The organism is Glutamicibacter sp. (assembly GCF_050701915.1).
In the GTDB taxonomy this organism is placed as follows: Bacteria; Actinomycetota; Actinomycetes; order Actinomycetales; family Micrococcaceae; genus Glutamicibacter.
Genome location: NZ_JBOGEG010000013.1, coordinates 1 through 56,579, shown reverse-complemented (window position 1 = coordinate 56,579; position 56,579 = coordinate 1). Strand labels below are relative to the sequence as shown.

The following is a 56,579-nucleotide window of genomic DNA, read 5'->3' as shown; positions in this document are numbered from 1 at the left end:
AGAAGAGGTCAAGACCGAGGTTCAGGCCGACGTTGACGCACTGAAGGCTGCCCTTGAGAAGCAGGACAACGACGACGAGGTCAAGGCCGCGTTCGAGAAGCTGCAGGCTTCGCAGACCAAGCTGGGCGAGGCAATCTACGCCAACACCCAGGATGAGGGCGCTGCTGCACCTGAGGGCGAGCAGGCTCCAAATGCTGATGAAGATATCGTCGACGCCGAGGTCATCGACGAAGACGAAGCTGACAAGAAGTAGGGAGTTAGGGAATATGTCCGAGGCACAGGACCAGAACGAGAACTTCGACGAGCAGTCGGAGAACCAGCCAGAGGCAGCTAACGAGCAGCCAACCGCTGACGCCCTGGGTCAGGCCGAGGCGATCCTGAACGAAGCTGCTGCTGGCGCTGACGCCGAAGCAGAGCAGCCAGTAGAGGCCGGTGCGGTGGAAGCCGAACTGCGCAACGACTTGCTGCGTCTGCAGGCCGAATACGTCAACTATCGCAAGCGTGTGGAGCGCGACCGAGCTGTAGCGCGTGAAAACGCCGTGCAGTCCGTGCTCAACACCCTGCTTCCGGTACTTGATGACATCGATGCAGCCCGAGCCCACGGTGACCTCACCGATGGCCCGTTCGCATCGATCGCCAACAAGCTTGACTCCGTGCTGGCTCAGCATGGCTTGGAGCGTATCAACGAGGCCGGCGTCGAATTCGACCCGAACGTCCACGAAGCGCTGCTTCGCCAGGCTGTTCCGGAGATTCCAGCTGACCACGTGGGACAGGTGCTTCGCACCGGTTACCGCAAGGGAACCACCATCCTGCGTGCGGCCCAGGTGCTGGTAGCAACCGGCGAATAGCCACGAATAATCAATTGAAACTGCCCACTGCCGATACTTCGTCAGTGGGCAGTTTCGAATTGGCATTGAAAGGATGGGGCCCTGATGGCAAGTCAGGACTGGATCGAAAAAGACTTTTACGCCATTCTGGGCGTCTCCAAGGACGCCAGTGAGGCGGACATCAAGAAGGCGTACCGCAAGCTTGCGCGCAAGTACCACCCCGACACCAATCAGGGTGATGCGGCCGCTGAAAAGAAATTCAAGGACATCTCGGAAGCCAACTCGGTGCTTTCGGATAAGGAAGAACGCGAGCAGTACGACGCAATCCGCGCCATGGGCGGCGGAGCTCGCTTCTCGGCCGGGGGACCAGGCGGTGCCCCGGGAGGACAGGCCGGTTTCGAGGACATCTTCTCCAACCTCTTCGGAGGCGGGGGAGGCGGCCCGCGGGGTCGCGGCGGACAGCCGGACTTCTCCGACCTGTTCGGCTCAGGCGGCGGTTTTGGTGGCGGCTTCGGCCAAAGCGCACCACCACGCAAGGGTGCTGACCGCACGGCCAGCACCACGATCTCCTTCTCCGGATCAATCAAGGGCACCACCATTGGCCTGCGCGAGCAGAACGGCGAGGTCATTGACGTGCGCATACCTGCGGGCATCAAGGATGGCCAGTCGGTGCGCGTGCGCGGCAAGGGCCAGCCAGGTGCTGCCGGCAACGGCGACCTGCTGGTCAAGGTCAAGGTCAGCGAGCACCCGTTCTTCAAGCGCGAAGAGAACAACATCCGCATCCACGTGCCAGTGACCTTCGACGAAGCGGTACTCGGAGCCAAGATCCACGTACCGACCCTGGACGGGGATTCCGTCGCGGTGAAGGTGCCTGCCGGATCCAACTCCGGGCGCACCTTGCGCTTGAAAGGCCGCGGCGTGAAGACCTCCAAGGCTACCGGCGATCTGCTGATCGTCCTGGATGTCGCGATTCCGCAGAACCTCTCGGATGCTGCCAAGAAGGCCGTGGAGGACTTCGCATCAGCCACCGAGGGCGAGGATCCACGAGTGGACTTGGCTGCCAAAGCCAAGCTCTGAACTCAATAGGCTGTTTTCCCTGCCCCGCCATCGAATTGGCTGGGCAGGGAAGATAGACTCAAAGGCAATAGGGACCGACTCCAAGGTCCTTGCAGAAAGGTGGTAGAAGCAACGTGAACGGGGAGTACCTGCGACCTGTCTTCGTCATTTCCGTCGCCGCGCAACTTGCAGACATGCATCCGCAGACGCTGCGCCAGTATGACCGCATCGGTTTGGTTTCGCCCAGCCGCCAGAGCGGAAAGCAACGCCGCTACTCGCAGCGAGACGTATCGCTGTTGCGCCAGGTGCAGTCCTTGAGCAAGGAAGGCGTATCGCTCGAAGGCATCAAGCGCATCCTGGACCTGCAAGATCAAGTCGCCTACCTGCAAACCGAAGTCAATGGGCTTCGCCAGGAACTTTCCGCCGTACGCCAGGGCCAATCGCGCATCTTCGCTGCGGGCACTGCCGGTGGCGACATCGTTTCACTGGCTTGGGGCATGCGCCCAGAACGCCGTGAGCCGACGGTGACGCTGTTTACCACGCGCCGCGCTATCGGACGCTAGCATGGCAGGAGAGGCACCGGTTCGCCACGCTGCCGAATTCTGGCATGACCCCGAGATCCCGGAAATTGAATCCCGGCGTTCATGCCAACTGATCTCCTGCTATCGTCCGCACACGCATACTCGATTTTCGATCGGTCTTATCGAATCAGGACACACCAGTTTCAGGGGCTACTCAGGACAGCAGGCAACGCTATTGCCGGGCGATGTCATCCTGATACCTGCTGGGCATATTCATGCATGCAATCCTCAAAATGGCCAATGGGAATATCAAATGATCCACCTGGATCAGCAATGGCTCAGCGCTCTGCTTCCCGAAGCTGCAGTCCGTCTATTTTCGGGAATCCGAATTTTCCGGGAGCCCAGGCTCTACCAATCGCTCACGGAATTCAATGATCAGCTATTCTCTGGGCCGAACCGGAACAGTGTACAGCGTGCGCTGCGGGAAATTTTCACCGATTTTGATTGCTTGCCGATTTATGAATCAGTGCCTATGCAACCGGATGGGACCGATCAACGACTGTCCCTGGTGCTTAAGAAGCTCCGTGACGATACGCCTGTCCCGCACTTACGCGAACTGGCTTCATTGCTGAACATGAGTAAATATCAACTGATTCGGTATGTGCGCAGCAACACGGGGTTCACTCCCATTGCGTGGCGGCACAACGAGCTTGTGATCCGCTCACGTGAGCTGCTGCGAGCCGGTACTCCCATCGCCCAAGCCGCTTCCGAGCTCGGATTCGCAGACCAAAGCCACTTCCATCGCGTATTTCACGCCCATGTCGCCGCGGCTCCGGGAAAGTACCAGCAGCCGGTGCAATATCGTACAAGACCGTAGCGACCCGGCTGCAAGATCATGGGACCATGCACTTTTCACCTGAATACGCAGATCTCGCAGCCGACACCTTGCGCTCCATGGCGCTGGATGAAGAACTCAAAGCACGAGTGATGGCCATGCCTGAACTCGCTTGGATCGCCCAGAAAATTTCTCGTCGTTACCTTGCCGGCCCTGACATTGAGTCCGCCGTTGGCCAGGTTTTCCAGATTTCCGCTCGTGGTCATCGCAGCAGCATCGAATGCGTCGGGGAATCGATCCGCGATCGCTACAGCGCAGAACAGGAAACGCTCGTTTTCCTGGAAATCGCCCGTCGGCTGGAAAGCACAGGGACTTCCACGACTATCAGCCTGGACTTGTCGCATTTGGGTTCTCTGATTGATCCTGAGCTGGGTTTCGCCAACGCACTGCGCGTCGCGCAGGCTGCCCGCGATGCCGGCACGTACCTGATGATTTCCGCGGAAAGCGCTGAACGGACCGACCTCGTTCTGGGAACTTGGGAACGAATGATTCGAGATTTTCCGGAAACTGGGATTACCGTGCAAGCTCGGCTGCATCGAACCCCCGATGATCTGGCACGTTTGCTGCGCTGCGAGGGTGGTCCAGTGCGTTTGGTCAAAGGCGCATTCCAAGAAGCTGTTTCGGTCGCGACACCTCGAAACGACCCGAAGACTACAGCGCGGTACAAGCTCCTGGCCCAGGAACTTCTCCGTTCAGGACGCCGCGTTAATTTTGCCACCCACGATGTTCGCCTCCTAAATTGGCTTCAGCCGGAAGTAGATGCAGCACCGAACGGCGACTCGGTGGAATTTGAAATGCTGCAGGGCTTAGGAACTCGTCAATTGAACGCGCTCCACAGCGCCGGGTACAACACCCGAGAATATGCCGTATTCGGACCGGAATTCTGGCTGTATGTGCTGAATCGGATGGCGGAAGAGCCAGAACGCGTCTTGCTGGCTTTGGCAGACATCCAGGGAACATAGGTGAATCGAAGCGGCTGGAGAAATCTGCTTCCAGGGCTCAGAGCCTTCCGTGCCGGGCTAAGCGCGCGTTCAACTGGGTGCGCACGGCAGGCCATTCGTGGGGGAGTATCGAGAAAACCACGGTATCGCGCATGGTGCCGCTCTTCGGATCATATTTGTGATTGCGCAGCACGCCATCCTGTTTGGCACCGAGCCGTGCAATCGCGGCGCGTGAAGCGGCATTGTGCCAGTGCGTGCAGAAAGCCACTGAATAGCAATCCAGTTCCTCGAAAGCCCGGCGCAGCAGCATGAACTTGGCAGCCGGATTGATCCCGGTGCCTTGGGCCGGCATGGCCAGGAACGTTGAGCCGATTTCCACGCGATGATTTTCCGCGTCGATATTCAGATAGGTCGTGGCCCCCACCGCCTTGCCGGTGGACAGGTCGATGATCGCAAAGGGAGCCAACGCGCCAGTTTCCTGCAATGCCAAGCGGCGCTGGATATCCAGGCGCATGGATGCGGCCGGTGGGGTGGTGGCAAACCACGCTTCATCCAAATGGCCGTTGGCTGCGAGCTGGATCAGATCCGGGGCGTGGTCCATTGACAATTGTTCTAGACGAACCCCGGCGTAGTCCATTCTCGGAGCTTGGGCGTATAGCAGACTTTGCGCAGAAGAAGAGGCCATGGAATCCATCCTAGGGATCCCATGGCCTCTTCGATGCTTTATTTCGGCGACTAGCCGATGCGGGTGTACGCCAGATCGAAGACCAGGCGTCCAGCCTTCAACGCCTTGCCCTCGAAGCTGGTGAGGATACGGCGCTCGAAACGCGGGGCCCAACCACCCTGGGCATCAGTGAATTCTGGCTCGGGGTCAAAGCCTTCCATGCCATCACGGCGCACCTTGGTCAGGTGGCTCTCAACACCGGACAGGTTGCCAGGATGCTGGTTCTCGAAGTCCGGGTGGGCTTCGAGAACTTCGCGCATTTGCTCTGCGTAGTTGGACCAGTCCGTGGCCAAGCGCAGGGTGCCGCCGGGCTTGAGCACGCGGGAGACCTTGTCCAGGAACGAGGCCTTGATCAGGCGACGCTTGTGGTGGCGTGGCTTGTGCCATGGATCTGAGAAGAAGATCCAGATCTCATCCGCGCTGTTCTCGTCCAGCATGACGTCCAGAACCTCTGGGGCGTTGGCCTGCACTGCGCGGACGTTGGTGATGCCGAAGGATTCAACCTTCAGCATCAGCTGAGCCAAGCCCGGACGATAGACCTCAACGGCGAGGTAGTTGCGCTCGGGATCATCCTTGGCGGCGTTGGCAATGCACTCGCCCAGGCCGGTACCGATCTCCACGATCAGCGGCGCGGTGCGACCGAAAGCCTCGGCAGGATCGAGCTGGAAGTCATCAGCAACCGAGGTGTCGGCAATCTTGCGGGGCGGCTCAATGACATACTGCTCGGCATTGCGCTCCCAGGCGCTGGCACGGCGGCCCTGCAGGCGGTTGCCACGGCGCACGAAGGATACCGGCTCGGCACGGAAAAGGTCTGGGTTCCTAGGAGCAGTGCCGTGGGCTGGGCGCTGCTGATCGCTCGATTCGCTCATGGTGATTAATCCTAGCCGAGCATGCTGCTTCGATGCTTGCCGAACGGTAGGGGAATGGACACCCCTAGGAAGAAATCGGGGTGATCCCCGATGGAGTAAACCAGGCAAAAGACAGAGAATATAACCATGACTGATTTAGTGCGCGGTATTCTCAACATTATTTGGCTGCTTTTTGGCGGTCTGTGGCTGGCCTTGGGCTACGTATTGGCAGGCATCATCTGCTGCGCGCTGATCGTGACCATTCCATTCGGCATCGCCTCGTTCCGCATTGCCGGCTATGCGCTGTGGCCGTTTGGCCGCACCGTAGTCGATAACGGACCGGTGAGCGCGTTCTCCACCCTGGGGAACATCATCTGGATTATTTTTGCGGGTATCTGGATTGCCGTGGGGCACGTGGTGACCGCGATCCCGATGTTCATATCGATTATTGGCATCCCACTGGGAATCGCCAACCTGAAGATGATCCCGGTTTCCTTGATGCCTCTGGGCAAGGTCATCGTGCCTTCGGACTACTTCATCGGTGACGTTCGCCGCTAGTTATGCGGTATGCGGTTGGTCGGCTGGCACCCTAGCTATGATCTGTCCGGACTATCTTGTCGGTGTGCTTTGAGAATGTATGTACATGAGCCTGAATGCCGAAGCTGCCGGTGACTTGCTGAGCCGGCCCATTATTGAATCCACGATTCCACGTGTGCCAGATGCCTTCATGATGACGAAGCCATTTCACGCGTCGATAATTTCTTGGACGATGCCTGAGATCGCTGGCAATGGCGGCATGGTCTACTGGCTGTTTTCGATCAGCCATGAAGATGGCACTCTTACCTCGCATTCGAGCGCTTCGGACGAGTCCATGCCTTTGCCAATTATGCTTCGTGAATTGGAGCAGCTCCTGGGGCAGTACCGCGAGCAGACTTGGATATGCGTTCCTACGCGCAACCGGAATATAGCCCGCTACTTTGCTGAATCCGGTTATGCCGTTACTCGGGGGCTAAACCCTATCAACAGGGCAGCACGCGAGATCGAGCAGCTAGTCGGCGACGCGAAACTGTCATTAACGCGACGGGCTCAGCAACGCCATCGGTTGCGCGAAAGTCCTGTTCGTAGCGTGTCTTCCCGAACCCACGATGCGGCGAAGACGGAGAAGATCCAGTGGCATCCTGAATTTTGGTCCACAAGTCACGTACATCCAGAGCGCATTGTGATCGGTGTCGATGCTTCAGCGGATCCATCCGGCGCCGGCTCCATAGCGATGATTACCGGACACGGGGATGTTGTGGTTTACGCCGGAGAATTCTTTGGTCATATGGGCGCCCTGGAGCTCCGTGCCGTAATCCTTGCATTGGAATACCTGCAGGGCTTTGAGGCCGCCAGCGCTGTGATCCATACGGATTCGGAAGATGCCTATCGGATTATTGAGGAACTGATTACCACTGGCCGCTACGTTGATGGCTATCGCGGCATTGGAGGAGAACTGTGTTTGGAATTCCTTGCCGCATGGAATGCTTGTTCGGCGGAAGTCGTCATCACAAGGCATCGGGGCCATACTGGACTGATCTATAACGAGGTTGCAGATGAATTGGCCTGGATGGCGAGGGCAGCTGCGAAACTTCCACGGCATACATCGGAACCCGAGCTACTGGAAAGAATAAGGCTGCTTCAGATTCAAATGCAGGAACGCAACTCGCCCTGCGAACATTCTTGGTGAATGCGTGCTCACTGTCAGAAAATATGGCTGCCAACTCCAGATGGGGTTGGCAGCCAATTGCTTTAAGCGCGAACCTGATTAGCTCTTGAGGTACTCATCGTGCTGGCGGTGCGCTTCAGCGACCTCGACGCGGATCTTGTCCACGTCCTTGGCCTTGTCGCGGTACTTCTTTTCCATGGTTTTCACATACGCTTCTTCCTCGACCAATGCGCGGTAGATGCGTTCGCGTTCGTTCGGATCCGAGGTGTAGCTCAGGTCGTTATAGCTGCTGGCGTGGCGACGCAGGTTGCCGACGGCAGTCTGGGCCTTGCCCGCCTTGCTGAACAGCGAAGCGAGAATGGTCAGCACCAGGACACCGATGATCACGCTCAGCGACAGGCCGGTGCTGATTTCAATGACCGTCACGTGCTCGCCATCATTGATGAATGGCAGGTTGTTCTCGTGAAGTGCGTGCAGGATCAGTTTCACGCCGATGAAGGCCAGAATTGCTGCCAAACCGTAGGACAGGTAGATCAAGCGGTCCAGCAATCCGTCGAGCAGGAAGTAGAGCTGGCGCAGTCCCATGAGCGAGAATGCGGTAGCAGTGAACACGATGTAGACGTTCTGGGTGAGTCCGAAGATCGCCGGGATGGAATCCAGGGCGAAGAGAATATCGGTACCGCCGATGGCCACCATGACCAGCAGCATCGGAGTCAGGACCTTCTTGCCATCGATCTTGGTGAACAGCTTGTCGCCGTCATAGCTGTCGGTAGTGTGGAACAGCTTCTTGGCGATGCGGATGATGAAGTTGTTGGCCTCATCGGATTCGTCATCCTTCTTCAGCAGGTTGCCGGCGGTCAACAGCAGGATCAGGCCGAACAGGTAGAAGACCCAAGCGAACTGGTTGATCAGCGCTGCGCCGACAAAGATGAACGCGGTACGTGCGATCAGCGAGAAGACGATGCCGAAGAGCAGGACTTTCTGCTGGTCTTCGCGAGGCACCCTGAAGCTGGCGATGATGATCAGGAAGACGAACAGGTTGTCGACCGACAGCGCCTTTTCGGTGATGTAGCCAGCGAAGTACTCGGCACCCATGTCGATTCCGCCGAAGGCCAGGACCAGCACACCGAAAATGAGGGCCAAGCCGACATAGATGCTGGACCAGATGGCTGCTTCACGCAGCGATGGAACGTGGGCCTTGCGGATGTGGAAGAAATAATCGAAGGCCAGAAGGGCGAGAATCACGACAATCGTGATGCCCCAAATCATAGGGGAAGCTCCCATAGGGATTCCTGCTTTCGTAAGAAGCGCGCGAACGCGACTGAGTAAGTCTCTTCACCGACCCTGGGGCTGGCCGCAAAACCCGGCAGGACCACGAAGTCCTGCGTATTGACGGATTCAACGATTGTGAATACTCCCTTACGTTCTACCAGCCTAACCTGAAGCGGTGCGCCTGGAAAAGATTTGGTCTGTGGATTTCATGGTGATCTGTAATGTACTTCGTCTTTGCGCAGTTGGGTAGGTGTCAATTGCAATTCGAAGGATGCAGTTCGCTGCTCGCTTGGAACAGCGCGGGCCAGCACCGGGAACAGGCCAAGGCTAGAGCGTCTTGCGCATTTTGATGCTGGTTGTTTCGTAGCCAAGCGATTCGTAGAGTCCGCGAGCGCTCCGATTGAATCCGAACACGTTCAGCCCCAGGGTGCGCGCGCCGTGGGCACGGGCGTATTCTTCGGCCAGATTCATGGCTTGGCGTCCGTATCCCTTGCCGCGGTGCCCGGGTTCGACAACGATGTCCCATACCCACCACGAAGCCGGATCGCCCGAGGTGTCGTGGCCGATCCAGACATAGCCCACATCGCCGAGAATTCCATGCTCCAGGGTGAATACCGCGTTGGTGCAAGTTGGCAATCCGGTGGAGAAGGCCCGGGCCATGGCCAGGTCTGCATCTTCTTGCGCCTCGTGCGCGGAGCTGCCAGCGGCAACAAGGTCAGATACGTACTCCGCAGTGCTTCTTGTCAGCCACGACTGGAATCGTTCAGCGGGAAGCGGGAGGAGTTTCAAAGGCATGCCCGGAGTCTACCGGTTGTGAGCGGCATGCTATTTCCGGGCGGCCAGGATTTGTTCACGCAGGATATCTGCGTGTCCGCAGTGCTGTGCCAGTTCGCGCAGCATATGCAGCTGGATCCAGCGCAGCGGCAACGGCCCGCGCCGATTTCCGGAGAAAACGTGATCCCCGGTCTTGCCCTCGGCCGCTTGATGCGACAGTTCGATGGCCCGGGCGTAGCCGCCCTGAATTGATTCAATGGTGTCGGATGCGTCCAAGTCGAATGATTTGCTGGGCGTAGAGGCAATGCCCAGCTCCGCCCGGCTCTTGCCGGTGGCTGCTTCGCCGAACCAGACCCGTTCCACGAAGATTGCATGTTTGACCAGACCGAGCATCGTGGTCTTGGATTCGACCAACTTCAACCTGGCTTCGGCTTCACTCAGCCCGTCGAGGCAGGAAAGCAGCATCTGCCGGTGCTGATTGATGAAAACTTGGACCATGTCATCGTGGGTCAGTGAAAAAATGTCTTTGGAATTCGGGTTGGCCATGCCTTATCTTAAGTCTGCAAATCTTTCGTGACAAGGGATTTTGCCTCCGGGGCAAGCGAAATGAAAAATCTTTCGAAAATCTTGCTCTAGCTGGAATACAAAGAGTGCGAGTAGAGTTGAGTTAAGTACACTCAAGTTTATGAGTTCACCCAATTAGAGAAAGGATGCGCGTGGACACCAAACTCACCACTAAGAGCCAAGAAGCTCTCTCGGCTTCCGGGATGAACGCTTCAACCGCAGGCAATCCGCAGATTGAACCTGCGCACCTGCTGAAGGCCTTGCTGGACCAGCGCGAGTCCGTCGCAGTCGCCTTGCTGAAGACCGCCGGATTGGATGTCGACGCGCTCTCCGTCAAGGCAAGCACTGTCATCAATGCATTGCCTTCCAGCTCCGGTACTTCAGTGGCTCAGGCCCAGTACTCCCGGCAGCTGCTGCAGGTTGTGAGCAACGCCCAGGCAACCGCAGCAGAAATGGGGGACACCTACGTCTCCACGGAGCACCTGCTCATCGCCCTGGCCTCAGACCAGACCAAGGCCGGTGAAGCGCTGCGCGAATTCGGGGCCACCCGCGAACTGCTGGTGGGCACCTTGCCCACCATCCGCGGCGACCGCAAGGTCGATAACCCTGATCCGGAGGCCACCTTCCAGTCCCTGGAGAAGTTCGGCACTGATATGACTGCCCTGGCGCGCTCCGGCAAGCTGGATCCAGTCATCGGCCGTGACCGCGAGATCCGCCGCGTGGTCCAGGTGCTCTCCCGCCGAACCAAGAACAACCCGGTGCTGATCGGCGAGCCAGGCGTCGGCAAGACCGCTGTGGTTGAGGGGCTTGCCCAGCGCATGATCGCTGGCGACGTGCCAGAATCCCTGCGCGGCAAGACCCTGATCTCGCTGGATCTGGGTGCCATGGTCGCCGGTGCCAAGTACCGCGGCGAGTTCGAAGAGCGGCTGAAGTCGGTATTGGAAGAGATCAAGGCTTCGGACGGCCAGATTGTCACCTTCATTGACGAGATCCACACCGTGGTCGGTGCCGGTGCATCCGAAGGCGCCATGGACGCGGGCAATATGCTCAAGCCAATGCTCGCCCGGGGCGAGCTGCGCCTGATTGGTGCCACCACCCTGGATGAGTACCGCGAGAACATCGAGAAGGACCCCGCCCTGGAGCGCCGCTTCGCCCAGGTATATGTCGGTGAGCCAAGCGTGGATGACACCATTGCCATCCTGCGTGGTTTGAAGGAACGCTACGAAGCGCACCACAAGGTTTCCATTGCGGACTCCGCGCTGGTGGCAGCTTCCACGCTGTCCAACAGGTACATCTCCGGCCGCCAGCTGCCAGACAAGGCCATCGACCTGGTTGATGAGGCCGCTAGCCGCCTGCGCATGGAGATCGATTCGGCTCCAGAGGAAATCGATGAGCTGCGCCGCGAGGTAGACCGGCTGACCATGGAGGAACTGGCGCTGTCCGATGAGACCGATCCAGCTTCGGTTGAACGGCTGGAGGCCCTGCGCAAGGACATGGCGGACAAGAAGGAAAAGCTGGACGCGCTGAACTCCCAGTGGGAAGCGGAGAAAGCGGGTCTCAACCGTGTCGGTGACCTGAAGGTCAAGCTCGACGAACTGCGCAGCCAAGCCGATAAGGCCCAGCGCGAGGGCGACCTGGAGAAGGCCTCGCGCCTGCTCTACGGCGAGATTCCAACGCTGCAGCAGGAACTGGATGCGGCGGCCGCGGCCGAAGCCGATAAGGCAGATACGCACACCATGGTTGCCGAGGAAGTCACCGCCGATGACATTGCCGAGGTCATCTCGGCATGGACCGGTATCCCGGCAGGACGCATGCTGCAGGGCGAAAGCCAGAAGCTGCTGGATATGGAGGAGATCATCGGGCAGCGCCTGATGGGGCAGAAGCAGGCTGTTGCCGCGGTCTCAGACGCCGTCCGTCGTACCCGTGCCGGCATTGCCGACCCGAACCGGCCCACCGGATCCTTCCTGTTCCTTGGACCAACCGGTGTCGGCAAGACCGAGCTAGCCAAGTCCCTGGCTGACTTCCTCTTCGATGATCCACGCGCAATGGTGCGAATCGACATGTCCGAGTACTCGGAGAAGCATGCGGTTTCGCGCCTGGTCGGTGCCCCTCCGGGCTATGTGGGCTATGAGGAGGGCGGGCAGCTCACTGAAGCTGTACGTCGCCGCCCATACTCGGTGATTCTGCTTGACGAGGTGGAGAAGGCCCACCCGGAGGTCTTCGATATCCTGCTGCAGGTACTCGATGATGGCCGGTTGACTGATGGCCAAGGCCGCACGGTGGACTTCAGGAATACCATCCTGATCCTCACCTCCAATCTGGGTTCCCAGTTCCTGGTGGACCAGAGCCTGGAGGACGAGGCCAAGAAGTCAGCGGTGATGAACGTGGTCAATGCCTCGTTCAAGCCGGAGTTCTTGAACCGCCTGGATGAAGTCATCCTCTTCGATCCACTGAGCATCGAAGAGCTGGGAAGCATCGTCAAGCTGCAGATCGACCTGCTCGCACAGCGTCTAGCCGACCGCCGCTTGAACCTGGAGGTGGATCAGGCCGCCAGCGAATGGCTGGCCCTGACCGGTTATGATCCTGCCTACGGCGCCCGTCCGCTGCGCCGCCTGGTGCAGCGCGAGATCGGTGACCGGCTGGCCAAGGAGATCCTGGCCGGAACGGTGCAGGACGGGGACACCGTAGAGGTCACCCTGGACGAAGTTGGCGACAAGCTCAAGGTTGCCAAGAAGGCCTAGGAACCTGGCTATGGCGAGGGCATGGACAGATGGAAATCCGTCTACGCCCTCGCCATTTCGCCGAAATGCAGCCTTAGCTGTCGGTGGTCTCCTGGTCCTTGGACTTCTCGTCCTCGGGCTTTTCATCCTTGGACTTCTTGTCTTCGGATTTCTCCGCTTCTCCATCGGTAGCGCCTTCGGGCAGCAATGAGCTGCGGACGTTACCCTCGGACAAGCTAAGGAAGCATGAAACGGTTCGGTCGCCCTGATCCCAGGTGCTCTCCGAAGGGCGCGAGAAGTGATAGGTCCAGGTGGAGTCCAACCCGGCACGTGGATCCAGCGAGACCGACTTGCACAGGTCTTCAGACTGGGTCAGCAGCACGTTGGTGCCTGGGTACTCATCGCCGGTGACCTGGAAGATGCCGATCAGCTGGGCATTGTGAGAGGAATCACAGGTCACGACCGTCTGTGGATCCAGGGGCGAATTGAACCCGCGCAGGCAGTCGCCTTGCTCCAACTGTGTTGGCGGCATTCCGGTGGCAACAATGCCGTCGAGGCCTGGATTCTCATTGCGCTCCACGTTGTTCGCAGTTGGCGAAGCAGGGGGATCCACTAGTCTCAACACCACGAAAACCACTGCCGCGGCCAGCGCGAGAACGGCGACAATCATCAAGGCCCATTGAGCACTTTGACGCTTGGGCTTCTCCGGTTCTGGCTGCAATGGCGGCAAAGCCGCCTGCGGCTCGGGCAGATTGTTTTCCACCACCTGTTGAGCTCCTTCGTGGTTGGGTCGGGCGATCGCTCGCCGGCTCAATACATAGTCGTTGGACTAATCGACAGTCTAGCGGTTTCGGAGGGTGTTGCATTCAGCGCTCGCCGGTGAATCGTGTTAACCTTTAATTACGAAAGAACTGATCACATATTCGGGGGCCTTCATCTTTTCAAGGTGGACCACCTCCCGACTCTACTGAAAAGAGGGGGTCACGCCATGGGGCGCGGCCGTCAAAAGGCTAAAGCACAGCGTCAGGCGCGAGATATCAAGTACTACTCGCCGTCCACTGACCTTTCGGCACTTGAACGCGAGTTGGGCGTTCGGTCCGATCATCATGCTCAGAACACTGAGCGTAATGATTCATCGTATGACGAAGAATATTCGGAATACGACGAGCTGACTAAGAAGTACTCGGGAGATAATGAAGACGAGTAGCCTCGTCTTCTGATGCCGGGAGTCCTTGGCTCAGAGTGCCACACCTTAAGCATTGAGTGGTACAGCTCTTCAGTACATTTTGCGACAAGCCGCAGCGACTAAGCTAAATTAGCTTTTAGTCGTTGCGGCCTTTGTCGTGCCCAGCAATTGTTAGGTGGAACGTGAGCACTCCAGAAGAGCTATCCATCCAGATGGCGCATCATTCGGCCATCCGGTCGATGCAGCGCATCGTCGAGCAGCAGGCACCGGCAACTCCGGAAGCTGAAGCGCGTGCCGGGGTGCGCCAAATGCTTTCTGCTGGCCGGGTCCTGGTTGTCACCGGAGCCGGTGTCTCTACCGACTCCGGAATCCCCGACTACCGCGGACCCAACGGTTCATTGCAGCGCCACCGGCCGATGACCTACCAAGAATTCCGATTCCGCCCCGAAGCCCGGCAGCGCTATTGGGCCCGTGGCTACGTCGGCTGGCGCCATATGGACAAAGCCGAGCCTAACCACATTCACCAGCGCTTGGTGCAGTGGGAAGAGCACGGAAAAATCAGTGGCATCATCACGCAGAATGTTGACGGGCTGCACCAGCAGGCCGGATCCAAACGAGTCATTCCGGTCCATGGCGACTTATCGATCGTTCGCTGCCTGGACTGCGGGAACAGCGAGAACCGCAATGACTTTGATCTCCGCCTGCAAGCAGCTAACAAGGGATATTTGGAAGCCGTGGAAATCGACCCTAGCGCGGTGAACCCCGACGGGGATGTGGAGCTGCCCCAGTACCTGGTAGACCAATTCAACATGGTGGCCTGCTTGCGCTGCGGCTCGCTGGCCCTCAAGCCTGATGTGGTGTACTTCGGCGAGAACGTTCCGGCTGAACGCAAGCAACGCATTGCGGCACTGGAAGCGGAATCCGCAGCGCTCTTGGTGCTGGGCTCCTCCCTTGCGGTGATGAGCGGGTACAAGATCCTGTTGAACTTCGTCAAGCGGGATTTGCCGGTGGCGCTGATTACCAACGGCCACGTCCGCGGTGAACAGAAAGCAACCTGGCGCTGGCGGGTGCCCTTGGAGCACGCCCTGAAGCAACTGGACTAGTTGGAAAATATTTCACTCCGCAAGGCACACTGATTATGTGTGCCCAATGCTGGTCAGGGCAATTAGCGCCCATGAGTATACCGAGGAATTCCTCGCGGAAACCGAACGCCGTCCGAGCTGCGCTCCGCGGCCATCACTTGCCCGCATCGAATCGCTCGAGGTGGGCAATTATGCCCGGCATGTCGAGCTGGCCGCCAACATGTTCAATTGCGGGAGGCCCGTGGGATTGGGCAGCAAGGCAAAGCCCGGTGATGGAATTGCGGCCGAAGCGCTGATGCGCTGGCTGCACGAGCTCAAGGACATTACGCCGCACCTCAAGGTCCGGCCCCTGCTGGCCGCGTGGAGCCCCGAGGGCATCCCGGCCAGTCCCGCTGGCGTATCGCGGATCAATGCCTCGCAGCTCACCGAAGAGCGGCCGCCTGCGATGAAGGGGAACGCATTGCTGAACGAGTATTCCTAGGACACGTTGCGGGTTGATCGGTTGCGGCGCACCTTGCCGATTGCTTCCCACCGGCAGGAAGCTGAGCTAGGGGAGCGCGAATTGCGCCGCGAGCACACCGGGTCAATCTGGTTGCCGGCCCCTGCTTTGCCGCGGTAGCCACGAACGGACGGGAGCTCGCACCGGCACAGCACCACCGGCAGCAACGCCTGGCGCAGGAAGCCGGGCAGGTGGCTCCGGTCAACCCTGCACCCTCATTCGCATGGCGATGGCGTTAAAGAACCGATGCGCCGCGCTGGGATCAGCGCGGCGCATCGGCAAGGAACTAGATGCTGCGAGTACTACTTGGCGTAGCTGCCGGTCAGCAGCACTGCGCCGCCGTCAACGCCCTTGGCTCCCTGGACGAAGTCCAGTCCGGCATCGGCAGCCGAAGGATCGATGTTCTCGACGCCGCCCATGACCCAAGCGCCCATGCCAGCCTTGTTCAGCAGCTCTACGGCACGATCAGCTACAGCAGGGTCAACAACAGCAACCATGCCCACACCCAGGTTCAGGGTGCGCTCAAGGTCAGGCTGCGGCACGTTGCCCAGCTGGGCGATGGTGGAGAAGACCGCTGGCAGGGACCAGGTCGAGCGCTCCACGCGAGCCATCAGGCCCTGGGGCAGCACGCGAGCCAGGTTGGCTGCCAGGCCGCCACCGGTGACGTGGCTGAATCCGTGTACGCCGAAGTTCTCGCCGTCGTTCAGCTCGCCCACCAGATCCAGGCAAGCGGTGGTGTAGATGCGGGTTGGGACCAGCAGTTCCTCGCCCAGGGTCTTGCCGAACTCGGCAACCTCGCGCTCCAGCTCCCACTTGGCGTGGGCGATCACGCGGCGCACCAGCGAGTAGCCATTGGAGTGGATGCCCGAGGACGCCATGCCGATGACTACGTCGCCGGCCTGCACGCGCTCCGGGCCTAGCAGCTGGTCAGCTTCGATGACACCAGTAGCAGCACCGGCAACATCGTATTCGTCCTCGGCCAGCAGGCCCGGGTGCTCTGCGGTTTCGCCGCCGACCAGCGCGGTGCCGGCCAGCTTGCAGCCTTCGGCGATGCCGCGCACGATATCCGCGATGCGCTCCGGGACAACCTTGCCGGTGGCGATGTAGTCGGTCATGAACAGCGGCTTGGCGCCGACTACGACGATGTCGTCGACCACCATGCCGACCAGGTCCTGGCCGATGGTGTCGTGGATATCCAGCTTCTGGGCGATGGCAACCTTGGTGCCTACCCCGTCGGTGGAGGTAGCCAGGTAAGGCTTCTTGTAACCGGTCAGGAACGATACGTCGAAGAGCCCGGCGAAGCCGCCGACCCCTCCGACAACGCCCGCGGTGTGGGTTGCCTTGATCGCGCCCTTCATCAACTCAACGGCACGGTCACCGGCCTCAACGTCAACGCCGGCACCGGCATAGGTGATGGAAGTTGGCTGCTGATCATTGCCGCTCATGGCAGTCGGTTCCTTTTCTGTTCTGGGCGCCGCTTTTCCGGCGCCCTTTGCAACGAGATGGTTGGGGATCGTGAAGGGGATTAGCTGTTGGTTTCGAACTCGGCATCAGGACCTGGCTCGCAGCCGCCCTGGTTGCTGCGCTCGAGCAGGTTCTTGCCGCGGCGCTCTTCGTTCGGCAAGGCGATCGGGTATTCGCCGGTGAAGCACGCGGTGCACAGGCGCTCGCGCGGCTGGCGGGTAGCTTCGATCATGCCGTCTTCGGAAATGTAGGCCAATGAGTCCGCGCCGATGGAGGTCGCGATCTCATCCACGGCCGCGCCGTTGGCGATCAGCTCGGCACGCGAGGCGAAGTCGATGCCGTAGAAGCAAGGCCACTTCACCGGAGGCGAGGAAATCTTCACATGCACCTCGGCGGCACCGGCCTCGCGCAGCATGCGCACCACCGCGCGCTGGGTGTTGCCGCGGACAATCGAATCATCGACCACGACCACGCGCTTGCCGCGCAGCACGGTTTCCAGCGCGTTGAGCTTGAGCTTGATGCCCAGCTGGCGCAGGGTCTGCGATGGCTGGATGAAGGTACGGCCCACGTAGGCGTTCTTCACGAAGCCATGGGTGAATGGAATGCCGGATTCCTCGGCGTAGCCAATGGCGGCCGGGGTGCCGGACTCCGGAACCGGGATCACGATGTCCGCATCCGCGCTGTTCTCGCGGGCCAGCTGGCGGCCCATCTCCACACGGGATTCGTAGACCGAGCGGCCGGCAATGGCAGCATCGGGGCGAGCCAGGTAGACGTACTCGAAGACGCAGCCCTTGGGGGTGGCTTCGGCAAAGCGGGTGGAACGCACACCGTTCTCGTCGATGGCGATCATTTCGCCTGGTTCGATTTCGCGGATGAACGAGGCGCCGACGGTAGCCAGTGCCGGCTGCTCGGAAGCAACCACCCAGCCTCGGTCCAGGCGGCCCAGAACCAGCGGGCGAACACCATGCGGGTCGCGGGCTGCGTAGAGGGTGTCCTCGTTCATGAAGACGAAGCAGAATGCGCCTTCGATCTTCGGCAGCAGCTCCAGTGCGGTTTCTTCCAGCGACTGGCCTTCGGAACCGGCCAGCAAGGCGGTGACCAAAGCTGTGTCGGTGGTGTTGCCCTGGGCGAGTTCGCCGCGGACCTTGCCGCCTTCAGCCTGCTGCTTGGCGGTGACCATATCGGCCAGATCGGCGGAGTTGGTCAGGTTGCCGTTGTGAGCCAGGGCGACGGTACCGGTCTGGGTCGGGCCCAAGGTCGGCTGCGCATTGGCCCAGTGGCTGGCACCGGTGGTTGAGTAGCGGCAGTGGCCGATAGCCAACTGGCCGGTCATGGAGTTCAGCGTATTCTCGTCGAACACCTGGGAGACCAGGCCCATGTCCTTGTAGACGTTGATACGCGCACCGTCGCTAGTGGCAATACCGGCGGATTCCTGTCCGCGGTGCTGCAGTGCGTACAGGCCGTAATAGGTTAGTTTTGCGACCTCTTCGCCAGGAGCCCAAACGCCGAAAACGCCGCATTCATCCTGCGGCCCTTTTTCGCTTGGAAGCAGGTCGTGATTTAGGAATCCATCTCCACGCGCCATGTTGGTTATTCTCTCATGTTCCAGTTGGTCGACACCGACCAAAAATGTGGTGGGTGGCGGCCAGGTGCGCGGCCGCCTGCTCTTCTAATTCAGGAGAAAAGCTGCCTAGCCTTGTAGTCCGCTGGAGTCAGTGTCCTCGGCCAGAGGAACTGCCAGATGCTTGGTGGTTTTGCGTGAGGTCACGCGATCAACAATCACATATGCCAATGCGCCGATACCTACGCCCAGACCTGCACCAAATATTGCAAAGAATCCGGATGCCGAGGTACGGGTGTAATCCTGCGACGGTTCGCCAAGCAGGCCAATGATGAGACCGACTAGCGCGCCAAAGACCGCGAAAGTCAAAATGAACGGCCAGAACTTGGGCGACGAGTGAATTTGCACTTCAACACTCTGATCGGCAGAAGACGGGGTAGCGGGGTGTTGCTCCATACCCTTAAGGGTACTCAATAAGTGGTAGGTGCGCTGACAAGTCTGCCCTAAGTCCCGAAGCGTGCAATTGCCCAGTCTGCAAGGCCTCGGCCCAGCCGATACGGCCAGTAGCAAGGGAAAGCCAGAGTTCAGCAGGCATTTCGACCACATTTGGGGGTGTTCCGCGGGTATGCCGGGGCCCTGCTATGCACTGAGTCACACCGAATGGCGGAACGCGTACCTCGACCGAGTTGCCCTCGGCGCGCGAGGCTAGTTCCTCCAGAGAAAAACGCACCGCGGTGGCGAGCACCGGGCGGGCCATTTTTCCTTGTCCCTGCGCGGTTCCTGACCATTCGCGCAAGGCTGCTCGGCCAGCGGTTTCATCAACGCGCCGTTTGATTGCCATGGGTCAATTCCACTTTCTCTCAATGACGGAGAAACGTCATATTTGTGTGCGCTGGGCATCTACTGTGGATCTGTAAAAACAAGAATTCCAGCCATGCTAACTCTAGTTCAGCCCGCCGAGCGCCGGTTGGACGCTGCCATGGTGCTGGGCTGAAGGCTTCCAAGGAGCACTTTGGGCCCGCTGGCCCCGAATCCGCCCGGCGGGCAGGCGCCAAGCGGCAGGTTAATGACGGGGAATACGCTCAATGCCTGTGCGTCATAGACGCGGTTGACCCGTTGGATCTCCGGTAAACTCGACCGGGTGAAGGTACTGGTTATTGGCCCAGGCGGCCGTGAGCATGCAATTGTCCGTGCACTGAGTGCAGACCCCTACGTCAACGAAGTTCATTGCGCCCCCGGCAACGCCGGTATCGCACAGGACGTCACCACCCACGCGATCGATGCGCAGGACCCTGCCGCAGTCGTCGCGCTCGCCCGGGAACTGGGCAGCGATCTGGTGGTCGTCGGCCCCGAAGCGCCACTGGCCTCCGGTGTCTCCGATGCGCTGATCGCCGCGCAGATCCCGGTCTTCGGCCCAACCCAGGCTGCCGCGCAGCTCGAAGCGTCCAAGGCTTTTGCCAAGAACGTCATGGCTGCCGCTGAAGTTCCTACCGCCATGGCCCATGTGGCCACCAACCGCGAAGAAGCCGCCAGCGCGCTGGATGACTTCGGTGCGCCGTACGTAGTCAAGGACGACGGCCTGGCCGCCGGCAAGGGCGTCGTGGTCACCAGCGATCGCGACGAAGCGCTGGAGCACGCAGAAGCCTGCTTCGCGGCCGGCGGCACCGTAGTCATCGAAGAATTCCTCGATGGCCCAGAAGTTTCCCTGTTTGTCATCTGCGATGGCAAGCACGCAGTTCCGCTGTCCCCGGCACAGGACTTCAAGCGCATCTTCGATAACGACGAGGGCCCGAACACCGGTGGCATGGGCGCCTACTCGCCGCTGCAATGGCTGCCGGAGAGCTTTGTCGACGAGGTCATGGACCGCGTCGCCTACCCAACCCTGCGCGAAATGGACAAGCGCGGCACCCCGTTCACCGGCGTGCTGTACTGCGGCTTGGCGATCACCAGGCGCGGCATCCGCGTCATCGAATTCAATGCCCGCTTCGGCGACCCGGAAACCCAAGCTGTCCTTGCCCGCCTGAAGACCCCGCTGGGCGGTGTGCTGCTGGCTGCTGCCAAGGGCCGGCTCGATGATGCCGAGCAGCTGACCTGGTCCTCGCAGACCGCAGTTGATGTGGTCATCGCCGCCGAGAACTACCCGGACACCCCGGTCAAGGGCGCGGTGATCTCCGGCCTGGAGGCAGCCAACGGAATTGATGGCGTGCACGTGATGCATGCCGGTACCTCCACTGATGCTGAAGGGAACATCATTGTTTCCGGTGGCCGCGTGCTGGCCGTGGTGGGCCTGGGTGATGACCTCGCCGCGGCCCGCGCCGCCGCGTATGCCGGCGTTGCCGAGATCAGCTGGGATGGTGCCCAGTCACGCACCGACATTGCGTTGAAGGCCGAACGCGGCGAAATCGTAATCGCCAACGAAAGCAAGTAGAGGACTACAGAACTCATGGCAGGATTCCAGACCGAAGTGCTCGACCTAGAAGGTTGGGACCATTTCTACTCGGGCAAGGTACGCGACCTGTACGTACCTGCAGGAGCCAGCTTCGAAGACACCGACCGTGTCCTCGTCGTGGCCTCCGACCGCATCAGCGCCTACGACTTCGTGCTGGCCAGCGAAATCCCCGACAAGGGCAAGGTGCTGACCCAGCTCAGCCTGTGGTGGTTCGAGCAGCTGGGCGATTTCGCCAACCACGTGATCTCCACCGACGTTCCCGCCGCGGTGGCCGGACGCGCGATGGTGTGCAAGAAGCTTGAGATGTACCCGATCGAGTGCATCGCCCGCGGATACCTGACCGGATCCGGCCTGGCCGAGTACAAGGCCTCGCAGACCGTATGCGAGCTGCCATTGCCGGCAGGGCTGGTGGATGGCTCGCGCCTGGAACCGGCGTTGTTCACCCCATCGGCCAAGGCCGAGGTGGGGGAGCACGACGAGAACATCTCCTTCGCGCAGACCGTAGAACGCGTTGGCGCCGAAGTTTCCGAGGCGCTGCGCGAGAAGACCGTGGCCCTGTACGAGCAGGCCGAGCAGATCGCCCGCACGCGCGGCATTATCCTGGCCGATACCAAGGTGGAGTTCGGTGCTGATCCTGCAACCGGCGAGATCACCCTGGGCGATGAGGTGCTGACCCCGGATTCCTCGCGTTTCTGGGATGCCGAATCCTACAAGCCGGGCCAGGCGCAGGCCAGCTTCGACAAGCAGTTCGTCCGCGACTGGCTGACCTCGGCCGAATCGGGTTGGGACAAGAACTCGGGCGAAGAACCGCCGCAGTTGCCAGCCGGGATCATCGAGAAGACCCGCGCCCGCTACATCGAGGCCTACGAACGACTGACCGGCCAGGTCTTCAGCGCATAGGCCAAGGCGCCGAACAACCACGCAGAGCAAAGCCCTCCGCTGATCGAAATGATCTGCGGAGGGCTTTGCTCTGTCTTGGGCGGATCAGACCAGCGAATCCTTCCACGCCTTGTGCAGGGCAGCGAAGCGCCCTTCATCGGCAATCAGCTGCGCCGGGGTGCCGTCCTCGGTGATCTTGCCATCGTGGACCACCAGCACGCGGTCCGCGATCTGCACGGTAGACAATCGGTGCGCGATGATCAGCGCGGTGCGGTTGCCCAGCAGGGTTTGCAGTCCGCGCTGCACGGCCCGTTCCGAAGGGATATCCAAGGAGCTGGTGGCCTCATCCAGGATCAGCACCGCAGGATCGGCCAGGAAGGCGCGGGCGAAGGAAATCAGCTGGCGCTGGCCGGCCGAGACCCGTCCGCCTCGCTTGTTCACGTCGGTATCGTAGCCCTCGGGCAGATCCATGATGAACTCGTGGGCGCCTACCGCGCGGGCGGCGGACTCGATATCCTCCGGCGAGGCACCCGGCCGGCCCAGCGCGATGTTCTCGGCCACCGATCCGGAGAAGAGGAACGCCTCCTGGGTGACCATTACGACGTGCTGGCGCAGTTCCTTGTTCGACAGCTCGTTGATCGGCACCGAATCCAGTTCCAAGGTACCCGAACGCAGGTCGTAGAAGCGGGCAATGAGCTTGGCCAGCGTGGACTTGCCGGCACCGGTCTGGCCCACCACGGCCACGGTTTGCCCGGCCGGGATCCGCAGGTCGAATTCCTCCATGATCACCGGGCCGTCGCCGTAGCCGAAGACCGCATCCTTGAAGACCAGCTCGCCGGCCACCTTGCGGATGGTCCGCGGCGCCGCAGGCTCGCGCACAGTCGGTTCTTCCTCCAGCAGCCCCGAGACCTTCTCCAGGGCGGCGGTGGCCGATTGCAGCGAGGAGTAGAACATGGCGATCTGCTCGACTGGCTGGAACAGGCGCTTGGAGGCCAGCAGGATGGCCACCATGGCACCGACCTGCATGGTGCCGTCGATGATGCGGAATCCGCCGTAGGCCAGCAACGCGGCCACGGTCAGGTTGCCGATCATGACCAGTCCCGGCTGCAGGACCCCGAAGAGGTTGAAGGAACGGACCGAGTTCACCCGGTACTGCTCCGCGAGATCCGAGTAGTTCTCGTCGTTGGCTTCTTCGCGGCGGAAGGCCTTGACCGCGCGGATGCCGGTCATGGTCTCCACGAAGGTGGAGATGACCTTGGCCGAGACCACACGGGATTCGCGGTAGAGGACCTCGGAACGGCGCTGGTACCAGAAGAAGAGGATGGTTACCGGGATGGCGGCCACGCAGACCACCAGGCCGCTGCGCCAATCGAGGAAGAAAATCGAGGCCAGGGTGAAGACCACAAACACGCAGGAGGAGGCTAGTTCCGAGACGCCTTGATCCAGCAGCTCGCGCAGCGTTTCCAGATCGGAGGTCTGCCGGGAGATGATCCGCCCGGAGGTGTAGCTCTCATGGAATTCGAGGCTCAACCGCTGGGTATGGCGGAAGACCTGCTGGCGAAGGTCCAGGAGCATCGCCTGGGAGATCTTCGCAGCGCTGGTGATGTACCAGGAGAGCAGCACGCCGCTGAGGATCGCGCACAGGATGTACCCGGCCCCGGTCATCCCCAGGGCGCCCCAGTTGCCTTCGCGCACCTGCGGCAAGGTCCAGTCGATCGCGAAGGCGATCAGCACCGGAAGCAGCACGCGCGCCGCGTTGGAGACCAGCACCAGCACCACGGTGAGGATGAACAGCTTCTTCTGCGGTACGGCGAGCAAGGCCAGGAGCCGGAAGGAACGCTGCCGCACGACCTTGCGTTCGGAGGCAGAGAGCTTGATGGCGTCTTCATTGGCGACGCCCAGGGGCTTGCTCATCGGGAGACCTCCACGGTGGCTGGCTGGTCTTCGTCATCCAGGCTGGCGATGACGAAACGGTAATGCTCATTGGTGCTCAACAGGTGGGTGTGGCTTCCCACTGCATCGATGCGGCCATCGCGCAGCAGCGCCACGCGGTCGGCGAGCATCACGGTCGAGGGCCGGTGCGCCACGATCAGCGTGGTGGTCCCGGCCAGGACTGCGCGCAGCCTCTCGGTGACCAGTTCCTCGGTGCGCACATCCAGGGCCGACAGCGGGTCGTCGAGGACCAGGACGCTCGGGCGCGCTGCGATGGCGCGGGCCAAGGCGATGCGCTGGCGCTGCCCGCCGGATAGCGACAGGCCTTCTTCGCCGATCAGGGTGTCTACCCCTTCGGGCAGCGCATAGGCGAACTGCGCCTGGGCGACGTCCAGGGCTTCGGCGAGCAGCGCTTCGCGCTGCTGCTCATTCAAGTTTTCCGGGGCGCCGAGCAACACGTTGCCGCGGATGGTGGTGGAGAACAAGGTGGTGTCCTCGAAAGCCACAGCGATTTCGGTTCGCAGTTCCCCGAGGTCCCAGTCCTTGACGTTCTGGCCGTGGATGAGCACCTCGCCGGCGGTGGCTTCATGCAGGCGCGGAACCAGGTTCAGCAAGGTGGACTTGCCCGAACCGGTGATGCCTACCAGGGCCATGGTTTCCCCGGGGCGGATCTCCAGATTGATATCGGCCAGGATCGGCCGGTGGGTGCCGGCGGTATCCGGGTAGGCGAAGCGCACATGCTCCAGCTTCACGCTGCCATCGCGTTCTGCAGGGATCCGGGGCTGCGCGGGGGAATCGATGTCATTGATGGAATCCATCACCTCGAAGTGGCGGTCCAGCGCCGTTTTGGTGCTCAGTGTCATGCCCAGCAGCATGCCCATGCCCTCGACGGGGCCGGCGATGACCGCGGCGATGGCGAAGTAGGCCACCAGCGAGCCGACGCTCAGCGTGCCGTTGGCGACCTGGGCAATGCCGATGAACAAGCCGATGCCCAGAATGGTTTCGGGCACCGCAACGACGGTGAGCAGGAAGCTGGCCAGCGTCTTGGCCTTGGTTATTTCGGTTTCCTGCAGGGACTTGGCTTGGGCGCTGAAGCCCTCGTAGACATGCGGCCCGCGGCCGAAGGCCTTGATGACGCGGATGCCGTGCACGGATTCTTCCACCGCGGTGGCCAGATCACCAGCTTGGTCCTGGCTGCGCCGGCTGGCGGCCCGGTAGTCATTGCGGAAGCGGTAGGCCTTGATGGCAATCGGGATAGATCCCAGCAGGTAGAGCAATCCCAGGATCCACGAATGGGTGAGCATCAGCACCAGGCCGGTGATGACGGTGACGGTTTCGACAACCAGCATCATCGCGCCAAATGCGAGCCAGCGGCGCAACAGGGACAGGTCCGACATGGAGCGGGAGAGAAGCTGCCCCGAGCCCCAGCGTTCGTGGAACGCCACTGGCAGGCGCTGCAGGTGCTTGTAGAAGCGGATGCGCATCTGTGCTTCAAGACCGGCTGCGGGATTCAGCACGAATTGGCGGCGCAGGAAGATCAGCAGGGCCTCGACAAGGCCCAAAGCGGCAACGATGCCAACAGAGAGCCACACCTCCGAGGCCGCTCCATCACGATGCAGGACGACATTCACCAGCCAGGCGAGGACCTGGGGGATGGCCAGCGCGACGATACCGGCGCCGAGCGCGCAGAGGAAACCGCAAAAGAGCCGGGGGAAGATCGGCTTGACGAAGGGAGCGAGCCGCTTCAGTGTTGCGGAGAGCGGGACCGGATCATTCGAACCGGCCTGTTGAGCTTGAGCCACGGTACCCCGCATTCATCCAGAAGTTTGACAGAGTTACAGACTACCGGCAGTAGTTGGGATAATTCAATCAATCCGCCACTATGGGAAAGAAGTGCTTCACAATGAATGCAAATAATCCCCGGCCGAGCACCAGCAAGGTGCTTGACCGGGGATTACCCGTAGAATTATTCGTGCCTTAGTCGCGGGCCGCCAGGGTGACCAGCACTGCTTCCGGCGGGCAGGCAAAACGAATCGGCGCGAATCGCGAGGTGCCCACGCCAGCGGAAACATTCAACGGCACGGTGTTGCCGTTGTACTCCCAATCACTCAGGCCGCGTGCGCGCCAAGTCGGCAGATCGCAGTTGGAGACCAAAGCGCCATAACCCGGGATGCACACCTGGCCGCCGTGGGTGTGGCCAGCGAAAATGACATCAGCCTGCGCCTCGGTGAATTGGTCCAGCACCCGCTGGTAGGGCGCGTGGGTGAGCGCAATGCGCACGTGGGGCGCCTGGTCGCTGGAGGAGGAGCCGCGTGGCCAGCCAGCGAAGTGGTCGCGGTCGATGTGCGGATCGTCGACACCGGTCAGATCCAGGCGCAGGCCATTGAGCACAGTGGAGTGCGCACGGTTGGACATGTTGATCCAGCCGGCGCTGCCGAAAGCCCGGTGCATTTCTTCGAACGGCAGCTGGTCGCGCGGGGCGGGCTTGGGGGTTCCGGTGGAAGGAGCCAAGTACCTGAACGGATTCTTCAGCTTCGGAGCGTAGTAGCAATTCGATCCGGGGACGAACGCGCCCGGGAAAGCCATCAGCGGCTCCAGCGCGTTGACCAAATCCGGCACGCCCTTGCGGTGGCTGAGGTTGTCACCGGTGTTGATGACAAAGTCGGGCTTCAGGTCTGCCAGGCCGCGTAGCCACTGGGCTTTGGTTTCCTGCCCCGGAACCATGTGGATGTCCGAAAGGTGCAGAACCTTGATGTCGCGGTATCCGCGTGGCAGGACCTTGAGCGTTTCGTTGCGCAGCCCGAACTTCTGGGCCTCCAGCATGCCGTAGCCCACCAAGGCGCCGCCGATGGCTAGGGCGCCGGAGGCAGTGAGGGCAGCAGTACCAGCGGCATGACGCAGTGCCGAAGCGAAATTATTCTGTTCAACCATGACTTCTGTGCCATCGTCCTTTCAAGCCCGGAGGCAACCTCTGATGAAGTACTCCTATGCCAATCTAAACCGAAAGGCCGCGTCCAACCAAAGTTGAACGCGGCCTTTGCAGCCGTTTAGCTAGTCATCGGACTTTTTGCCGTTTCCGTTTCCATTGCCATTTCCGTTGCCTTTGTCCTTGTTATCGGACTCGGGCTTCGGCGAGGATTCTTCCTTGGGCTTGGGATCTTCCTTCGACTCTTCCTTGTCATTATCCTTCTCATCTGAGTCGGACTTGGAATCGTCTTCTTCCTTCGGCTTTGGTGGAGGCGGCTGGCGACGGGCCGAACCGAAGTTGTTGCGCTCGTATTCGTGCACAGCCTCTTCCATGAAGTCCACCCACAGCGGTGCAGCGTAGGTCGAGGAGTCGAGCACCATTGAAGCCCGCTGGTCGTTGATCATCGAACCCTGAAGCGTGTTCTTTTCCTCGGCTGCGGTCGCATTGACTCGTCCCACCCAAGCTGCAGTGGAAATGCCCGTCGTGTAGCCCACGAACCAAGTTGAAGTCGACCAGTTATTCGTACCAGTTTTACCAGCGATCGGACCTGAAACTCTGCCCTTAGAAACTCGGTCAGTTGCAATAGACTTCAGTGTTCCGTTCAAGTCAGCAACGTACGTCGGATCAATTTCCTGCGAACAGCTCTTCTTCTGAACTTTGTAGTCAGTACCATCTTTGTCAGTGATCGAGGTGATTGCCCGTGGCTCGCAGTATTCGCCTCTGTTGGCAAATGCCGCAAATGCAGCGGCCTGTGCCAGTGGGGTGATCTTAGGAGTACCGATAACGAAGGCGGGAGCCGCGGGGGAAATCGGTTTCCCTTCACCGCTGTCGTAATCTAGCAAACCCAGCTTCTCGGTGTAATCGGTAATATTGCACAGATCGAGTTTTGCCGCTTCTGCAACCGTTGCAGAGTTAACTGACCACTTGAGGCCGTAGTTAACTTTCATTTTCCGGGCGAAGCCGCGTGACGCATTGCCAACATGCCAATTATCGTAGGTTCGGGTAGAACCGCCATCCAAGCAAGAAGCTCTCCAACGGTAGGAACCTGAATAGTCCTGCCGAGTGGCATCAATGGTGTCCCACATATTGTGGCCCTCTTTAAGCCATGCCAGTGTGGTGTAGGGCTTCATAGTTGAACCAGCTTGGAAACCACCGGCGCCACCTAGAGAACGCTCAACAGAATAATTCAGAGTAGTTTTTCCGTGACCGCCAGCAGGGTCATAAGCCGTGTTTTGTGCCATAGCCAGAATGTTTCCAGTACCTGGTTCTACTGACACAATGGCGGATGCCACGTCTGTATTCGACTTGGCTTCCGGGTCGATGGCCTTGCGCGCATCCTTTGCGGCCTTCTGATTGAGCTTGCTGTTCAAAGTCGTCTTGATAGTTAGGCCGCCCCTGTACAACATGTTTTCACGGTCCTCGCGGGTCTTTCCCAACGACTCGTTTTGCAGAACCAGTTCGGTGGCAAGATCGCAGAAGAAAGCGTCATCGCCAGCCGAATAACAGCCGGAAGACTGGGACTTACTAGGCTTAAGGTCGAGATCCGACTTCACCGCCTTGTCGTATTCCTTCTTGGTAATCGCACCGGCGCGGTACATATTGCCCAGCACCTTGTTGCGGCGATCGATGGAACGCTCAGGGTTGTTGAGCGGGTTGTAGACGTTTGGCAACTGGACCATGCCGGCGAGCATCGCCGACTGCTGCACGTTCAGGTCCTTGGCATCGATGGAGTAGAAGTGCTGAGCGGCAGCCTGCACGCCGTACTCTCGACCCGAGAACAGCACCAGGTTCAGGTAGCCCTCCAGGATCTCGTCCTTAGACATTTCCTTCTCGATGGCCACCGCGTACTTCAGCTCGCGGATCTTATCTGCATAGTCCTTCTGGCCGGAAACGGTGGACTCAGTGGAGCCGGTCAGTTCCTGGTTGTTCACCAGCAGGTTGTTCACGTACTGCTGGGTCAAGGTGGAAGCACCAGAGCGGCTCGAAGAGGTGAGGTTGCCAACTACTGCACGGGCGATGCCCTTGGGATCAATGCCCTTGTGCTCGTAGAATCGCTCATCTTCCACCGAGATGATCGCCTTGCGCATGTTCGGCGAGATGTCATCTAGCTTCACAGGCTGGCGATTTTGCTGGTAGAAGTTCGCAATGGTCTTGCCATCCGCGTCAAGGATCGTGGAAGGCTCCGGAATGGGGAGCTTTTCAAACGAGCTTGGGAGCGCGCTGACGATGTTGTTGCCGGTGGTCAAACCGGTTTTAGCGATAGCTGCAATGGGCACGAGCATGCCTGCTGCGAGCACACCACACAGGGCGCTGATTCCGAAGAATGCAACGACTTTTCCCAGGGTGGTAGCGGTATCAAAAAAGGGGGACTTCTTGGCTGCCATACCCACTAGTTTACAAGGACGCGCTAACGTATCGAGTATGACTAAATGGGAATACGCCACTTTGCCGCTTTTGATTCACGCTACGAAGCAGATTTTGGACCAGTGGGGTGACGATGGCTGGGAGCTGGTAACAGTGGTTCCAGGGCCTAACGGCTCATCTCCAGTGGCCTACATGAAGCGTCCGAAAGCGTAACTAGCAACAACATTTACTGAAGGAGAAATCCCATGCAAGAAGCTACTTCCTCGCGTGTCGAGGCCCGCCTTGCCGAGCTCGGCCATGCCTTGCCAGCTGTGGCAAAGCCGGTAGCCGCCTACCTGCCAGCAGTGACCACTGGCAACTATGTTTACACTTCCGGCCAGCTTCCGCTGATTAAGGGCGAACTCACAGCGGTTGGAAAGGTTGGCGCCGAGGTTTCAGCCGAGGAAGCGAAGGCCCAGGCGCAGACCGCTGCGCTCAACGCGCTAGCCGCCATCAAGGCCGAAATTGGTGATCTAGATCGCATTAAGCGCATCGTGAAGGTCGTCGGTTTCGTGTCGTCCGCACCGGACTTCACCGGACAGCCAGGAGTTATCAACGGTGCATCGGAATTCTTCGGCGAGGTACTCGGCGATGCAGGCCTGCACGCACGCTCGGCCGTCGGCGTTGCCGTACTGCCACTGGATGCACCTGTCGAGGTTGAGGTCATCGCTGAATTTGAGTAATTCAAGCCAGCTTCCTGCTGCGCGGCCCCGACGGGCTTTCCCATCGGGGCCGCGCAGCGGTATGGTGCGTCGGCTCTTTGACTTGCCACCGCATCAAATCGCCACCGCCGAAAACTGGTTCTCATTCGGTTCGCGCACCCCGCGCACCCCGCGACGCGCCTCCTCTGTGTGCCTTGTGAGGGATTCTTCCCATGGCGTGGAAACCTATCTGACTTATCGCCCCGGCGGCTCTCCTATGGGCAACGTAGCCTTTCCTGGCGGTAGCCACGAGGCGAGCGACCGGGCCACCTACCAATGGTTCGGCCCGAGCCTGTCCCAATGGTCCAAGCGCATGGACCTGCTGGACCAGCAGTTGGCGCAGGCGTATATCGTTTGCGCCATCCGTGAGCTCTTCGAGGAAACCGGAATTCTGCTTGCCGGAACCGATGAGCAATCCGTGGTGGAAATGACCGATGCCGAAGAGTGGATGGCCGCCCGCGAAGCAATCGCCGGGCAGGACCTCGCCTTCGATGAATTCCTGCGTCGCCGCGGACTTGGCCTACGCACCGACCTGTTGCGTCCGGTATCCCATTGGCTGAACCCGAACTTTGCCTTGCGTCGCTTCGACACCTGGTACTTCACCGCCACCGTGCCGAACCGCCAGGATGCCGCTTTGCTGCGTGGCAAAGGCAAATGGGGGCGCTGGTGTGCGGCCGGGGACATATTGGCCAAGCGCAACACCAACGAGCTGGGAGACAGCATTGGCCAGCCCAACACGGTGGACCTCGCGCTCTCGGAGATCAGCTACCCGGCGGTGGAGATGATCCTGGAGGCCATGGCGGAGGCCAACGGAGTGGTAGCCTACCTTTCGCGTGCTCGTTCCTTGAATCTCAAGCATCCGGACCTGCTGGTGCGCGATGGCATTTACTATTTGGAAGTCCTGGGCTCCATGAGCGCTGAGTCCTCCCGCCCATGGCAGACCTCTGCCGGGCACTGAGAACAGAACTTAAAACAAATCAGGCCGAAAATCCTTGAAGGATTTTCGGCCTGAAATGCATTACTGCGGTTTAGCGCGAGCGCTGGCGCAGACGCTGGATGTCCAGGATCACGACGGCGCGTGCTTCCAGGCGCAGCCAGCCACGCTGTACGAACTCGGCCAGAGCCTTGTTCACGGTTTCGCGGGAAGCTCCAACAAGCTGAGCCAGCTCTTCCTGGGTGAGCTCGTGGGCAACCAGGATGCCGTCGGTAGCCGGACGACCGAAGCGGTCAGCCAGATCCAACAGAGCCTTGGCAACACGGCCAGGAACGTCAGAGAAGACCAGATCGGCCAGGGACTCATTGGTGCGACGCAGACGTGCAGCCAGAGCCTGCAGCAGCTGAATCGAGACCTCAGGGGAGTTCAGGATAGCCTTGCGCATGTTTTCGTGGCTCAGGCCCGCCAGGCGGGTCTCCGACACGGCAGTTGCAGTTGCGTTGCGTGGGTGCGGATCGAACAATGCCATCTCGCCAAACAGTTCGCCTGGGCCAAGAACAGCAATCAGGTTTTCGCGACCATCCGAAGAGGTGCGACCCAGCTTGATCTTGCCGGAAACGATGAAGTACAGACGGTCGCCCTGATCGCCTTCACGGAACACTGATGCGCCGCGGGACAGATCAACCTCGGTCAATTCTTCGGTTAGCGCGGCGAATACTTCATCACCAAGCGACGCAAACAGTGGCGCGCGACGCAGTACCTCGATATCCATTAAATCTCCTGTCAACAGTAGTAGGCGCTTACTTCATTGTGCCGTATTCGGTAACAATGTGACAGTTTCCACACGTGGTTTAACCAAGAAAATGTTGAAAATCACGCACATTCGACTAAAACTCGCGAATCTGCTCGCAGAAATCCATCAGCTTCTAAGGGTACCTTGGGTCTATACGAACTTTATGAATGAACTGGGGTCTTGGTGCTCGGAATTTTCAGCTGGCTCGACGTAGTCATCTGCGCTGTTTTGCTGACGTTTTTCATCATTGGAGTTCGTCGAGGTTTCCTGCTGACCATCGGCGATATGCTCGGCTTAATTGTCGGCGGAGTCGCCGCTTTCTTCGCCATCCCGCTGGTTTCCACTTTTGCTACGAACCCTTGGTGGCGTGTTGGCCTGATGGTAGCTACTGCGGCCGTGCTGATCATTCTCGGCCAAGCTCTGGGACGGGTGATTGCAACCCGCATCCGCCACTGGATGAATGTCGATTTCCTGCGCGCGGCAGACCGGTTTGCCGGCGGCGTGCTGTCGGTGTTCATTACCGCCACAATCATCGGTGGCTTGGCCTTTTCCACGTCAAGCATGGGTATCCCAAGGCTTTCGCTGGAGATCAGCAAGTCCAAGATGATCGACTCAATTCGCGGCCTGACACCCGAGTTTGTCGATGCTGCCATTTCCACCGCACGCTCCAAGGTGATCGCCGAAACCCTCCCTGCGTTCTTGGAGCCTTTCGCGCCTCCGGTGCAGGCCCCAGCCAACACCGAATGGGCAGCTAACGACCAGCAACTGGCAGCGGCGCAATCGGCCGCCAAGATCTCCGGTACCGCAGTGCAATGCGGAGTGAACCTGACCGGTTCAGGCTTCGTTGTCGACCACGAGTTGGTCATGACCAACGCGCACGTGGTCGCCGGTTTGAGCGCTGCTACCGTGGAAGTCGGCGGTGACGAAGTTCACCGCGGAAAAGTTGTTTATTTCGATCCCAAGGCCGACATCGCGCTGCTTTACGTCGAAGGGTTGCAGGCAGAGCCTATCGACCTGGCCGCTGATGACCTGATGCGCGGCGACTCGGCAACCTTTGTCGGCCACCCGGCTGGCGGCCCGCAGCAGATCCGCGGAGCCCTGATCGCTTCTCGTGCCTTCGTCTCCATTGCCAATATCTACGGCATGGATCCATCTCGAATTTCCGTCTACCAGCTCACCGCGGAAGTAGCCCAGGGCAATTCCGGCGGACCGCTGCTGGATGAAGCCGGTGACGCGGTGGGGTTGATCTTCGCCAAGTCGCGCAGCGATGACGAGGTGGGCTTCGCCCTGAGCCTCGAAGAGATCGAGAATGCCATGGAACTGGGCGGGGACCGGCGCACCAGCATCAAGACCGGCGACTGCGTCACCGGCTAGGGCCTGCTGCTACTTGCCCAGCAAATGCGCGAGCTGCTGAACTGCCAACTTGTAGCCGTGCACGCCCGCGCCGATGATGATCGAGCTGGCTACCGGCGAGATGAACGAATGGTGGCGGAACGCTTCGCGCTTGTGCACGTTGGAGATGTGCACCTCGATGGCTGGCAGCTGCACGCCGCTGATGGCATCGGCAATAGCTACAGAGGTATGGGTGAAAGCGCCGGGGTTCATGATGATGCCGGCTGCGGTAGTGCGGGCCTCGTGAATCGCGTCAATGAGCACGCCCTCGTGGTTGGACTGCAAGGCGCGCAATTCAAAGCCGAGGGCAGTGGCGGTATCCCGGGCCAGCTGCTCGACATCGGCCAGGGTGTCATGGCCATAGATTTCCGGCTCCCGGGTGCCCAGCAGATTCAGGTTGGGGCCGTTGAGCAGCAAGATGGTGTTCGATGCGTTCTCAGTCATGAACTCAAATCTATTACACAACCGGGAAATTGCCGCCCAAATTCACTAGCCCCGTAATACAAGAAGCCGTCGTTCTTCCACACCAGCGGTGTGGCAGAACGACGGCTTGCTGCGCTTGAGCGTGCAGCGGCTACTTGCCCATGGACTGCGCGATCTGGCTCATCACAGTTGAATCGGACAGCGTGGTGGCATCGCCGACCTCGCGGCCTTCGGCCACGTCCTTGAGCAGGCGGCGCATGATCTTGCCCGAGCGGGTCTTAGGCAGTTCTGGAACCACCAGCACATGCTTCGGCTTGGCGATCGGGCCGATATCCTTGCCCACGTGGTTGCGCAGGGTCGCCACCACATCCTCGCCTTCAGCCGGCTCGGTTTGCAGGATCACGAAGGCGACCACAGCCTCGCCGGTGGTCTCGTCCTTCGCTCCCACCACTGCGGCCTCTGCCACGTACGGGTGGGCGACCAGCGAGGACTCGATCTCGGTGGTGGACAGGCGGTGCCCGGATACGTTCATCACGTCATCCACGCGGCCCAGCAGCCAGATATCGCCGTCGGCGTCCTTCTTCGCGCCGTCGCCGGCGAAGTACATGCCATCGAATCGCGACCAGTAGGTGTCCTTGTAGCGTTCCATGTCGCCCCAGATGCCGCGCAGCATCGCAGGCCACGGTTCGCGGATGACCAGGAAGCCGCCCTCGCCGTCGGCCACGGATTCGCCGGCCTCGTCCACCACGTCAATGGCGATGCCCGGCACGGCCACCTGGGCCGAACCCGGCTTGGTTGCGGTGACGCCCGGCAGCGGCGCGATCATGTGCGCACCGGTTTCGGTCTGCCACCAGGTGTCCACGATCGGGGCCGGGTGTTCCTTGCGTTCGCCGTTCTTGCCGTTGTTGGTGCCGATGACATCGCGGTACCACATCCATGCTTCCGGGTTGATCGGTTCGCCTACCGAACCCAGCACGCGCAGGGAGGACAGGTCGTAGCCATCCGGGATTTCGCGGCCCCACTTCATGAAGGTGCGGATTGCGGTTGGCGCGGTGTACAGGATGGTGACGCCGTACTTTTCCACCAGTTCCCACCAGCGGCCCTGGTGCGGGGTGTCCGGGGTGCCTTCGTAGATCACCTGGGTGGCGCCGTTGACCAGTGGCGCGTAGGTGACGTAGGAGTGGCCGGTAACCCAGCCGATGTCCGCGGTGCACCAGAAAACGTCGGTTTCAGGGTGCAGATCGAAGGTGTCGCGGTGAGTGGCTGCGCCCTGGACCAGGAAGCCGCCGGTGGTGTGCACGATGCCCTTGGGCTTGCCGGTGGTACCCGAGGTGTACAGCACGAACAACGGGTGCTCGGAATCGTGGGCCACTGCGGTGTGCTCGGTGGCTGCGGTGCCGACTACGTCATCCCACCACTTGTCCAGTGCGCCGAATTCGGTCGGCTCGCCGTTGCGCTTGACCACCAGCACGTTTTCCACGGTGTGGCCCGGTGCTTCCAGGGCCGCATCCACTGCCGGCTTCAGCGAAGAAGGCTTGCCGCGGCGCCAGGTGCCATCGGCGGTGACCACGAGCTTCGCGTCCGCATCATCGATGCGGCTGCGCAGCGCGTCGGCGGAGAAGCCGCCGAAGACCACCGAGTGGATGGCGCCGATGCGGGCGCAGGCCAGCATCGTGATCACGGCTTCCGGGATCATTGGCAGATAGACGGCCACGCGGTCGCCCTTGGCTACGCCCAGGGACTCGAAAGCGTTGGCGGCCTTCTTGACCTCTTCGGTCAGCTGCGCGTAGGTGTAGGTGCGGGTATCGCCCGGTTCGCCTTCGAAGTAGATGGCCACGCGGTCGCCCAGGCCGTTTTCCACGTGGCGGTCCAGCGCGTTGTAGGCTGCGTTGAGCTTGCCGCCTACGAACCACTTGGCAACCGGCGCCTGCGACCAGTCCAGGGTTTCGGTGAAATCGGTGTCCCAGGTCAGTACCTGACGTGCCTGGTCCGCCCAATAGCCCAGGCGGTCTGCATTGGCTGCGTCGTAGCGGGCCTGTGTGGCGATGGCGTGATCGCTGAAGTCCTTGCTCGGGGCAAAGGAACGGGTTTCGGTCGACAAGTTGTCCAAGGTTTTCGAATCACTCACTGTGTTCGCGTCCTTCCACGTAGTCACAAATATTTTCTCTGTGATCAAAGTTACATCCTCTGGCAGGGGTCGGTGTGCTTTGTGTCACCGCGAAAGGGGAAATGGGGTAATTTGTGCGCCGAGCGGTTGGCTGCACGCGATGAACAGCACGCCGGGACGGTGTCCAAGGGTGAAAACTTCGCGACCTCATGGCACGATCTAAAGCGTGGCGAAGAAACTGAACAACGAAACTGAGCTGGGGCTGAAGCGCCGGGCACGCAAGATCAACCGGGAACTGGCGCAGGCCTACCCCTACGCGGTGCCCGAGCTGGACTTCGAGAATCCCTTTGAACTGCTGGTAGCCACTGTGCTCTCGGCACAGACCACCGACGTGCGGGTCAATGCCATCACTCCAGCGCTCTTCGCCCGTTTCCCTGACGCCCACGCAATGAGCCAAGCCGAGCGGGGCGAGCTTGAGCAGCTGATCCGCCCCACCGGTTTCTTCCGCGCCAAGACGGATTCCCTGCTAGGGCTATCGGCCGCCTTGGTGGAACGCTTTGACGGAGAAGTGCCAGCCAAGCTCGAAGAGCTGGTGAAGCTTCCCGGAGTGGGACGCAAAACCGCCAACGTCGTGCTGGGCAACGCCTTCGGTGTTCCCGGAATCACCGTGGACACCCACTTCGGGCGCCTGGCTAGCCGCTTTGGATGGACCGATGAAACCGACCCGGTCAAGGTAGAGCACGCGGTGGGGGAACTATTCGAAAAACGCGACTGGACGATGCTCAGCCACCGCGTGGTATTCCATGGCCGCCGCGTCTGCCACTCGCGCAAACCTGCCTGCGGGGCCTGCGCCATCGCCAAGCTTTGCCCCTCATTCGGTATCGGTGAGGAAATACCAGCCAAGGCCAAAGCGTTGCTCAAGTATGAACTCGCACCAGGACGAGAAGAATTGCTGGCGAAAATGATCGCCGGAGCAACTCGCCGCGAGCTGAGGGCTGAAGGATACGGATTAGACGCATGAGCGCACGCTTGGAACTGGAAAAAGTAATTGCCCGCCATGCGGCGCAGGTCGGGGCAACGCAGAAACTGCCCAGCGAATGGGTGATGAGCGATATCGAGCTCGGCGCTGCACGCCGGGCCGCGGTGCTGATCCTGTTCGGCGCCGCCGGAGAGGCGGCCCTGGAACCGCACTCCCGGGTCGGCGATCTGGACTTGTTGTTCGTGGAGCGGGCCGCGACCCTGCGCAAGCACGCCGGGCAAATCGCCTTCCCCGGAGGCGGCATCGACCAAGAGGATCCGAGCGTTGCCGACGCCGCTTTGCGCGAGGCGTGGGAAGAAACCGGCGTGGATACCTCCGGGATCGAAGTCCTGGGCAACTTGGGCGAAACCGAATTGCCGGTTTCGAACTTCCTAGTGACCCCGGTGCTTGGCTGGTGGCATACCGAATCCAAGGTCTATCCGGCAGACCCGGAAGAAAGCGCCGGCGTGTTCCGCGCCCCGGTGGCGCACCTGCTGGATCCGAGGAATCGCTTGACCGGTGTGGTGCATCGCGGCAATCAGAAGTTCAAGACCCCGGCCTTCGATTTTGAAGACCGGATCATCTGGGGCTTCACCGCGATCGTGCTGGACCGGCTGTTCAACGAGCTGGGTTGGACCCAGCCGTGGAATAACCGCCGTGAACTGCGCATGGCCTGAATCCGGCTATTTCGCGTCCGCGTAGTTCCCGGAGATTGCAACGCTGACCGGGAATCGCGGCGAAGCCTGGCCAAACAGGGAGCGTCCGGCGAGCATGGCTGCGTGCCGGATCAGCTCCTGCAACTGCCTAGCTAATTCGTTGGGGCATTCAAAGACAATTTCGTCATGGACGAAGAACACCTGGCGGCAGCTCTGGCTCCACCCGGCCTGATGGATCAGATGCCGTGCGTGGCCCATCCACACCAAAGCCCACTCCGCGGCGGTAGCCTGTACGACAAAGTTCCTGGTGAACCGGCCGCGGGCTCTGGCTGCGCCGTCTGCAGCCCGCTGTGATGCTTCATCGTTGGTCGCTTTCTGCGCTTGCAACCACTGCTCATCGGCGGGCTGGCAACCGCGGCCGAGGAAACTGCGCACGCCTTCACCCTGCTCGCCGGCATGAGCCGCCTGTTCGACGAAACGCATGGCGGTGGGAAAGCTGCGGGTCAGGGCCGCGCCTACCGCACCTGAAGCGCCGCCACCGCCGCCGTAGATGACCGAGAGCATGCCCAGCTTGGCGTCTTCACGGGAAGCTACGAGCTTGGCATCCAGCAACCACTGGTACAGGTCATCTTGCTGGCCTGCTTTTTGCAATTGCTGGTCATTGGAAATAGCTGCCAGGATTCGAGGTTCCAGCTGCCTTCCGTCGGCCACCACAAAGGTCGAGCCGGGAGCGGTACGCACGACCTGGCGGATGGAATGCGGCAATTGGAGCGCTCCGCCGCCAGAAGCCGCCCAGCGTCCCGAAGTCACCGTTCCCAGGACATAGTGCGGATGGAACCTGCCACCTTTCACCCATTGATCCAGCCACGCATCTCCATGGGTGCTGGCTAGGCGTGAGAGTTTCTTGTATTCAAGAACTTCAGAAATCAATGGATGATTGATCTGCTCAAGTTCCCAGGCCCGCACCGAGCTCACAGCGAAACCGGCCTTATGCAGGGCGCGCAACAGCTCCTGTGGTGAATCCGGGTTGAGCCCGGGACTGCCTAGTGCCATTGCCAGCTGCTGGGCTTTGGCCGCTAGTTTTGGCGGCCGTCCATAGTCGGATACGCGTTCGCCCAATTGCTCGCGCAGCAAGGCGCGGTGTCCGGCTTCATCCCATGACAAGCCGGCCGCTTCCATCTCGCAGGCTATCAAGGCACCGACCGATTCGGCATGGATCAATAATTCCAGGCGCTGACGGGGACCGGGCTCTGGCGGCAACGCTTCGCGCTGGGCAACGTACATGGCTACGAGCTCGGAAAGGGACTCGCCTGAGGTAGGGGCGGCGAAGAGCGCATCCTGACCGACCCTTTCTTGGGTCTGAACAGGTCGTTCAAGATTGAAGTCTTCGAGCTTCTTCGCACTGAGCGGGGAGCGGTGCACGATGCGTTGGGCCAAGGAGAGAATGTAGGCCTTGGCCAGGTAGACCCCGGCAGCGACAAGCGGCTGCATCCACGGGGTGGTGCGGAGCATGGCCCAGCGGGGCGAATACCGTGCTTCGGTTTCGGCGACAAATCCGGCAAAATCATCGCGGGATACCGAGGCAACCGGCTGCAGCGGGTTGCCAGAGTACTGGTCACGAAGATCGATAAGGGCGTAGCCATCAGGATCGGCAGCAAGGAAAGCGATGGCACTCATGGATCCATTGTGCCGTGCCAGCGGCCGATATCCCCAGTTGGTTGGCTAGCGGCACGCAAATGAATGGGCAGATGCCACGCTCGATGCATGAAATGGCTATCAGAATCCCCATCGGCTAAACCGCTGAAAAACTCGCAACGATTTGTGATGACTGAACTGGATTTCGTGCAGGTGCCTCCGAATAGAGCCAGGACGGCGGCGGCTGATGACCGAACTGCGGAAGATGAACCGATCTGCACCATCGTGAGCAACGATCCACGGATTATTGAGCGATGTGCGGTGATCGCGGTCAGTGCGGCGGTGAGAATCAACCAATGCACCGACCCGCAACTGTTGCCCGCGGATAGTTCGGGGCCGGTGCTATGGGGCAGCGACATGGCAGCGCTGGCCGAAAATACGAGCCGACCGGTGGATGTCCTGGTCGGCTTGGAAGATGGCGAGGCCATCGTGTGGGGCTTGGCCAGCAGGATTCCCAAATCGAGGGTGGCAGTGTTGCCCTCAGCCAGCCAATGGCTCGGCGAGTACCTCGGCCTCTGGGCCATGAGGGCAGGGCATGGACACACGCTCGAGCTGAATTCCACGGCAGGCGGGCTGGGGACTACAACCCTCGCCCTGTTGCTGGCGCATGCCGGAACCCTGAGCGGTCTTCGCAGCGCCATGATTGACCTGGATCCGCATTCCCAAGGCGCATGGCCGCTAGTTTGCGCGCAACCGCCAACGGGAATCGGATGGGAAGAATTGCGGCAATCCGGCGGCGCGATTGCTGCTCATCAACTTGCCGAAACGCTGCCGAAGCTTCGCGATACCGCGATCTTGACCTGGTCCCAAGCAAGCAGAACGCATGAGTTGGAGGACCAGCTGGTGATTCGCCTGCTGGCTGCGGCTCGGCAAGGATTCGACCTGGTCGTAGTGGATGCTGGACGCGCACCGCATCCGCAACGCCTGGCACTGAACCAGTTCATTGACCGAAATATCGCCACTGCCAGTTCCCTGACCGTGCCGGCCTCGGGGGAAGTGGTGCTGTGCGGGGAACAGAAACTACGCAGCACCCCTGCAGGCTTTCCGGAGATTCTTGGGGCCTTTCCTGATCTTCCCCGGATCAGCAAAGCGATAGAGCGCGGCCAGCTATTCGACAGCTTCAGATCCCGGGCACTGCGCCAGCACCTGTCCAATCTCTGCCTGATACCGCAATTGAAGGAGCAACGCTCATGAGCCCGGGCCGGCATAGCCAAAACGCCATCCCGTCAACGGGCGGGCCCGTGCTGGATGCCAAAATTCTGGAGTCCGTTCGTGAACGCGCATTGCTCACCGGCGGGCAGCTCGACGCGATTGCCTTGGCAGGAGCAGTCCACGATTCCGGCGCGGCCCTGGGGTCCCAAGGTGCCGCCCAATCCCTGGAATCGCTGCAGCACGAAGTGGCAGGCCTATCTATCCTTGAGCCTTTCGCGCAGCGGCCCGAGGTGACCGATGTTCTGGTCGACGGGCAAGGGATGGTCTGGACGGATTCTCCGGCCGGCTTGGAACCGACCGAATTCCGGTTTTCCTCCCCCGAGCAGGTTCGGACGTTGGCCGTCCATTTAGCGACCCTTGCTGGCCGAAGGCTAGATTCAGCTAGCCCATTCATGGACATGAGCTTGAAGAATTATCGCGTCCACGCCGTACTGCCGCCAATTGCCACAGCCGGTCCGCTGATTTCGATTCGCGTCAAGCGCGGCGCCCGGCTCGAACTAGGCACGGTGCTAGAACCATCAAACCGGTTTTGGCTGCCGTTGCTTCAGGCCATCGTGGCACGCCAGATGAACTTCCTGATTACCGGCGGAACAGGCAGCGGCAAGACTACCCTTCTGCAAGCCATGCTGGCCGAAGCCAATCCCCGGCACCGATTGGTCATCGTGGAGGACTCGCAAGAACTACAAGTACCGCACCCGCATGTTGTGTCGTTGCAAACCCGTTCGGCCAACGTCGAATCTGCCGGCCAAGTGCAGCTCAAGGACCTGGTCGTTCAAGCCCTGCGCATGCGGCCCGACCGACTGGTCGTTGGCGAATGCCGTGGGGAGGAAATACGCGATTTTCTTGCAGCCATGAACACCGGGCATCAAGGAGCAGCGGGCACCATGCACGCCAACAACCCGCAATCGGTTCCGGCACGCCTGGCAGCTCTGGGCGCACTCGCCGGATGGAGTGTGCAGGCGACTTCCTTGCAGGCCTCCAGCGCCTTAGACCTCGTCATTCACATGAGCAGGGGGAGCCAAGGGCAGCGCGGACCGGTGGCACTTGGATGTCTGGACACTGGCAGCGACGGCCAGATGAACATGCGCAGCCTGATAGATCTCTCCGCCGCCGAACCGCTTGCCGACTACGGCCAAAGCTTCTTGGCGAACAGGTTTGGCCAAGCGCTCACGCGCACCATTGCCAAGGAGCTCGGTGATGAGAACGCCAAGGAGCAATGACTTATGCTGATCCTCATCTTTGGCGCATTGGCGTTGTGGCTCTGGATCCCCGCGCACTCAGCAAACCAGAGCAACGCTGGCTCACTTCGCAGACTTCGGGATCGCAGGGACGAACGCCATAAGCTCGGGTACCAGGCGCTGGGCACCGATGCACGCATCATCCGTGAACTATCGGCGCTGCTTCGGAGCGGATTGGGTTTCCATCCCGCCGTTGATGCGTTGCTAGAGACCGAGAACGACAGCGGGAACATCATCCAAGCGCTCAAAGACCTCCAAGCAACGCATCGGCTAAACAACAGCACTCCCGGACCTGATGCTTCGGCGAAGCAGGAACTGGGCCCGGCGGTCCAACGACTGCACTGGTGCCTGGAACTCTCGGAACGCAGCGGCGCCAGCCTTGCCGATGTATTGGAACGGCTAGCTGAAGACCTCGAAAGTGCCCTGGTGGCCCAGCAAGCATTCGAAGCGGCCATGGCTGGCCCTAAAGCAACCACCAAGTTGCTGACCTGGCTTCCACTGGTGGGGTTTGGATTTGGCCTGCTTCTGGGCATTGATGTCCTAGGCACAATAGGCCGATCATGGGCGGCACAACTCAGCGTGCTCATTGGAGCACTACTGTGGATCGCGAACCGGATCTGGTGCCAACGGCTCATGCAGGCAACCTCCAGCCAGGCATTCTCATGATCATTCTGATTCTGCTTTTTGGTGCGCTTTCCATCGCTCTGGCACTAGGACCACCCAACCCGAAAAGTCGAGAAGGCAAAGCACCGCAGCGCCCATTGAAAAGACGATTGGCTGATGAAAAACCTGTCGAGTTGATCCTCGATCTTAGCGCCAGCCTGTTGGACTCGGGCATGCCCATCACCGAGATTCTCGATTTGCTCGGGCACAGCATTGAACAGTGCGCGGTGCTGCGTAGCGTCGCACGCTGCTTGGAAATGAATATGGCTTGGGACAAAGCTTGGGAAGCCGTCCCGCCCTGGCTCGCCCCGCTACGTAAAGCACTGCACTTCGCCCACATGACCGGAGCACCGGCAGCCAATCTGCTACGCAATACCGCGATTTTGCAACGCCGTGAACATACACAGAAAGTTGCACGCCTCGGAGCGCAATTCGGCACCCGACTTGTACTTCCCCTAGGGGCCTGTGCACTGCCGGCTTTCATCGCCCTGGGCGTAGTACCACTGATCATCGCGCTGTTCCCCAGCTACCAGTAAACCGCTGCCAAGGGTTATGCCCAGCTCGTAAGAAACCAGTGCAGCTGCCGGCGGCGCTCGCCGAAGGTATAAGCACAACGTCCCCGGCATCGACGCCGGGGAGGACGGTCTAGAAAGGACAACACAATGAACCGACAGTTCCAAGAAATCAGGGATCAGCTTCGGGAGGAGCAGGGATCCACCACTGCCGAATTCGCTATGGTCACCCTGGCTGCCGTAGCTTTTGCCGGCTTGCTGATCAGCATCCTGTCCAGCGGCGACGTACGTGGCATGCTAATGGGCCTGATTACCAAAGCTCTGTCGCTGTAGGCCATGAGATTCCGCGACGAATCGGGTAGCAGCACCGCAGAATTTGCGGTGCTGCTACCCGCGGTTGCCGTCATGCTGTCCTTGGCTTTGTGCTTTGGTGTCGTCGGGATCCAGCAGATCCAGGTTCAGCAGGCTGCCGGGGCCATGGCCAGGGAGTTGGCCCGCGGCGAGGACGATGCAACCGCTCGCGCCAGTGGGGTGAGGCTGGCTGGAAACCAAGCCCGCTTCTCGCTATCAGCTGCCAACGGCTACTCGCAGGTCCACGTCAGCAAATCGGTACGGCTTCCAATTATTGGCAGCATTCAGGTCCACGGACAAGCCAGTGTGGCCGTCGAATGAAAAAGCGGCGGAGCCTTCGAAGTGAACAGGGCAGCGGAACGGTCATGGCAACAGCGCTCGTGGTTGTTGCACTGCTTATTGCCGGTGCGGTTTTGGCGTGGGTTGCAGCAACGAGAGCCGCGATGCAGGCGGCCAGCGCTGCCGATCTGTCGGCGCTGGCTGCCGCGGATACGGCCCGTGGGCTACGCCCCGGAGAACCATGCAAAGTAGCTGCGCTCTTGGCGCAATCCAACGGTGCGCAGTTGGCATCATGCACGGTGGAACCCGATGGCCAGTCGGTGCGCGTTACGACTCACGTTCCTGTCGGGTTCCGTGCCATGGGCATAGAGCTGTACCTGGCCGAATCCCAGGCACGGGCAGGAGCACCGCCACTGGACGCGCCGGTGCGGTGAGCGGGGCAGAAGCCGTTAGCGGTGGTGCGCTGGCTCGACGTCATCGAGCACGGCGGTCAACAGCAAGATCGCTCCAGCCTTATCCAATGGATTATTGCGGTTACCGCACTTGGGGGACTGCACGCAGCTTGGGCAACCGTGCTGGCATTCGCAGGCCTGGATGGCATCTCGGGTGGCACGGACCCAAGCGGTGAATCGCTCGAAGCCACGCTCGGCGAACCCAGCACCGCCAGGCTGTGCGTCATAGACAAAAATTGTCGGATGGCCGGTATCCATATGCAGCGCAGTGGAAACTCCACCGATATCCCAACGGTCGCTGGTGGCTACCAGTGGCAGCAACCCGATCATGGCATGCTCGGCAGCATGCAAGGCCCCGGGGAATTGATCAATCTCCAAGCCAGCTCGCAGCAGTCGCTGTTCGGTCAGGGTGAACCAAACGGACTTGGTATTCAAATCCCGGGCTTCAAGCTCCAAGGGCTCTTCCGAAAGCACTTCATTAGAAGCCACCGATTTGCGCTGGAAAGAAACGACCTGAGTGGTCACCGTGACTTCACCGAAATGAATCGTCAGTTCTCGGTGGTTTCGGTTACGTTCCTCGGAATCAATGGCAACCGTGGTGAGATCACGCGCCGTGGTGTAGTAATCAGGATTCACCCGAGTCACAATCACCACATGGTTCTGCTCATCAAGTTCTTCCACATGGTAGCTGGCACCCTGATGCACGTAGATGGCCCCGGGATGCGCCTGATAATGCGTTTGCGGGGAATCCATCGTGCCAAGCAAAGCACCGGTTTCCGCATCAATGATGTCAACTGGTCCACCACCATCAGCACGGATGGAGAACATCCCTGCCGCATGTTGCGGATGCGTCCAGAACCATCCAGCCGGGCGCCGGCGCAAGTAGCAGCGTTGCACCAGCGAATCCAGAAGCTGTTCGGTCTGCGGACCGAAAAGTTCCAGCTCTTCAGGTCGCAGGGGAGACTCTTGCGCGGCGGCGCAGAGATGGCCGCTAAGCACGTACTTGTTTTGCGGATCAAAGACCGTCGCTTCGACCCCCAATTCAAAGATGGCTTCGGGATGATGAGCCAGGTACGTGTCCAATGGATCTTCAGCTGCGACAAAGATCGCCAGTGCGTCCTGTCCTGAACGTCCGGCACGGCCAATTTGCTGGAAGAACGACGCGCGGGTGCCTGGCCACCCGGCAACCACTACCGCATCCAGGCCCGCAATATCTATGCCCAGTTCCAACGCCGAAGTTGAGGTGACACCCAACAACTCACCACTGCGCAATTGCTTTTCCACCTCACGGCGCTCATTGGGCAGGTAGCCCGAGCGGTACGCCGCAAGCCGGACGGATAAATCCGGAGCAAATTTTTCGAGATGCTTGCGAGTGAGCGTTGCGATTGTTTCAGCTCCACGGCGGGACTTGATGAAGACAATGGTTCGAACGTGATCAGCCATCAGATCGGTGAGGATTGAGGCGCTCTCGGCGATGGCGGTACGTCGTACCGGTGCACCATTTTCACCCCGGTGTTCACTCATCGGAGGCTCCCACAAGGCCATCACCAGCTCACCGCTGGCAGAGAAATCGTTGGTCACCGCTTGAGCTGGTGCCCCGATGAGACGCCCGAAGGATTCTTCTGGGTCTGAGCTCGTCGCGGACGCACCGATGAAGACCGGGCAGTTGCCGTAGTAGGCGCAAATGCGCCGCAATCGGCGCATCAGGTTGGCTACGTGTGCGCCAAAGACTCCGCGGTAGGAATGGGCCTCATCAATAATGATGTAGCGAAGGCGCTTGAAGAATCTGGACCAAGCCGGATGGTTGGGCAGGATGCCGCGGTGCAGCATATCTGGGTTGGTGAATACGAAGTTGGCGTGCTGACGCACCCAAGTTCGCGTGGCCTGGTCGGTATCGCCATCGTAGGGAGCGGCTCGGACCCCGGGAACGTTTAAGGACTCCACCGCGGAAAGCTGGTCGGCTGCCAATGCTTTGGTTGGGCAGATATAAAGCACCGATGCACCGGCATCAGCATCGTTGAATCCACTGTCCTTTGCCTGATGCAACTGTTCGAGGCTTGGCATCAGGTAGGCCATGGACTTACCCGAGGCGGTACCGGTGGAAACTATGGTGTGGTGGCCCTCGTGGATGAGGTTCGCTGCTTGGGCCTGATGCAGCCATGGCTGTTGAATGCCTAGGCCCTGGAAAATCCCAACAAGTTCAGTGCTGAGCCACGCTGGCCATTGGCTGGTGATCTCGTCTTTGGCCGCCCTGGTACGGCGGTGCACCACCGCATCTGGATCATTGGTCCGGTCATAGGGATCTAAGAGAGAACGCACTGACTTCACGAGGACGCCTTCCGGACCGAGATTCGCTGGAGTTAAAGACTATCGCCGTGCTTGACGTGGAAGCGTCAAGCACGGCGATAAGGGTAATCGTGGAGGCTCTAGGCCTTGAACATGACAACCTTGCCCAGCGAAGTCCAGCCCAGCGAAGCGTAAAGTTGCTGGCCATCGACCGAAGCGATCAACAGGCCTTCATCAACGTCGTGTTCCTGAGCCAGCGAAGCCAGCGCACGCATGATCAGGGTACCTAGGCCCTTGCGGCGGAAATCGGCGCCGGTGATGATGCGGTCGAAGATTGCGTATCCGCCAACTGCCGAGACGTGGCCGGAAGCAGCAACTACTTCCTGGTTGTCCTCAGGATGCAACGAAACGTAGGCATGAGTGCCATCGCGTTCAATCTGGAAGACGAAGCCGTCTGCAGGCAGAGGGACTTCGACGTCGTGCACCGCTAGTTCTGTGACCATCAGTGCTTCGTCGTCGGCGGTGACCTGCAGGCCTACTTCGGTCGCAATTGCAACCAGATTCTCGGCGGAGTCGTCGAAAGCCGTCAGGCGACGGTTTGGGTGCTTCGTCAAGGTCTCGGCTACTGCTGCGAGTTCTTCTTTGGAGGGACCATAGATGACGTATTCCCAGTCTTCTGTGGTGTCGTGGCGCAGCGCAGCGTGGACTCGTCCTTCGTTACGAGTTTCATAACCACGAGCCCCAGCCCAGCCTGCTACCCAGGTGCCAATCAGTTCATCGCTTGCGTTTGATGCCATAATTTGACCCTACCTTGTCTTTCCTAGGAATTAGCTGACATTGAACTAATCGTTGCCTACTTGGAACTATTGCACTGGCCGAGAGCCCGATATCTTCGGGAAAGATCAATGTGACATTGCTCTTTTCCTCGGCGTTTCGCGACCAAAAGCTACTAACATTGTAGGGTGGCCATTCATCGTATTGTTCTGTATTACGCTTTTACTCCGCTCCCAGACCCGGAGGCAATCCGCCTTTGGCAGCGCTCGCTGCTGGAGCGCTGGGGCTTGCGCGGACGCATCATCATCTCCAAAGACGGCATCAACGGCACCGTTGGTGGCGAGATCTCCGCAGTCAAGGCCTACGTCAAGGCCACGCGAGAACTGCCAGCCTTCAAGAAGATGGATATCAAGTGGTCTGAAGGTTCGGCGGAAGACTTCCCGCGTATCTCCGTTAAGGTTCGCGACGAGATCGTGACCTTCGGTGCTCCGGGCGAACTCGAAGTAGACGAAAACGGCGTTGTCGGCGGTGGCACACACTTGCGCCCAGAAGAACTTCACGAGCTGGTTGACAGCAAGAAGCAGACCGGCGAGAAGGTTCATTTCTTCGACGGCAGAAACGCATTCGAAGCGCAGATCGGCAAGTTCAAGGACGCGATCGTCCCCGAAGTGGATACCACCCGCGATTTCGTTGCCGAGCTGGACTCGGGAAAGTACGACCACCTGAAGGACCAGCCGGTGGTCACCTACTGCACCGGCGGCATCCGCTGCGAAGTGCTTTCGGCTTTGATGGTCAAGCGCGGATTCCAAGAGGTGTACCAGATGCAGGGCGGCATCGTCCGCTATGGAGAGAAGTACGGTGATGAGGGCCTGTGGGAAGGCTCGCTCTACGTCTTCGACAAGCGCATGCATACCGAGTTCTCCGATGACGCAGTCACCATCGGCGAGTGCGTTGGCTGCCAGGGCCCAACCAACAAGTTCGAGAACTGCTCGGACCCGGCCTGCCGCAACCTGCGCCTGTTCTGCGAGGATTGCGCAAAGGACGAAGCACTGCGCCGCTGCCCAGACTGCAGCACCGTGGACGCCTAATTACAGCTTGGACCAACCGCGGCCTGGACTTTCAATAAGTCCGGGCCGCGGTTTCTATGCGGCCACTTTCGGCCACAATCCGCTCGATGCGTCCTTGACTTCGGCCTGTTCCACCTCGGTCCGATAAATTTTCAGCCCGCGAGCCTGGTAGTTCGGTAGCGCCGTCGGGCCGTCCAAGGAGCACGTATGCAGCCACACCCGGCTGACCTCAGGCAGCTGTGGCCAGCGTGAACCCAAGGCCCAGGCCTGTTGCAGTGCTTCGCTGAGCAACACTCCACCTAGGCCACGGCCGGTAGCTTCGGGAAATAGGCCGAAGTAGAAGATCTCGACTTCACTTCCGGTTTCGGCGACTTCGGTGACGAGCTCCACGTACCCCTTGGGAGCACCCTGTTGGTAGAGTACCCACGTTTCAGAGCCCTGGCGTCGGAGCACTTCCTCCCACTGCTCTCGGGTAGATCCCAGGCGGTCAGCCCAGTTCAACTCGCTGCCCACGCTCTGATAAAGGAACCGCGAAAATTCCGGGGTGATCTCTTTGGCTAGCTCAATCCGGGCGTCCTCGGGCAGGGATTTGGCCGAGGGAATGACGTCGGCGGAATTGAGCTGCTGGAGATAGGTCACCGTTACTTGGGTCATGCCCACATCATAGGTCGCCATAAGTTGCCTGGCCTAGCTATCCCCGGTTGCGTTACTCGGTAGACTTGGAGTTGTGAATGCTGCTGAATTTTCTTCCATTGATGACGCTCCCCAGAGCTACAATCAACTGCTAATCGACTCGCTAGCCAAAGACCTGACTGATGTCGGGTACAACTATGAAAATGTTGCGGGGCTGCTAGGTGAGGAAGCTGCGGCAGCATTTGCCCGCGATCAGCTCCACCCGGCATTGCGAAATCTGGATCGCAGCAGGCCGGATGCCTCTCTTGCCTGCGTGGTGCGTCTCTTCCAAATGGGCCAGACCCAGGAAGACGCGGCCATCAATGCCGCCTTCCCGACGCTGAAGACCGACGGGTTGCTCAAGTTGGGTCTGGTCGAGTCCTGGGCTAGCGGTTACCGGGCCAAGATTGCCTTGGCGCTGAATTCATCCGATGCCGACGGCGAGTTGTGGGTGGCTCATGACTTGGGTGCGCACCAGCGTCCCGGCGTGTTGCGCACCGACCACGTGCTGGGCATTGGGCAGGCGTCCCTGACCCTGGCGCAGATCACGATCCGCGAAAAGGTCGAGCGCGCACTGGACTTGGGTACCGGCTGCGGCATCCAGCTATTCCATCTGCTCTCGCACGCGGAACACGTCACCGCCACCGACCTGTCGGCTCGAGCTCTGGGCTTCACCCGCTTCAACCTGATGCTCAACCACCAGGCCTTGAACCTGGATCCGGATGACCTTGAATCGCGGGTCACCTTGCTTCAGGGAAGCCTGTTCGAGCCGGTGGCCGGATCCACCTTCAACTTGATCGCCAGCAACCCGCCATTCGTGATCACCCCGCGAAGCAGCAACGAACGAGCCAAAGACCGGTTCACCTACCGCGATGGTGGAATGGCCGGCGATACCTTGGTGAGCACCTTGATCGAGCAGGCTCCAGACCTCCTGGCACCGGGTGGTTGCATGCAAATGCTTTCGAACTGGGAGATTCCTCGCCTAGATGATGAATCAAATCAGCCGTGGGATGCCCGCGTGCGCCAGTGGTTCGGCGACAAACTGGATGTATGGGTGATCGAGCGCGAACAGGCAACCCCAAGCGGCTACGCCGAGACATGGCTGCGTGACTCCTCGCAGACCGAGGACAGCACTTCGTACATCGCCGCCTACAACGCATACCTCGATGACTTCGAGTCCCGCGGCGTGGGCGCGATCGGCTTCGGTTTGGTGTACCTCCGCCGCCCAGCCACGGGCCAGCCGGTACTGCAGCGCTACGAGCAGCTCTCGCACCAGGTGGAACAGCCGCTGGCCCCGACCTTGCAGCGGGACATTGCGATGTCGGACCAGCTGGCCGCCGCCGCTGAAGGGTTCAAGGATTGGCACCTGCTGGTGGCCGAGGATGTCACCGAGGAGCGCCACCAGCGTCCGGGTGCAGAACACCCCGGAGTGATTTTGCTGCGCCAGGGGGCTGGGCTGCGCCGAACCGAATTACTTGATACCGCGCAGGCTGGATTTGTTTCCGCCTGCGACGGGGATTTGTCTGTATCGCAACTAGTCAACGCCTTGGAGTCCTTGATTGGCGAAGGGCAAGAAAACTTCGCGGACCTGCTTTATGAAGCAGTCAAGCGACTCTTGCGACATGGCCTGCTTCAGAAAATGTGAAACAAGCGCTAAAGTTTTTCCCTATGACACGGAACACAGTTGAGGAACAAGGTGGGGCCGCCTCGCGTGATGAGGCAGAAATCCCACAAGTTGTCTCGATCACTGACCCCCAAGCGATTCGAGCGTTGGCGCATGACGCTCGACTGATCGTCTTGGATGAGCTCTTTGCTTCGCAGACCACCCGCACCGCTACAGAACTTGCATCTTTGTGTGCGCTGACGCCTAGCGCCATGAGCTATCACCTCCGGGCCCTGGAGAAGTACGGGTATGTGATTCGTGCTGCCAGTGAAGGCGACGCACGCGAGCGCCGCTGGCGTGCAGCTGGTGAACGGCTCGAGCTGAACACTCAGATCGACTCGGCGAACGCCAAAACTGCGTACTTGAACGTGCAGTTGAACGCATTCCGCACCCGACTCAATGCTGAAGTCCAGCGGCGCGAGGCAGAAGCGAAGACCGGAATTGCTCCGGACCCCGACCGTCCGCCGATGCTGACTAGTGGTTTGGTCTTCCTCTCGGAAGCCAAGCAACGCGAGTTCAACCGCAGAATGCTGGATCTGGTCTACGAATACGAGGCACAGGCAACAGCCGAGGAACGCAGTATTGATTCGCGGCGTATGTTCTACTTAATCTCATTGCTTCCCGAATACCAGAGCATGGGGGAGGCATCATCATAAGTATGCCTGGCTCGGGGAGCGCGGATTCTTCGGTGTAAGATCATCGAGAAATGTGCTTATAGAGTAGGCATAAAGAACGAAGCTGCGATGGCGGATCGATCAGAGCCCGAAAAGGGTGTCGAAGGTCCGTGTTGTCTAAAGGAGTGCTGTGCCCCCCAAGGCCAAGGAAAAGACTGGTAAGAAACTCGTAATCGTGGAGTCTCCTGCCAAGGTGAAGTCGATCGCCAAATATTTGGGCGAAGGCTTTGACGTGGATGCTTCAGTGGGCCATATCCGCGACCTTCCGCAGCCCTCAGAACTGCCAACCGAGCTGAAAAAGACCTCGGTGGGCAAGTTCGCTGTCGATCTGGACAACGACTTTGAGCCTTACTACATGGTCTACCCGGACAAGAAGAAGCGCGTTTCGGAACTGAAGGCGAAGCTCAAAGAAGCTGACGAACTTTACCTCGCAACCGATGCGGACCGCGAAGGCGAAGCCATCGCGTGGCACCTGTTGCAGGTCCTGAAGCCAAAGGTTCCGGTTCGCCGCCTGGCCTTTACCGAAATCACCAAGGAAGGCATCGCCCGCGCACTGGAAAACATGCGCGAGCTGGATACCGACCTCGTCGACGCCCAGGAAACCCGTCGTGTCCTGGACCGCCTCTATGGTTACGAAATTTCACCGGTGCTCTGGCGCAAGGTGGCTCGCGGCCTGTCCGCTGGCCGTGTGCAGTCCGTGGCCACCCGTCTGGTCGTCGAGCGCGAACGCGAACGCATGGCCTTCATTCCCGCCGGATACTGGGACGTGAAGGGCAACTTCGCCACCGGTGAAGGCGAAGCCTTCGCAGCGAAGCTATCGGCAGTGGATGGCGCCCGTGTCGCCTCCGGCCGTGATTTCGATGACCGCGGTCAGCTGAAGACCACCCGCAACAAGCTGGCCCACCTGGATCAGGACTCGGCCCAGTCGCTGGTGGCGAACCTGTCGAACACCGACTTTGCGGTGACCTCCGTCGAGGACAAGCCCTACACCCGTCGTCCGGCGGCCCCTTTCACCACCTCCACACTGCAGCAGGAAGCTTCCCGCAAGCTGCGCTGGAGCTCCAAGATCACCATGCAGATCGCTCAGCGTCTGTATGAAAACGGCTACATCACCTACATGCGTACCGACTCGGTCTTCCTCTCGGGCGAGGCAGTGAACGCTGCACGCAAGCAGGCAACCGAACTGTACGGCGCCGATTCCGTTCCAGCCAAGCCGCGCGTCTACAAGGCCAAGAACGATGCCGCGCAGGAAGCCCACGAGGCTATCCGCCCAGCCGGTGACATGTTCCGCCGCCCCAAGGACGTGCGCTCCTCGCTGTCCAAGGACGAGTACGCACTGTACGAGCTGATCTGGAAGCGCACCGTGGCCTCGCAGATGGCCGATGCCAAGGGCTTCACCGCCACCATCAAGCTGCAGGGCACCGCCAGCGATCGCCGCGTGGCCGAGTTCTCGGCCTCAGGCACCGTAATCACCTTCCGCGGTTTCCTTTCCGCATATGAGGAGGGCAAGGACGAACAGGCCCTGGAAGCCGCCGCAGAGAATGCCGAAGCCCGTTTGCCGCAGTTGGCTGTGGGCCAGCAGCTTGCCGGCGATGAGCTGACCGCTCTGGGCCACGAAACCACCCCGCCAGCTCGCTACACCGAAGCTTCGATCGTGGCCGAGCTGGAAAAGCGCGAGATTGGGCGCCCGTCGACCTACGCGCCAACTATCTCCACGATCATGGACCGCGGCTATGTCACCAAGCGCGGCGGCGCCCTGGTGCCGAGCTGGATCGCCTTCTCGGTGATCCGCCTGCTCGAAGAGCACTTCGCGAAGTACGTGGACTACGACTTCACCGCCCGACTGGAAGATGATCTCGATGAGATCGCCAAGGGCCAGCGTGCCCGCACCGACTGGCTGAACCTGTTCTACTTCGGCAAGGGAGCGGAGGCCGAATCCGAAGGCCTGAAGCATGTGGTCGACAACCTGGGCGACATCGATGCCCGTGCGATCAACTCGATCAAGGTCACCGATGACATCACCTTGCGTGTGGGCAAATTCGGCCCGTACCTGGAACGCGCTATCCCGGAAGGCGCCGAGGAAGGCACCGAGCCGCAGCGCGCCAACGTGCCTGAGGATCTGGCCCCGGATGAGCTGACCGCCGAAAAGGCCGAGGAGCTCTTTGCCAACTCGCAGGTCTCCGAAATGGACTTGGGCATTGATCCGGAAACCGGTCGCAAGATCGTGGCCAAGGATGGCCGCTACGGCGCCTACGTCACCGAGATCATCCCGGAGCCAACCGAAGAGGAATTGGCGGCCCAGCCGGTCGAGTACTACAAGAACGGCAAGCCCAAGCCGCCAAAGAAGCCAACCAAGGTCAAGCCGCGCACCGCGTCGCTGTTCAGTTCAATGACCGTGGAATCGGTGACCTTGGAAGAGGCCTTGAAGCTGATGAGCCTGCCTCGTGTGCTCGGTGCTGACGCTGAGGGCGAAGAGATCACGGTGCAGAACGGCCGCTTCGGTCCGTACCTGAAGAAGGGCAGCGATTCGCGCTCAATCGAGAGCGAAGACCAGATCTTCACGATCACTTTGGAAGAAGCGCTGGCGATCTACTCGCAGCCGAAGCAGCGTGGCCGTCGTGCGGCGGTGCCGCCATTGGCCGAGTTCGGCGTTGACCCAACCAGCGAGAAGAACATCGTGGTCAAGGATGGCCGCTTCGGCCCGTACATCACCGATGGCGTCACCAACATCACCGTTCCACGCACTACCTCCCTGGAGGAACTGACTCGCGAGCAGGCTATCGAGCTGCTGGCCGACAAGCGTGCCCGCGGACCGGTGAAGCGCACGGCAAAGAAGGCACCGGCTAAGAAGCCAGCAGCCAAGAAGGCCCCGGCGAAGAAGGCTACGGCCAAGAAGACCACCGCAAAAAAGACTGACTAGTCTTTCTTGCCAGGCCTAACGAGGAGCGCACCATGAGACTCGGTGTATTGGATATCGGTTCGAATACCGTTCACCTGTTGCTCGTCGACGCATATCCGGGCGCACGCCCGGTTCCCTATGCCTCGCACAAGCGACCCCTGTCCTTGGTGCGCTACCTCAATGAGTATGGCGCCATCACCGAAGAAGGCCAGCACGAGCTGATCTCCTTCATCAAGGAAGCCGCCAAGTTCGCCGAAAACCATCAGGTTGAGGACTTCATGGCTTTCTGCACTTCAGCGATCCGTGAATCCTCCAACGGTGCTGCCGTCCTGGAACGCGTCGAAGTTGAGACGGGCGTGAGCTTGATGGAACTGACCGGCGAAGAGGAAGCCGGCATGACCTTCTACTCGGTACGCCGTTGGTTCGGTTGGTCATCGGAATCCATCCTGAACCTGGATATGGGTGGCGGCTCATTGGAGCTGGCCCTGGGTGTTGACGAATTCCCGCAGACGGCTTTCTCCGTGCCTCTGGGTGCTGGCCGGCTGACCCGCGAGTGGCTTCCCAACGACCTGCCTTCCATGAAGGAAGTCAAGGAACTCCGTACGTACGTACGTGATGTTCTCACCGACCCAACTACCGAACTGCGGCAGTATGGCAAGCCCACCTTGGCCACCGCTACTTCTAAGACTTTCCGCTCGCTGGCTCGCATTACCGGAGCCGCGCCGAGCACGGAAGGCCCATATGTTAAGCGTGTGCTCAATCGTGACGCATTGAAATTGTGGACCAACCGGTTGACCGCAATGAGCTGGGCGGAACGTGCAGAACTGCCCGGTGTCTCAGAGATTCGCGCCCCGCAACTGCTTGCTGGAGCGATTGTCGCTCACGAAGCGATGAGTGCCCTGAAACTGAAATCTGTGCGGATTTGCCCGTGGGCTATCCGCGAAGGATTAATGCTTCGACGTTTTGATCACGTGATGTTTGACTCTGCGACACCGCTCAGTAGTAGCGTTGGAGTTGGGGAAGTAGCTCTGGACAATGAGAAGTACAAATTTCTCGCCAAACCCAGCAGCTAACCTTCTTGGCTAAACGGTGCCCGCAAAGTGGACACGGTAACAGGAGGCAAGAGCATGGAAGACCAGAAGAGCACAATGAAGGTGCCAGTCACCCTCTCTAGCGCGTCAGTTTATCCGCTGACCGTCCATGACGCCTTTGCGATGGCCAAGGACGTGGGATACGACGGGCTGGAAGTGCTGATTACGGGCAACGCAGCCAGCCAATCCGCCACCGCGCTCAAGGCCTTGATGGATAAGTACCAACTGCCAATCATGGCCATCCACGCACCGACTCTGCTGCTCACCCAGCAGGTGTGGGGCTCAGCTTGGGCCAAGATTGAACGTTCGGTCATCCTGGCCCAAGCCGTCGGGGCAAGCGTGGTTGTCGCACATCCACCATTTAGGTGGCAGGGCTCCTACGCCGAGGAATTCTCCGAGGGCGTGAAGCGACTGGTTGACACCACGGGGATGAAAATTGCCGTGGAGAATATGTACCCATGGCGCGCCCGGGGCCGTGAAGCCAAAATGTACCTTCCGCACTGGAACCCAGTCCCGCAGCACTACGAGCATGTGACCTGGGATTTCTCCCATGCGGCCATTGCCAATATGGATTCACGCCAAGCAGTTGAAGACCTGGGCCAGCGACTGGCACATGTGCACCTGTGCGATGGTCTGGATAACGGCAAAGACGAGCACCTCGTGCCAGGGCTGGGCACCCAACCGGTGGCCGAAACGCTGCAGTATTTGCGTGATGCCAACTGGGGCGGAACCATCGCTGTCGAGGTCTCTACCCGCAAGGCACGCAATACTGGGCAAAAGGAAGAATGGCTGGGACAGACCCTAGAATTTGCCCGCCAGCACTTAACAGTCGGCAGCGACCCCAAGCCAATGACACAATAGCCATATGAGTGAAGCAACAAAGAATCTGTCCCTGTCCTTCCTCGGTGCTGGCTCCATGAACGGCGCCATCCTGCGTGGCATCATCGCATCGGGCCATGACCCGCGGCTCATCACCGCCACCGTGCGAAGCGATAATCGTGCAGCGGAACTGCGTGAATTGGGCATCAACGTCTTGGTCAGCGAGCAAGATCCGGAAGCCAACCGAAAGGCTGCCTCCAGCGCAGACATTATCTTCCTGGGCGTGAAGCCGGTGGGCATCACCGACCTATGCGAGGAGATTTCCGGATCGCTGGACGCGCATAAGGTTGTTGTTTCCGTAGCCGCCGCAATCACCTTGAGCAGTATGCAGGCTCACCTGTCGGCAGGCCAGCCGGTCATCCGTTCCATGCCGAACACCCCTTTGATGGTTGGGGCCGGCGTTGTGGGAATCAGCCCGGCCGCAAGCGTGAGCGAAGAGCAGACCAAGATGGTCATCGATTTGCTCTCCGGATCCGGTGACGTGCACGTCATTGGCGAAGAGCAGCAAAATGCGCTTTCGGCAATTTCCGGTTCCGGTCCAGCCTATGCTTTCTACCTGGCTGAGGCCATGGCCAACGCCGGTGTGGCCATGGGCTTGGATGAAAAGCTCTCCATCGCACTGGCCCGTGCCACCGTGGCCGGTGCAGGCAAGATGCTCTCGAACCCTGACGCGAATCCATCGGCCCTGCGCAAGGCAGTGACCAGCCCGAAGGGCACCACCGAGCAGGCTATCGCCACCTTCGATGAGCAAGGCATTCCAAAGATTATTGCTGCCGGCACCCAAGCGGCAGCGGCCCGTGCAGCCCAGCTGAGTGAAGAGCTCGGCTAAGTACCAGCATGCAATACGGCGGTGGCCGGCAACCTATTGGTTGCCGGCC

General features: G+C 60.2%; 54 protein-coding genes (1 of these 54 running past the window's edge). 33 read left to right on the top strand and 21 right to left on the bottom strand.

Annotated elements, in window-relative coordinates:
• The 6 genes from dnaK to ACRDT3_RS09845 form a co-directional block, all read left to right on the top strand.
• A protein-coding gene (gene dnaK / locus ACRDT3_RS09870; RefSeq protein ID WP_431492813.1) for a molecular chaperone DnaK crosses the window boundary here: on the top strand, positions 1-253 show its end. The gene continues 1,601 nt to the left of window position 1, outside the view; the window shows 253 of its 1,854 coding nt (coding positions 1,602-1,854); the start codon falls outside the window, past its left edge; its stop codon occupies positions 251-253.
• Between the two features lie 13 nt (positions 254-266).
• Positions 267-848 (top strand): nucleotide exchange factor GrpE, encoded by a 582-nt coding sequence (locus ACRDT3_RS09865; RefSeq protein ID WP_013349865.1) that lies wholly within the window; start codon positions 267-269, stop codon positions 846-848.
• A gap of 84 nt (positions 849-932) precedes the next feature.
• Positions 933-1,904: a DnaJ C-terminal domain-containing protein gene (locus tag ACRDT3_RS09860; protein ID WP_431492812.1), complete on the top strand. Its 972-nt coding sequence runs from the start codon at positions 933-935 to the stop codon at positions 1,902-1,904.
• Between the two features lie 113 nt (positions 1,905-2,017).
• Positions 2,018-2,446 (top strand): heat shock protein transcriptional repressor HspR, encoded by a 429-nt coding sequence (locus ACRDT3_RS09855; protein ID WP_431492811.1) that lies wholly within the window; start codon positions 2,018-2,020, stop codon positions 2,444-2,446.
• A 1-nt stretch (position 2,447) separates the two neighbouring features.
• Complete coding sequence (locus ACRDT3_RS09850; RefSeq protein ID WP_431492810.1) at positions 2,448-3,281, top strand: AraC family transcriptional regulator; 834 nt, start codon at positions 2,448-2,450, stop codon at positions 3,279-3,281.
• A gap of 77 nt (positions 3,282-3,358) precedes the next feature.
• Complete coding sequence (locus ACRDT3_RS09845; protein ID WP_431492809.1) at positions 3,359-4,261, top strand: proline dehydrogenase family protein; 903 nt, start codon at positions 3,359-3,361, stop codon at positions 4,259-4,261.
• Between the two features lie 37 nt (positions 4,262-4,298).
• On the opposite strand, the gene ACRDT3_RS09840 is transcribed toward ACRDT3_RS09845, so the two are convergent.
• Together ACRDT3_RS09840 and trmB are read right to left on the bottom strand one after the other, a co-directional pair.
• Positions 4,299-4,877: a GNAT family N-acetyltransferase gene (locus ACRDT3_RS09840; RefSeq protein ID WP_431492833.1), complete on the bottom strand. Its 579-nt coding sequence runs from the start codon at positions 4,875-4,877 to the stop codon at positions 4,299-4,301.
• 98 nt (positions 4,878-4,975) lie between these two features.
• A complete protein-coding gene (gene trmB / locus ACRDT3_RS09835) occupies positions 4,976-5,833 on the bottom strand; it encodes a tRNA (guanosine(46)-N7)-methyltransferase TrmB (RefSeq protein ID WP_431492808.1) in 858 nt (285 codons plus the stop codon).
• A 126-nt stretch (positions 5,834-5,959) separates the two neighbouring features.
• Between trmB and ACRDT3_RS09830 the strand changes: the two genes are divergently transcribed.
• Positions 5,960-6,370, top strand: a complete 411-nt coding sequence (locus ACRDT3_RS09830) for a YccF domain-containing protein (protein ID WP_431492807.1) — start codon at positions 5,960-5,962, stop codon at positions 6,368-6,370.
• A gap of 85 nt (positions 6,371-6,455) precedes the next feature.
• Complete coding sequence (locus ACRDT3_RS09825) at positions 6,456-7,538, top strand: ribonuclease HI (RefSeq protein ID WP_431492806.1); 1,083 nt, start codon at positions 6,456-6,458, stop codon at positions 7,536-7,538.
• 78 nt (positions 7,539-7,616) lie between these two features.
• On the opposite strand, the gene ACRDT3_RS09820 is transcribed toward ACRDT3_RS09825, so the two are convergent.
• The 3 genes from ACRDT3_RS09820 to ACRDT3_RS09810 form a co-directional block, all read right to left on the bottom strand.
• Entirely contained in the window at positions 7,617-8,801 is a 1,185-nt protein-coding gene (locus ACRDT3_RS09820; RefSeq protein WP_431492805.1) for a TerC family protein, read from the bottom strand.
• Between the two features lie 315 nt (positions 8,802-9,116).
• Positions 9,117-9,584, bottom strand: coding sequence for a GNAT family N-acetyltransferase (locus tag ACRDT3_RS09815; protein ID WP_431492804.1), 468 nt, complete (start codon positions 9,582-9,584; stop codon positions 9,117-9,119).
• Positions 9,585-9,614: 30 nt separating this feature from the next.
• Complete coding sequence (locus ACRDT3_RS09810; RefSeq protein WP_431492803.1) at positions 9,615-10,109, bottom strand: DinB family protein; 495 nt, start codon at positions 10,107-10,109, stop codon at positions 9,615-9,617.
• 170 nt (positions 10,110-10,279) lie between these two features.
• Here ACRDT3_RS09810 and clpB point away from each other — a divergent pair, with 170 nt between their 5' ends.
• Positions 10,280-12,868 (top strand): ATP-dependent chaperone ClpB, encoded by a 2,589-nt coding sequence (gene clpB / locus ACRDT3_RS09805; RefSeq protein ID WP_431492802.1) that lies wholly within the window; start codon positions 10,280-10,282, stop codon positions 12,866-12,868.
• A 73-nt stretch (positions 12,869-12,941) separates the two neighbouring features.
• Here clpB and ACRDT3_RS09800 read toward each other — a convergent pair whose 3' ends face one another.
• The gene (locus tag ACRDT3_RS09800) at positions 12,942-13,613 is read right to left on the bottom strand and encodes a septum formation family protein (RefSeq protein ID WP_431492801.1); all 672 of its coding nucleotides are present in this window, start codon (positions 13,611-13,613) and stop codon (positions 12,942-12,944) included.
• A gap of 222 nt (positions 13,614-13,835) precedes the next feature.
• Here ACRDT3_RS09800 and ACRDT3_RS09795 point away from each other — a divergent pair, with 222 nt between their 5' ends.
• From ACRDT3_RS09795 to ACRDT3_RS09785, 3 genes are all read left to right on the top strand, one after another.
• Positions 13,836-14,054 (top strand): DUF3073 domain-containing protein, encoded by a 219-nt coding sequence (locus ACRDT3_RS09795; protein ID WP_431492800.1) that lies wholly within the window; start codon positions 13,836-13,838, stop codon positions 14,052-14,054.
• Positions 14,055-14,245: 191 nt separating this feature from the next.
• The gene (locus ACRDT3_RS09790; protein WP_431492832.1) at positions 14,246-15,136 is read left to right on the top strand and encodes a Sir2 family NAD-dependent protein deacetylase; all 891 of its coding nucleotides are present in this window, start codon (positions 14,246-14,248) and stop codon (positions 15,134-15,136) included.
• A gap of 46 nt (positions 15,137-15,182) precedes the next feature.
• Positions 15,183-15,596 carry a hypothetical protein gene (locus ACRDT3_RS09785; RefSeq protein ID WP_431492799.1) on the top strand — a complete coding sequence of 138 codons (414 nt, stop codon included), beginning with the start codon at positions 15,183-15,185 and terminating at the stop codon, positions 15,594-15,596.
• Between the two features lie 320 nt (positions 15,597-15,916).
• On the opposite strand, the gene purM is transcribed toward ACRDT3_RS09785, so the two are convergent.
• The 4 genes from purM to ACRDT3_RS09765 form a co-directional block, all read right to left on the bottom strand.
• Entirely contained in the window at positions 15,917-17,059 is a 1,143-nt protein-coding gene (purM, locus tag ACRDT3_RS09780) for a phosphoribosylformylglycinamidine cyclo-ligase (RefSeq protein WP_431492798.1), read from the bottom strand.
• 80 nt (positions 17,060-17,139) lie between these two features.
• Positions 17,140-18,663 (bottom strand): amidophosphoribosyltransferase, encoded by a 1,524-nt coding sequence (gene purF, locus ACRDT3_RS09775; protein WP_431492797.1) that lies wholly within the window; start codon positions 18,661-18,663, stop codon positions 17,140-17,142.
• Positions 18,664-18,768: 105 nt separating this feature from the next.
• Positions 18,769-19,095, bottom strand: a complete 327-nt coding sequence (locus ACRDT3_RS09770) for a hypothetical protein (protein ID WP_431492796.1) — start codon at positions 19,093-19,095, stop codon at positions 18,769-18,771.
• A gap of 4 nt (positions 19,096-19,099) precedes the next feature.
• Positions 19,100-19,480: a sterol carrier family protein gene (locus tag ACRDT3_RS09765; RefSeq protein ID WP_431492795.1), complete on the bottom strand. Its 381-nt coding sequence runs from the start codon at positions 19,478-19,480 to the stop codon at positions 19,100-19,102.
• A gap of 300 nt (positions 19,481-19,780) precedes the next feature.
• On the opposite strand from ACRDT3_RS09765, the gene purD reads away from it, so the two are divergent.
• Complete coding sequence (gene purD / locus ACRDT3_RS09760; RefSeq protein WP_431492831.1) at positions 19,781-21,067, top strand: phosphoribosylamine--glycine ligase; 1,287 nt, start codon at positions 19,781-19,783, stop codon at positions 21,065-21,067.
• A gap of 15 nt (positions 21,068-21,082) precedes the next feature.
• Positions 21,083-21,988, top strand: a complete 906-nt coding sequence (locus ACRDT3_RS09755) for a phosphoribosylaminoimidazolesuccinocarboxamide synthase (protein ID WP_431492794.1) — start codon at positions 21,083-21,085, stop codon at positions 21,986-21,988.
• An 84-nt stretch (positions 21,989-22,072) separates the two neighbouring features.
• Here the strand turns inward: ACRDT3_RS09755 and ACRDT3_RS09750 are convergent, their stop codons facing one another.
• The 4 genes from ACRDT3_RS09750 to ACRDT3_RS09735 form a co-directional block, all read right to left on the bottom strand.
• Positions 22,073-23,881 carry an ABC transporter ATP-binding protein gene (locus tag ACRDT3_RS09750; RefSeq protein WP_431492793.1) on the bottom strand — a complete coding sequence of 603 codons (1,809 nt, stop codon included), beginning with the start codon at positions 23,879-23,881 and terminating at the stop codon, positions 22,073-22,075.
• Entirely contained in the window at positions 23,878-25,713 is a 1,836-nt protein-coding gene (locus tag ACRDT3_RS09745) for an ABC transporter ATP-binding protein (protein WP_431492792.1), read from the bottom strand. Before ACRDT3_RS09745 ends, ACRDT3_RS09750 begins: the two co-directional genes overlap by 4 nt.
• A 163-nt stretch (positions 25,714-25,876) precedes the next feature.
• A complete protein-coding gene (locus tag ACRDT3_RS09740) occupies positions 25,877-26,830 on the bottom strand; it encodes a metallophosphoesterase (RefSeq protein WP_431492791.1) in 954 nt (317 codons plus the stop codon).
• Positions 26,831-26,950: 120 nt separating this feature from the next.
• Positions 26,951-29,251 (bottom strand): transglycosylase domain-containing protein, encoded by a 2,301-nt coding sequence (locus ACRDT3_RS09735; RefSeq protein WP_431492790.1) that lies wholly within the window; start codon positions 29,249-29,251, stop codon positions 26,951-26,953.
• Positions 29,252-29,476: 225 nt separating this feature from the next.
• On the opposite strand from ACRDT3_RS09735, the gene ACRDT3_RS09730 reads away from it, so the two are divergent.
• Complete coding sequence (locus ACRDT3_RS09730; RefSeq protein ID WP_105656982.1) at positions 29,477-29,953, top strand: RidA family protein; 477 nt, start codon at positions 29,477-29,479, stop codon at positions 29,951-29,953.
• Positions 29,954-30,014: 61 nt separating this feature from the next.
• On the top strand, positions 30,015-30,929 hold the full coding sequence (locus ACRDT3_RS09725; RefSeq protein ID WP_431492830.1) for an NUDIX hydrolase: 915 nt from the start codon (positions 30,015-30,017) through the stop codon (positions 30,927-30,929).
• Between the two features lie 70 nt (positions 30,930-30,999).
• Here ACRDT3_RS09725 and ACRDT3_RS09720 read toward each other — a convergent pair whose 3' ends face one another.
• Positions 31,000-31,677, bottom strand: coding sequence for a Crp/Fnr family transcriptional regulator (locus tag ACRDT3_RS09720; protein ID WP_022874282.1), 678 nt, complete (start codon positions 31,675-31,677; stop codon positions 31,000-31,002).
• Between the two features lie 204 nt (positions 31,678-31,881).
• On the opposite strand from ACRDT3_RS09720, the gene ACRDT3_RS09715 reads away from it, so the two are divergent.
• Positions 31,882-33,072, top strand: a complete 1,191-nt coding sequence (locus tag ACRDT3_RS09715) for a MarP family serine protease (RefSeq protein ID WP_431492829.1) — start codon at positions 31,882-31,884, stop codon at positions 33,070-33,072.
• Between the two features lie 9 nt (positions 33,073-33,081).
• Here ACRDT3_RS09715 and aroQ read toward each other — a convergent pair whose 3' ends face one another.
• Together aroQ and acs are read right to left on the bottom strand one after the other, a co-directional pair.
• Positions 33,082-33,534: a type II 3-dehydroquinate dehydratase gene (gene aroQ, locus ACRDT3_RS09710; RefSeq protein ID WP_431492789.1), complete on the bottom strand. Its 453-nt coding sequence runs from the start codon at positions 33,532-33,534 to the stop codon at positions 33,082-33,084.
• 130 nt (positions 33,535-33,664) lie between these two features.
• Positions 33,665-35,641: an acetate--CoA ligase gene (gene acs / locus ACRDT3_RS09705; protein WP_431492788.1), complete on the bottom strand. Its 1,977-nt coding sequence runs from the start codon at positions 35,639-35,641 to the stop codon at positions 33,665-33,667.
• Positions 35,642-35,846: 205 nt separating this feature from the next.
• Here acs and nth point away from each other — a divergent pair, with 205 nt between their 5' ends.
• The gene (gene nth / locus ACRDT3_RS09700; RefSeq protein WP_431492787.1) at positions 35,847-36,641 is read left to right on the top strand and encodes an endonuclease III; all 795 of its coding nucleotides are present in this window, start codon (positions 35,847-35,849) and stop codon (positions 36,639-36,641) included.
• On the top strand, positions 36,638-37,315 hold the full coding sequence (locus ACRDT3_RS09695) for an NUDIX hydrolase (RefSeq protein ID WP_431492786.1): 678 nt from the start codon (positions 36,638-36,640) through the stop codon (positions 37,313-37,315). Before nth ends, ACRDT3_RS09695 begins: the two co-directional genes overlap by 4 nt.
• 6 nt (positions 37,316-37,321) lie before the next feature.
• On the opposite strand, the gene ACRDT3_RS09690 is transcribed toward ACRDT3_RS09695, so the two are convergent.
• Positions 37,322-38,971 (bottom strand): bifunctional 3'-5' exonuclease/DNA polymerase, encoded by a 1,650-nt coding sequence (locus ACRDT3_RS09690; protein ID WP_431492785.1) that lies wholly within the window; start codon positions 38,969-38,971, stop codon positions 37,322-37,324.
• A 147-nt stretch (positions 38,972-39,118) separates the two neighbouring features.
• On the opposite strand from ACRDT3_RS09690, the gene ACRDT3_RS09685 reads away from it, so the two are divergent.
• The 7 genes from ACRDT3_RS09685 (at position 39,119) to ACRDT3_RS09655 (ending at position 43,678) form a co-directional block, all read left to right on the top strand.
• Positions 39,119-40,183 (top strand): hypothetical protein, encoded by a 1,065-nt coding sequence (locus ACRDT3_RS09685; protein ID WP_431492784.1) that lies wholly within the window; start codon positions 39,119-39,121, stop codon positions 40,181-40,183.
• Positions 40,180-41,421 carry a TadA family conjugal transfer-associated ATPase gene (locus ACRDT3_RS09680; protein ID WP_431492783.1) on the top strand — a complete coding sequence of 414 codons (1,242 nt, stop codon included), beginning with the start codon at positions 40,180-40,182 and terminating at the stop codon, positions 41,419-41,421. Before ACRDT3_RS09685 ends, ACRDT3_RS09680 begins: the two co-directional genes overlap by 4 nt.
• Positions 41,422-41,424: 3 nt before the next feature.
• Positions 41,425-42,105, top strand: coding sequence for a type II secretion system F family protein (locus ACRDT3_RS09675; RefSeq protein ID WP_431492782.1), 681 nt, complete (start codon positions 41,425-41,427; stop codon positions 42,103-42,105).
• Complete coding sequence (locus tag ACRDT3_RS09670) at positions 42,102-42,638, top strand: type II secretion system F family protein (protein WP_431492781.1); 537 nt, start codon at positions 42,102-42,104, stop codon at positions 42,636-42,638. Before ACRDT3_RS09675 ends, ACRDT3_RS09670 begins: the two co-directional genes overlap by 4 nt.
• A gap of 126 nt (positions 42,639-42,764) precedes the next feature.
• A complete protein-coding gene (locus ACRDT3_RS09665) occupies positions 42,765-42,947 on the top strand; it encodes a DUF4244 domain-containing protein (RefSeq protein ID WP_431492780.1) in 183 nt (60 codons plus the stop codon).
• 3 nt (positions 42,948-42,950) lie between these two features.
• Positions 42,951-43,286, top strand: coding sequence for a TadE family type IV pilus minor pilin (locus ACRDT3_RS09660; RefSeq protein ID WP_431492779.1), 336 nt, complete (start codon positions 42,951-42,953; stop codon positions 43,284-43,286).
• Positions 43,283-43,678 (top strand): Rv3654c family TadE-like protein, encoded by a 396-nt coding sequence (locus ACRDT3_RS09655; RefSeq protein WP_431492778.1) that lies wholly within the window; start codon positions 43,283-43,285, stop codon positions 43,676-43,678. Before ACRDT3_RS09660 ends, ACRDT3_RS09655 begins: the two co-directional genes overlap by 4 nt.
• A gap of 15 nt (positions 43,679-43,693) precedes the next feature.
• Here the strand turns inward: ACRDT3_RS09655 and ACRDT3_RS09650 are convergent, their stop codons facing one another.
• Together ACRDT3_RS09650 and ACRDT3_RS09645 are read right to left on the bottom strand one after the other, a co-directional pair.
• Complete coding sequence (locus ACRDT3_RS09650; protein ID WP_431492777.1) at positions 43,694-46,024, bottom strand: DEAD/DEAH box helicase; 2,331 nt, start codon at positions 46,022-46,024, stop codon at positions 43,694-43,696.
• Positions 46,025-46,122: 98 nt separating this feature from the next.
• Entirely contained in the window at positions 46,123-46,779 is a 657-nt protein-coding gene (locus ACRDT3_RS09645; protein WP_431492776.1) for a GNAT family N-acetyltransferase, read from the bottom strand.
• Positions 46,780-46,944: 165 nt separating this feature from the next.
• Here ACRDT3_RS09645 and ACRDT3_RS09640 point away from each other — a divergent pair, with 165 nt between their 5' ends.
• Complete coding sequence (locus ACRDT3_RS09640) at positions 46,945-47,844, top strand: rhodanese-related sulfurtransferase (RefSeq protein WP_431492775.1); 900 nt, start codon at positions 46,945-46,947, stop codon at positions 47,842-47,844.
• A gap of 54 nt (positions 47,845-47,898) precedes the next feature.
• On the opposite strand, the gene ACRDT3_RS09635 is transcribed toward ACRDT3_RS09640, so the two are convergent.
• Positions 47,899-48,477: a GNAT family N-acetyltransferase gene (locus ACRDT3_RS09635; RefSeq protein WP_431492774.1), complete on the bottom strand. Its 579-nt coding sequence runs from the start codon at positions 48,475-48,477 to the stop codon at positions 47,899-47,901.
• Positions 48,478-48,550: 73 nt separating this feature from the next.
• Here ACRDT3_RS09635 and ACRDT3_RS09630 point away from each other — a divergent pair, with 73 nt between their 5' ends.
• The 6 genes from ACRDT3_RS09630 to proC all read left to right on the top strand — a co-directional run bounded on the left by ACRDT3_RS09630 (position 48,551) and on the right by proC (position 56,530).
• The gene (locus tag ACRDT3_RS09630) at positions 48,551-50,140 is read left to right on the top strand and encodes a DUF7059 domain-containing protein (RefSeq protein ID WP_431492773.1); all 1,590 of its coding nucleotides are present in this window, start codon (positions 48,551-48,553) and stop codon (positions 50,138-50,140) included.
• A 23-nt stretch (positions 50,141-50,163) separates the two neighbouring features.
• Positions 50,164-50,814, top strand: coding sequence for an ArsR/SmtB family transcription factor (locus ACRDT3_RS09625; RefSeq protein ID WP_431492772.1), 651 nt, complete (start codon positions 50,164-50,166; stop codon positions 50,812-50,814).
• Positions 50,815-50,962: 148 nt separating this feature from the next.
• Positions 50,963-53,752 (top strand): type I DNA topoisomerase, encoded by a 2,790-nt coding sequence (topA, locus tag ACRDT3_RS09620; protein WP_431492771.1) that lies wholly within the window; start codon positions 50,963-50,965, stop codon positions 53,750-53,752.
• 32 nt (positions 53,753-53,784) lie between these two features.
• Positions 53,785-54,804 (top strand): Ppx/GppA family phosphatase, encoded by a 1,020-nt coding sequence (locus ACRDT3_RS09615; RefSeq protein ID WP_431492770.1) that lies wholly within the window; start codon positions 53,785-53,787, stop codon positions 54,802-54,804.
• 54 nt (positions 54,805-54,858) lie between these two features.
• Positions 54,859-55,683, top strand: a complete 825-nt coding sequence (locus ACRDT3_RS09610; protein WP_431492769.1) for a sugar phosphate isomerase/epimerase family protein — start codon at positions 54,859-54,861, stop codon at positions 55,681-55,683.
• A 4-nt stretch (positions 55,684-55,687) separates the two neighbouring features.
• Positions 55,688-56,530, top strand: a complete 843-nt coding sequence (gene proC, locus ACRDT3_RS09605; RefSeq protein ID WP_431492768.1) for a pyrroline-5-carboxylate reductase — start codon at positions 55,688-55,690, stop codon at positions 56,528-56,530.
• Positions 56,531-56,579 lie beyond the last annotated feature (49 nt).

Excerpts from the sequence above, each read along its gene's own strand:
- ACRDT3_RS09790 (WP_431492832.1), top strand. The coding sequence starts at position 14,246 with ATGGCGCATCATTCGGCCATCCGGTCGATGCAGCGCATCGTCGAGCAG.
- ACRDT3_RS09830 (WP_431492807.1), top strand. The coding sequence starts at position 5,960 with ATGACTGATTTAGTGCGCGGTATTCTCAACATTATTTGGCTGCTTTTT.
- ACRDT3_RS09635 (WP_431492774.1), bottom strand. The coding sequence starts at position 48,477 with ATGACCCAAGTAACGGTGACCTATCTCCAGCAGCTCAATTCCGCCGAC.
- ACRDT3_RS09825 (WP_431492806.1), top strand. The coding sequence starts at position 6,456 with ATGAGCCTGAATGCCGAAGCTGCCGGTGACTTGCTGAGCCGGCCCATT.
- ACRDT3_RS09680 (WP_431492783.1), top strand. The coding sequence starts at position 40,180 with ATGAGCCCGGGCCGGCATAGCCAAAACGCCATCCCGTCAACGGGCGGG.
- ACRDT3_RS09755 (WP_431492794.1), top strand. The coding sequence starts at position 21,083 with ATGGCAGGATTCCAGACCGAAGTGCTCGACCTAGAAGGTTGGGACCAT.
- ACRDT3_RS09670 (WP_431492781.1), top strand. The coding sequence starts at position 42,102 with ATGATCATTCTGATTCTGCTTTTTGGTGCGCTTTCCATCGCTCTGGCA.
- ACRDT3_RS09725 (WP_431492830.1), top strand. The coding sequence starts at position 30,015 with ATGGTGCGTCGGCTCTTTGACTTGCCACCGCATCAAATCGCCACCGCC.
- ACRDT3_RS09815 (WP_431492804.1), bottom strand. The coding sequence starts at position 9,584 with ATGCCTTTGAAACTCCTCCCGCTTCCCGCTGAACGATTCCAGTCGTGG.
- ACRDT3_RS09615 (WP_431492770.1), top strand. The coding sequence starts at position 53,785 with ATGAGACTCGGTGTATTGGATATCGGTTCGAATACCGTTCACCTGTTG.
- ACRDT3_RS09735 (WP_431492790.1), bottom strand. The coding sequence starts at position 29,251 with ATGGCAGCCAAGAAGTCCCCCTTTTTTGATACCGCTACCACCCTGGGA.
- ACRDT3_RS09840 (WP_431492833.1), bottom strand. The coding sequence starts at position 4,877 with ATGGACTACGCCGGGGTTCGTCTAGAACAATTGTCAATGGACCACGCC.
- purM (WP_431492798.1), bottom strand. The coding sequence starts at position 17,059 with ATGAGCGGCAATGATCAGCAGCCAACTTCCATCACCTATGCCGGTGCC.
- ACRDT3_RS09655 (WP_431492778.1), top strand. The coding sequence starts at position 43,283 with ATGAAAAAGCGGCGGAGCCTTCGAAGTGAACAGGGCAGCGGAACGGTC.
- ACRDT3_RS09720 (WP_022874282.1), bottom strand. The coding sequence starts at position 31,677 with ATGGATATCGAGGTACTGCGTCGCGCGCCACTGTTTGCGTCGCTTGGT.
- ACRDT3_RS09645 (WP_431492776.1), bottom strand. The coding sequence starts at position 46,779 with ATGGCATCAAACGCAAGCGATGAACTGATTGGCACCTGGGTAGCAGGC.
- ACRDT3_RS09785 (WP_431492799.1), top strand. The coding sequence starts at position 15,183 with ATGCTGGTCAGGGCAATTAGCGCCCATGAGTATACCGAGGAATTCCTC.
- ACRDT3_RS09810 (WP_431492803.1), bottom strand. The coding sequence starts at position 10,109 with ATGGCCAACCCGAATTCCAAAGACATTTTTTCACTGACCCACGATGAC.
- purF (WP_431492797.1), bottom strand. The coding sequence starts at position 18,663 with ATGGCGCGTGGAGATGGATTCCTAAATCACGACCTGCTTCCAAGCGAA.
- ACRDT3_RS09690 (WP_431492785.1), bottom strand. The coding sequence starts at position 38,971 with ATGAGTGCCATCGCTTTCCTTGCTGCCGATCCTGATGGCTACGCCCTT.
- ACRDT3_RS09730 (WP_105656982.1), top strand. The coding sequence starts at position 29,477 with ATGCAAGAAGCTACTTCCTCGCGTGTCGAGGCCCGCCTTGCCGAGCTC.
- proC (WP_431492768.1), top strand. The coding sequence starts at position 55,688 with ATGAGTGAAGCAACAAAGAATCTGTCCCTGTCCTTCCTCGGTGCTGGC.
- ACRDT3_RS09860 (WP_431492812.1), top strand. The coding sequence starts at position 933 with ATGGCAAGTCAGGACTGGATCGAAAAAGACTTTTACGCCATTCTGGGC.
- ACRDT3_RS09740 (WP_431492791.1), bottom strand. The coding sequence starts at position 26,830 with ATGGTTGAACAGAATAATTTCGCTTCGGCACTGCGTCATGCCGCTGGT.
- ACRDT3_RS09865 (WP_013349865.1), top strand. The coding sequence starts at position 267 with ATGTCCGAGGCACAGGACCAGAACGAGAACTTCGACGAGCAGTCGGAG.
- trmB (WP_431492808.1), bottom strand. The coding sequence starts at position 5,833 with ATGAGCGAATCGAGCGATCAGCAGCGCCCAGCCCACGGCACTGCTCCT.
- ACRDT3_RS09745 (WP_431492792.1), bottom strand. The coding sequence starts at position 25,713 with ATGCGGGGTACCGTGGCTCAAGCTCAACAGGCCGGTTCGAATGATCCG.
- ACRDT3_RS09845 (WP_431492809.1), top strand. The coding sequence starts at position 3,359 with ATGGCGCTGGATGAAGAACTCAAAGCACGAGTGATGGCCATGCCTGAA.
- ACRDT3_RS09795 (WP_431492800.1), top strand. The coding sequence starts at position 13,836 with ATGGGGCGCGGCCGTCAAAAGGCTAAAGCACAGCGTCAGGCGCGAGAT.
- ACRDT3_RS09665 (WP_431492780.1), top strand. The coding sequence starts at position 42,765 with ATGAACCGACAGTTCCAAGAAATCAGGGATCAGCTTCGGGAGGAGCAG.
- ACRDT3_RS09820 (WP_431492805.1), bottom strand. The coding sequence starts at position 8,801 with ATGGGAGCTTCCCCTATGATTTGGGGCATCACGATTGTCGTGATTCTC.
- ACRDT3_RS09675 (WP_431492782.1), top strand. The coding sequence starts at position 41,425 with ATGCTGATCCTCATCTTTGGCGCATTGGCGTTGTGGCTCTGGATCCCC.
- ACRDT3_RS09765 (WP_431492795.1), bottom strand. The coding sequence starts at position 19,480 with ATGGCAATCAAACGGCGCGTTGATGAAACCGCTGGCCGAGCAGCCTTG.
- ACRDT3_RS09610 (WP_431492769.1), top strand. The coding sequence starts at position 54,859 with ATGGAAGACCAGAAGAGCACAATGAAGGTGCCAGTCACCCTCTCTAGC.
- ACRDT3_RS09770 (WP_431492796.1), bottom strand. The coding sequence starts at position 19,095 with ATGGAGCAACACCCCGCTACCCCGTCTTCTGCCGATCAGAGTGTTGAA.
- ACRDT3_RS09660 (WP_431492779.1), top strand. The coding sequence starts at position 42,951 with ATGAGATTCCGCGACGAATCGGGTAGCAGCACCGCAGAATTTGCGGTG.
- ACRDT3_RS09750 (WP_431492793.1), bottom strand. The coding sequence starts at position 23,881 with ATGAGCAAGCCCCTGGGCGTCGCCAATGAAGACGCCATCAAGCTCTCT.
- ACRDT3_RS09850 (WP_431492810.1), top strand. The coding sequence starts at position 2,448 with ATGGCAGGAGAGGCACCGGTTCGCCACGCTGCCGAATTCTGGCATGAC.
- ACRDT3_RS09695 (WP_431492786.1), top strand. The coding sequence starts at position 36,638 with ATGAGCGCACGCTTGGAACTGGAAAAAGTAATTGCCCGCCATGCGGCG.
- ACRDT3_RS09625 (WP_431492772.1), top strand. The coding sequence starts at position 50,164 with ATGACACGGAACACAGTTGAGGAACAAGGTGGGGCCGCCTCGCGTGAT.
- aroQ (WP_431492789.1), bottom strand. The coding sequence starts at position 33,534 with ATGACTGAGAACGCATCGAACACCATCTTGCTGCTCAACGGCCCCAAC.
- ACRDT3_RS09685 (WP_431492784.1), top strand. The coding sequence starts at position 39,119 with ATGACTGAACTGGATTTCGTGCAGGTGCCTCCGAATAGAGCCAGGACG.